This is a genomic window from Bradyrhizobium sp. AZCC 1678, assembly GCF_036924765.1.
Taxonomy (GTDB): domain Bacteria; phylum Pseudomonadota; class Alphaproteobacteria; order Rhizobiales; family Xanthobacteraceae; genus Bradyrhizobium; species Bradyrhizobium algeriense.
The window spans coordinates 6698744-6754481 of sequence record NZ_JAZHSE010000001.1; the positions used below are offsets into that span (position 1 = coordinate 6698744).

Consider the following 55738-nt stretch of genomic DNA (forward strand, 5'->3'; position numbering starts at 1 on the left):
GGCGCCAGCGCATCGAAGCCCGCTACCGCGAAGCGGTCGCACAGGCCTTTGATCTGGTCCTGCAGGCCCCACCATTCCTGGATCACGACCACGCCCGGCGCATTGCCGCGCGCGGCATTGGCGAGATAGCCACTGGCATCCTTGCCGTCCGGCCGCTTGAAAGTGATGCTGGTACCCATGGGTTCCTCCGCGCTGATTTCTGGATGATTGACCGGCATTTTGTCCGCAGTGCGTTCCGGAAGCAATCGCCCGACCCGTGCGTCTAGAGCATTATCGGTTCTGATTGAATCAGAACCGAAGCTCTAGATTCTTGTTTTGACGCGTTTTCTTCACGCGAACCGGTACCCGCTTCTCTCGAAAACGCTATGGGTCAGGTCAGGGCAATAAAAAAGCCCCCGCAGGGGCTTTTCCGAAATTCGCGATGACGAGCTGATCAGTGGGCGTTGGCCCAGACCTTCTTCTTGGTGAAGTACAGCAGCACGGTGAGCAGGATCAGGAACACGAACACCTGCAGGCCGAGCGCCTTGCGCGCCTCCATGTGCGGCTCCGCGGCCCACATCAGGAACGTGGTGACATCCTTCGAGTATTGGGCAACCGTTGCCGGCGAGCCATCGTCAAAGGTGACCTGGCCGTCGTTCAGCGGCTTCGGCATCTTGATGGCGTGGCCGGGGAAATATTTGTTGTAGTAGGAGCCTTCGGGCAGCGTGACGCCGGCCGGCGGCTTGTCCTCATAGCCCTGCAGCAGCGCAGCCACATAGTCCGGGCCCTGCTCCTGATACTGGGTGAAGAAGTCGATCAGGAACATCGGGAAGCCACGGCCGTAGGAACGCGCCTTGGTGATCAGCGACAGGTCGGGCGGAAAGGCGCCGCCGTTGGCTGCACGCGCCGCCTGCTCGTTCGGGAACGGCGACGGGAAATAATCGGCAGGCCGGCCCGGCCGTTCGAACATATCGCCCTGATCGTTGGGGCCGTCCTTGACCTTGTATTCGGAGGCGAACGCCTGGGCCTGGGCCACCGAATAACCGGGACCGCCGGATTCGGCGAGGTTTCGGAATGCGACAAAGGACAGGCCGTGGCAGGACGAACAGACTTCCTTGTAGACCTTCAGGCCGCGCTGCAATGCGCCGCGATCGAACTTGCCGACGGGGCCGGCGAACGACCAGTTCTGCGCTGGCGGCTTGGTACTACCTTCGGCAGCGCGGGCGCTCTCGGCACCGCCCAACAGCAAGCCGCCGGCGACCATCAGGGCAATCACGCTCGACACCATCGACGCAGCCTTGCCGCCCGACTTCGCGAGCACGTCGTCGGCGATCGAGTTAGGCACCGGACGTGGCTTCTCGATCCGGGAGAGCAGTGGCAACAGGATCAGGAAGTAGGCGAAGTAGGCGATGGTCAGGATACGGCCCACGATGACGTAGATGCCTTCCGGCGGCTGGGCGCCGAGATAGCCAAGCCCGATGCAGACCACGACGAACATCCAGAAGAACTGCTTGGCCAGCGGGCGGTACTTCGACGAACGCGTTTTCGCGCTGTCGAGCCAGGGCAGGAACGCCAGGATGATGATCGCACCGAACATTGCAATGACGCCGGCGAGCTTGTTCGGAATCGAGCGCAAGATGGCGTAGAACGGCAGATAGTACCATTCCGGCACGATATGCGCAGGCGTTACAGCGGGATTGGCCGGAATGTAGTTCTCGGCGTCGCCGAGATAGTTCGGCATGTAGAAGATGAACCATGCGAAGAACAGCATGAAGCAGGAGACGCCGAACGCATCCTTGATCGTCGCGTAAGGCGTGAAAGGCACCGTGTCCTTTTCAGTCTTCGCCTCGACGCCGGCCGGATTGTTCTGGCCCGCAACATGCAGCGCCCAGATGTGCAGGACGACGACGCCGGCGATCACGAACGGCAGCAGGTAATGCAGCGAGAAGAAGCGGTTCAGCGTCGGATTGCCGACGGCATAGCCGCCCCACAGCAGCGTCACGATGCTCTCGCCGAAATAGGGCACGGCCGAGAACAAATTGGTGATGACGGTGGCGCCCCAGAAGCTCATCTGGCCCCACGGCAGCACGTAGCCCATGAAGCCGGTCGCCATCATCAGCAGATAGATGATGACGCCGAGGATCCACAGCACCTCGCGCGGCTCCTTGTACGACCCGTAATAGAGGCCGCGGAACATGTGGATGTAGACCGCGAAGAAGAACATCGAGGCGCCGCTGGCGTGGATGTTGCGCAGCAGCCAGCCGTAGTTGACGTCGCGGACGATCAGCTCGACCGATTTGAACGCGAGGTCGGCATGCGGCGTGTAGTGCATCGCCAGGATCACGCCGGTCAGGATCTGCACGCCCAGCATCATCGATAGGATGGCGCCGAAGGTCCACCAGTAGTTCAGGTTACGCGGCGTCGGATACGCCACGAACGAGGAGTGCATGAGTCCCATGATCGGGAGGCGCCGTTCGATCCACTTCAAGGCGGGATTGGTCGGCTGGAAATCGGATGGTCCGCTCATTGATGCGATCCTGAGGAAGTAAAACGACGCGACGGATTAAGGGTCTCGGACTGGCGCCCGAGCCCTTAGCCGATCTGGATTTTGGTGTCGGAAACGAATGTGTAGGGCGGCACGGCCAGGTTGCTCGGCGCGGGTCCCTGCCGGATGCGGCCCGAGGTGTCGTACACCGAACCATGGCAGGGGCAGAAGAAGCCGTCGTAAGCGCCCTCATGGGCAATCGGGATGCAGCCGAGATGCGTGCAGATGCCGACCACGACCAGCCACTGGTCATGCCCCGGCTTGACTCTAGCCTCATCGCTCTGCGGATCGGGCAGGCTCGCAACCGGCACCTTGCGGGCCTCATCGATCTGCTTCTTGGTCCGGTGGCTGATGTAGATCGGCTTGCCGCGCCAGAACACCTTGATGTCCTGTCCCTCGGCGATCGGGGTCAGATCGACCTCAATCGGCGCACCGGCCGCGATCGTCGAGGCGTCCGGGTTCATCTGGGAAACCAGCGGCCAGACCGTGGCAGCCGCGCCTACGGCGGCGACGGCTCCCGTTGCAACAAAAAGGAAATCACGGCGTGTCGGATGGTCCGCCGAAGACGCTGTCGTCACGATTCCAAGCCCTTTCTTATCTGCAGCCAGCGGAACCGCCCCGGGGGCGCCAAAAGCGCGACCCGAAAGAGGCTGCCGGCGCCCGCGGCCCCCGCGGCGGCAGAAAAACCGCCTTTCCTCCCCCAATCCTGGCGGAACAAGCAGTCCAGAATCGTTCTATTGGCACCCTTGCCGTGAGAGCGCAAGCCCGCTATCGGCTCGCAAGCGTGCAATGCACTAAATCCGCGCCCGGCCGTGATTTATTCAATACATTCCACCCACGCTTCCGAAGCCTCGACACCATGCACATCGCGCTTTTCCAGCCTGACATCCCCCAGAACACGGGAACGATTCTGCGCCTGTGTGCGTGCCTGGGCGCGGCTGCCCACATCATCGAGCCGGCCGGATTTCCGATCTCGGACCGGCATTTCCGCCGGGCGGGAATGGACTACCTCGATCACGTCGCCCTCACCCGCCATGACTCATGGCAAAAATTCGAGCAATGGCGTAACGAAGCGGGTTTCCGGCTGGTGCTGTTTACAACCAAGGGGGCCGGTTCCTATCTGGATTTCAGCTACCGGCAGGACGATGTTTTGCTGTTCGGGCGGGAATCGGCAGGGGTACCCGACGAAGTCGCCCCCGCTGCCGATGCGCGGCTGGTGATCCCGATCAGGCCGGACTTGCGCTCGCTCAATGTGGCCATGGCGGCGGCCATGGCATTGGGCGAGGCGCTGCGGCAGACGGGTTCCGCGATGACGGGCGAGATGCAGTCCGAGGAGAGATAGTGAGTTACGCGGTCAAAGAGATATTCCTGACCTTGCAGGGCGAAGGCGCGCATGCCGGCCGCGCGGCGGTGTTTTGCCGTTTTTCCGGCTGCAACCTCTGGAGCGGCCGCGAACAGGACCGCGCCGGCGCCACCTGCAAGTTCTGCGATACTGAATTTGTCGGCACCGACGGCACGCTGGGCGGCCGCTACGCCACCGCGGACGAACTCGCCGACATCATCGCCGGGCAATGGACCGGCGAGAATACCAACCGCTATGTGGTCCTGACCGGCGGCGAGCCGCTGCTGCAGGTAGATACCCCCTTCATCGATGCGCTGCATGCGCGCGGCTTCGCCATCGGAATCGAGACCAACGGGACGATCGAACCGCCCGACGGGATGGACTGGGTCTGCGTCAGCCCGAAGGCCGGCGCAGGGCTCGTGGTGCGCCGCGGCCACGAATTGAAGCTGGTCTATCCGCAGACCGGCGCCGCGCCGGAAGATTTTGCAGGGCTCGATTTCGAACGTTTTTCGCTGCAGCCGATGGACGGACCCGACGTGATCGAAAACACCGCGCGCACGGTCGACTACTGCCTGCGCCATCCGCAATGGCGGCTCAGCCTGCAGACGCACAAGACCCTTGGTATCAGATAAGCACTTGGCATCAGATAGGAACCAGATTTTCAAGATGTGGGAACTGACCAAATCATTTCGCTTCGAAGCCGCGCATTCGCTGAAGGGGACGACCTTCGGCGCGGCCAGCGAGGAAATTCACGGCCACTCGTTTCGCGCCGAGGTGAGCGTGCGCGGCACGCCCGATCCGCAAACCGGCATGGTGCTGGATCTCGGCCTGCTCGAACGCAGCATGGAAGAGGTCCGCAAGACCCTCGACCACAAGCTTCTGAACAAGGTCGAGGCGCTTGGGACGCCAACGCTGGAAAACATTTCGCGCTACATCTTCGAACGCCTCCAGCACGCCGGCAAGATCACCCGCGTCAGCGTTCACCGCGACAGTTGCAACGAGAGCTGCACGTACTTTGGACCACAGGGCTAGAAATGCATCTTACCGTCATTGCCTGCGACAAACGCGAAGCGTTTGCGCAAGGGAGCGAAGCGACGAAGCAATCCATTCTTTCTGTGGCACGATGGATTGCTTCGCTACGCTCGCAATGACGGCAATATATGGATCGACCGCATGGACATGTCGCTGATCGAGCATCGCAAGACGCGCGCGAGAGCCTGGTTCGAAGCCTTGCGCAACGACATCTGCGCGGCCTTTGAGCGGCTGGAAGACGACGCCCCGGCCGAGCTCTATCCCGGCGACGCCGGACGCTTCGAGCGCACGCCCTGGAACCGCACCGACCACACCGGCACGCCGGGCGGCGGCGGCGTGATGTCGATCATGCGCGGGCGGCTGTTCGAGAAGGTCGGCGTGCACTGTTCCACCGTGCACGGCGAGTTCGCGCCCGAATTCCGGGCGCAGATTCCGGGCGCGGCCGACGATCCCAGGTTCTGGGCATCGGGCATTTCGCTGATTGCGCATCTGCGCAATCCGAACGTGCCGGCGGTGCACATGAACACCCGCTTCGTCGTCACCACCAAGGCGTGGTTCGGCGGCGGCGCTGACTTGACGCCGGTGCTGGACCGGCGGCGCACCCAGGAGGACCCGGACACGCTGGCCTTCCACCAGGCAATGAAGGAAGCCTGCAGCGGACCGAACGGCGTCGCCGACTACGACAAATACAAAAAATGGTGCGACGAATATTTCTATCTGCCGCATCGCAAGGAAGCGCGCGGCATCGGCGGTATTTTCTACGACTGGCACGACTCGGGCGATTGGGACGCCGACCTCGCCTTTACCCAGGACGTCGGCCGCGCCTTCCTGAAAATTTATCCAGAGCTCGTCCGCCGCAATTTCGCCCTCCCCTGGAACGCCGCCGACCGCGAGGAGCAGTTGATCCGGCGCGGACGCTATGTCGAGTTCAACCTGCTCTACGACCGCGGCACAATTTTTGGGCTGAAGACCGGCGGCAACGTGGATTCCATTCTCTCGTCGATGCCGCCGGAGGTAAAGTGGCCATGATTTGACTGTCATGATCGGCTTGTCATGACCGATCGCTAGAATGCGAATCGCGTCATGCATTTCAAGGAGCAGATCATGGATTTGAAACCAGGCGACGTCGTCATTCTGAAGTCCGGCGGCCATCCGCTTAGCGTGGTGGAAGTCAACGAGGGTAATGTTGCGTGTGTGTGGATGGGTAATGAAGGCGATCTCTTTCGCGAGACGCTGCCACTAGCCGTCCTTGAACTCGCCGAGCACGACACCTCGGATGACGACGATGAAGAAGAGGAAGACGACGAAGAAGACGATGAGGACGAAGACGAAGACGACAAGCACGCCAGCAAAGTCGCCTGAGGGAATTTCGACGTCGCCCGGCATCCACAGCCCGGCGACGTCGTTTCCTGGAATTGGACCCCGTGCGGAGGATCTGATATTCGCGGCAAGTCGACCGCCGCTTCCCGCGATCGACAGCGCTGGAAGCGAAATGGCCGTGAAACGATGACCCACCTGCCCCGTGCCATGCTGATCGACATGGACGACACCATCCTGTCGGCCTATGGCCGCCCGGAAATCGCCTGGCACAATGTCGCCGCGGAATTCGCCGCCGAGTTCGGGCCGTTGACCTCGCAACAGGTTGCCACCGCCGTCCTGGATTCCGCGCGCAAATTCTGGGCGGTCGCCGGCGCCGAATGGCGGCTGAAGCTGGATGAGGCGCGGCGTATAACCGTCACACGCGGATTTGCCGCCCTTGCCGCCGGCGGCCATACGCTGCCCGAGGATCTTGCGGTACGGCTCGCCGACCGCTTCACCGCCTACCGCGAAGAGGAAATGTTCGTGTTCCCCGGCGCGCACGACGCCATCGACGAATTGAAGGTGCGCGGCGTCAAGCTGGCGCTGGTGACCAACGGTGCCGCCGGCACCCAGCGCGCCAAGGTCGAACGCTTTGCGCTGTCGCACCGTTTCGATCACATCCAGATCGAGGGCGAGCACGGTTTCGGCAAGCCGGACGAGCGCGCCTATCTGCATGCCATGCAGACGCTGGGCGTCACCGCATCCGAGACCTGGATGATCGGCGACAATCTGGAATGGGAAGTCGTGGCGCCGCAGCGGCTCGGCATCTACGCGATCTGGATCGACGTGCATGGCGACGGCCTGCCCACGGACTCCACCGTGAAGCCCGATCGCATCATCCGCTCACTGACGGAACTGCTGCCGCGTGAGCGCTGATAGAGATCAGTGCCGCAGCGCCGCTGTGATCATGATGATGCCGCCGACCATCACGGCGGCGTCGAGGATCGCGGTGTGGATATGCACCGGCATGCGCTCCACGAAGGCCTTTGCGAGGAACGCGCCGGGAATAGCGATGGCGCCGATCAGGAGGGCAAAGGCCAGCACCTGCGCGGTGACGACGCCGGCCAGGCCGAATACCGAAATCTTGATGAGGCCGGTCACGACCGAGATCACGGCGTCGGTGGCAATCACCGCCGCGCCCTCGAGCCCCGACGCCATCAACAGCGACAGCAGAATCACGCCGGAGCCTGACGTGCCCCCGACCAGCACGCCATACCCCACCGCGCTCGCACCGAGGCCGGTATCGCCAATCCTGATATCGCGCTTCTTGGCCAACCGGCGCAGCGGCACGCTCAGCATCAGCATGCTGCCGATCACCAGCGCCGCGCCGGTGCTGGTGAGCCGCGTATAGCCGTAGGCGCCGAGCGCGGTAGTCAGCGCGGCGGCTCCGATCACGATCAGCGCGCGCCGCCGGTCGGCGTAACGGAAATAGGCCACGAAGCGGCTTATATTGGTGATGATCGCCGATATCGCGATGATCGGCACCACCGGCTCGGCGCCGACCATCGGCACCAGCACCAGTGGCATCAATGCGCCAGTGCCGTAACCGGCAAGACCGCCGATGATGGACGCAAACAACGCCATGCCGCCAACCAGCACGAGTTGGCCGAGCGAAATGTCGGCGAAGCCGGCGAGAATACTCACAGCCGGTGATCGCGGGTGAAACGGGCGGCGGTCTGGTCGGCGATCGCGGCCAGCGCGGATGCATCCAGCGGAAAATCCGCGGCCAGCCAGGCGTCTTCCGCAAGCGTCAGCACGTGACCAAGCGCGGGGCCCTCGGCAATGCCGCGCGCGATGAAATCGGCCGCCTTCAGCGGAAATTTCGGCGCGCTCCAGCGTTGCGGCAAGGTTGCTAGCTCGTGCCAGCGCGCAGCACCATTGCCGATGCCGCCTGCGCGCGCCCATGCCAGCATCACCCGGTCGCGATAGGGATCCTCGCCCAGCCGATAAAGAAGCTGCCGCGCCCGCGCGCCGTTCTTGGCGGCGAACCGCCACCAGCGATGGCCCATCGAGTCCAGCGCCTTGTTTTCCGCGTTGGAAAGCCGAAGCCGCGCCGAGACGCGCCTGGCGTCCTCGGTGACGGCCACCGTGAGCGCGGCGAGCCGGCGCACGGCGTTCGGCGGCAGCCCCAGCGCGCGTTCGGCCGCGATCATCGCGGCGAACGTCCCGATGTAGGTAATGCCGCCGAATATCGGCAGCAGCAGGCCGGCATCCGCCATCGCCTGCACCGCGACCACGGCGCCTTCCGCGATCAACAGCTTCAACATCTCCATGCGGACGCGCTCGGCGGAAAGGCTTGCAAGCCCCGCGCGCCCATCGATACAGGCGAGATATCCGGCACGGTCGGGCTCGCCCGCCCCATAGGCGGCATGCATGCGGAAGAAGCGCAGGATGCGCAGATAATCCTCGGCGATGCGCTGGCTGGCATCGCCGATGAAGCGCACGCGTTTGGCTTCGATGTCGGCCAGCCCGTCGACATGGTCATGCACGATGCCGCCGGCATCGACGGAAAGCCCGTTGATGGTGAAGTCGCGCCGCTCCGCATCGCGAACCCAGTCGCGCCCGAACGCAACCCTGGCCTTGCGGCCAAAGGTCTCGGTATCCTCGCGCAAGGTCGTAACCTCGAACGGATGCGATTCGACGACCAACGTAACCGTGCCGTGGTCGATGCCCGTCGGCACGCATTTGATGCCGGCCGCCTTGGCGCGCCGGGCGACCTCGTCGGGCAGAGCGGTGGTCGCAATGTCGATGTCGCCCAGAGGAATTTTCAGCAGCGCATTGCGCACGGCGCCGCCGATCACGCGGGCTTCCTCGCCATCGCCGTTGAGTAATGCAAGCACGCGCGCGGCCGGACCGGATCTGAGCCACGGCGCGTCCGACAGCACGCGGGCCTCGATCATTTCTCGACTCCGGGAACCAGCTTGCCGTCTTCGAGATGCGCAGGAACGTAGGTCGAGTCCGGCGGCGCGCCGGAGAATTGCGCGAGAAAGACGAAACTGATCACGACCAGCAGCAGCGATCCCAGCACCAGTTTGGCGACAAGATGCGCCGGCCACGAGGACGACACCAACACTCCGGAACGGGTGGCAATCAGAAACAGCGCATAGGCCGCAAACGGGATCAGGAAAATCGCGACCTCGGTCAGAACCGGACGGATCATGCGAGATAAATCCGCTCATATAGCACGCGCAGAATTCCTGCGGTCGCGCCCCAGATGTAACGCTCGGCGAACGGCATGGCGTAATAGGAGCGCTCCATGCCGCGGAATTCCTTGGAATGGATCTGATGGTTCTCGGGATTCATCAGGAACGCCAGCGGCACCTCGAAGGCGTCAATCACCTCGCCTTCGTTGATCGTCAGCTTGAAGCCGGGCTTCACCCGCGCCACTGTCGGCAGGATGCGAAACCCGAACGCGGTTCCATAGAGGTCGAGATAGCCGATCGGCTCGATGAAGTCGCGCTTGAGGCCGACTTCCTCCTCCGCCTCGCGAAGTGCGGCGTCGAGCGGGGAAGCATCGGTGGCGTCGATCTTGCCGCCGGGAAAGGAAATCTGGCCGGCGTGGCTGGACAGATGCGGCGAGCGCTGCGTCAGCAACACAGTCGGCTCGTGATGATCGACCACCGGGATCAGCACCGCCGCCGGCCGTACCGGCTGCTCGCGCGCCACGATCTCGAGCATGCGGTCGTTGCCCGCGTCGCCGGTTTTCGGAACGATATCGGGATCGACCAGGCCGGGCGGCACGTCGAAGCTCAACCGCGCCTGGCTCCGCGTGAAAAACTCCGCCGAGCTGATCGGAGCCGCTTCCATCTTTTTCAGTATCGGCTCGTTCAAACCGCGTCCCTCACCTGCTTCGCGTCCGCCATCGTAAAGAACTCGCCGCCGGACTCGATGCCGAACATCGGCTGACCATCGACCACCCGCTCTTCCCCCATGTCAACCAGATCGTAATAGAGCGCGCGGGTCACCTTCGCCCACAGATCGGCGCGGACGTGAAGGTAGGGCGTCAGCCCACCGTCGGCGGCCATCTCGAATCGCAGGCGGTGTCCGGAATCGCATGGCACCCAGTCGTCGACATTGGTGCGAAAGCGCAATAGACGGCCGCGATCATCAGCCTCCTTTTGCATCTCCACCGCGAGGAAAGGCGCGTCGTCGACTCGAATGCCGACCTTCTCGACCGGGGTCACGAGAAAGTGCTTGCCGTCCTCGCGCTTGAGTATGGTCGAGAATAGCCGCACCAACGCCGGCCGTCCGATCGGCGTCCCCATGTAGAACCACGTACCGTCACCGGCGATTCGCATGTCGAGATCGCCGCAGAACGGCGGATTCCACAGATGCACCGGAGGAAGCCCCTTGCTGGCCGGGGTGGCGTTGGCGGCTTCCCTCGCAGCGACAGTAAGTCCTTCGAGGCCCTGAGTGCCGGTTTGCCCTTGCTTTGCCATTGTTTGCCCTGAGTCTCGGCGCCTCATCTGGCACGATTGGTGCACGTATACCGAGATATGTGTTCCCGACGATTAGTGTCCGTACTATTGCGGATGGGTCGCCATATCGTGATGCCGTTCATACCCCGAAATACCGATAATGTGGGGATACTTTAATTCAGCGAATACATGGCCTTTGCACAGGTTTAGCATGAGGTTCGTGGCATGACGACGCAACCAGCGGTGTCATGAAGCGGTTATACGGTCGAAGGAGACAGACATGGCGAATGCAGACGGTGTCGAGAAACTCGAGGACGCGATCGTCCGGTCGGCGGAGCAGGTCGCCGGCCAGATTCGCGCCGCGAAGGAAGCGATCTCCACCGTCATCTTCGGCCAGGACCGGGTGATTGAAAACACCCTGGTGACAATCCTGTCCGGCGGCCATGCGCTCCTGATCGGCGTTCCCGGCCTCGCCAAGACCAAGCTGGTCGAAACGCTGGGCATCACGCTCGGGCTGGACGCCAAGCGCATCCAGTTCACACCGGACCTGATGCCCTCGGATATTCTGGGCGCCGAAGTGCTGGACGAGAGCAACTCCGGCAAGCGGTCGTTCCGCTTCATCTCCGGACCGGTGTTCGCGCAGCTCCTGATGGCCGACGAAATCAACCGCGCCAGCCCGCGTACGCAATCGGCGCTGCTGCAAGCCATGCAGGAACAGCACATCACCGTTGCAGGCGCGCGGCATGACCTCCCAAAACCGTTCCACGTGCTCGCCACGCAAAACCCGCTGGAGCAGGAAGGCACCTATCCGCTGCCCGAGGCGCAGCTCGACCGCTTCCTGATGGAGATCGACGTCGATTATCCCGACCGCGATGCCGAACGCCGTATCCTGTTCGAAACGACGGGCGCGGATGCGACGCTCGCCAAGGCCTCGATGGACGCGGAAATCCTGATCGCGGCACAGCGGCTGGTGCGCCGCCTGCCGGTCGGCGACAGCGTCGTCGAGGCGATTCTGTCGCTGGTGCGCTCCGCGCGCCCGAGTTCCGAAGACGGCGGCGACAAGCTGATTGCCTGGGGACCGGGTCCGCGCGCCAGCCAGTCGCTGATGCTGGCGGTTCGCGCCCGCGCGCTGCTCGACGGCCGCCTCGCGCCCTCGATCGACGACGTGCTCGATCTCGCCGAACCCATTCTCAAGCACCGCATGGCGCTGACATTCTCGGCGCGCGCGGAAGGCCGCACCATTCCCGACGTAATCAGACAATTGAAGACGCGGATCGGTTGATGGCCGCAGAGACCAGCCACGAGACCAGGGAGCTTTTAGCAATCCGACGTGCCGATGGCGAAAGCCGAACGCTCGCCGCTTCGCTCCCCCGACTCGTGCTCGAAGCCCGGCGTATCGCCGCCAACGTCATCCATGGCCTGCACGGCAGGCGCCGCGCCGGCGCCGGCGAGAGCTTTTGGCAATACCGCCGCTTCGTCTCCGGCGAGCCGTCGCAGAATGTCGACTGGCGGCGCTCGGCGCGTGACGATCACCTCTATGTCCGCGAGCAGGAGTGGGAGGCTGCGCATACGGTGTGGCTGTGGCCCGACCGTTCGCCGTCGATGGCGTTTGCTTCCAAGGGTGCGCGCGACAGCAAGCTGGAACGCGGGCTGATCGTTACATTCGCGCTTGCTGAACTCCTGGTTTCGGGCGGAGAGCGCGTCGGCATTCCCGGCCTGATGAACCCGACCGCAAGCCGCAACGTGATCGACAAGATGGCGCAGGCGATGCTGCACGACGATGCGGTGCGCGCGAGCCTGCCGCCGTCCTTTGTCCCGTCGGCGCTGGCCGAAATTGTCGTGCTGTCCGATTTGTGGTCGCCGATGAGCGAGATCAGGGTGATGCTCGCAGGGCTTTCGGCCTCCGGCGCCCATGGCTCGCTGATCCAGGTCGTCGATCCCGCCGAAGAAACCTTTCCCTATGCCGGCCGGGTCGAATTCGTCGAGCCGGAAGGATTTGGCGTCATCACCGCCGGCCGCGCCGAGAGCTGGGCCAGCGACTATGTCGCGCGTGTCGCACTGCATCGCGACGAGATCCGCAGCGAAACCAACCGGCTCGACTGGTTGTTCTCGACCCACACCACGAGCCGTTCCGCCGCCGAACTCCTGCTGTTCCTGCATTCGGGCATGATGGCAGCCAAGGGAAGCGTGCGCGGCTCGACCGTCAAGGCGGGGCGTAGCGCATGATCGCGGCCCTCCCCCTAACCTTTGCGCAACCGCTGCTGCTGCTGGGCTTGTTGAGCCTGCCGGTGTTGTGGTGGCTGCTGCGCGTCATGCCGCCACGGCCGCGGCGGATCGAGTTTCCGCCGACGCGGCTGTTGTTCGACATCAGGCCCAGGGAAGAAACCCCGTCGCGGACGCCGTGGTGGCTGACCTTGCTGCGGCTTGCCGCCGCCGCACTGGTCATCCTTGCCGCCGCAGGCCCGATCTGGAATCCGCAAACCGGCGTTGGCAGCAGCAATGCGCCCTTGGTGATCCTGCTCGACGACGGCTGGAGCGCGGCGGCGAGCTGGGACACCCGGGTCAAGGCCGCTGACGAACTGATCGCCAACGCCGACAATGACCGCCGCGGCGTTGCACTGGTTCCGCTTTCCGAGACCGCGCGCGACATCACGCTGATGCCGGCCGGCACCGCGCGGGTCGCGCTGCGTCAGATTGCGCCAAAACCCTATTCGGTCGACCGCGTCGACACGCTTGGCGCGCTCGACCGCTTCCTGAAGGCGACCGGTGATGCCGAGATCGCGTGGCTGTCCGACGGCGTCGACACCGGGCGCGGCGCCGAATTCGTCGAAAATCTCGGCAAGACCATCGGCGATCGCAAGCTGACGGTGTTCGAAGGCGGCGCGGCCCCGGCGCAGGCATTGGTCGCCGCCGAAAACGCCGCGGCGAAGATGACGGTCAAGGTGCTGCGCACCACCGGCGGCGTCGCAGCCGGTGTGGTTCGCGCGATCGACGCCAAGGGCTCGCCGATCGGCGAGGCGCGCTACGCGTTCGGCATGCAGGATCGCGAGAGCGAAGCGGCGTTCGATCTGCCGGTCGAACTGCGCAACGACATTTCGCGGCTGGAAATATCGGGCGAACGATCGGCCGGCGCGGTGCAACTGCTCGACAAGCGTTGGCGCCGGCGCGCCGTCGGCGTCGTTACCGGCGCGACCAGCGACACCGCCCAGCCGCTATTGGCGTCGACCTTCTATCTGACCCGCGCATTGTCGCCATTCGCCGACATACGGCTGGGTGATCGCGGCGCGGCGCAACAGGTGATCGCGCAGTTCCTCGATCAGCGCCTACCGATGATCGTGCTCGCCGATGTCGGCACGCTGTCGCCGGAAATCCGCGAGCGGCTGAACACATGGATCGATCAGGGCGGCGTGCTGGTGCGTTTCGCAGGCCCTCGCCTGGCGCAGGCCGATGACGATCTGGTGCCGGTGAAACTGCGTCGCGGCGGCCGCATTCTCGGCGGCAGCCTGACCTGGGAAAAGCCGCAGCATCTGGCTTCCTTCGCCGCCGACGGTCCGTTCGCGGGCCTCGCCGTGCCCAAGGACATCACCGTGAACCGGCAGGTGCTGGCCGAGCCGGACGCGGTGCTCGCCACCAAGACCTGGGCGTCGCTGGAAGACGGCACGCCGCTGGTGACCGGCGAGCATCGCGGCAAGGGCGTTATCAGCCTGTTCCATGTCGGCGCCGACTCGCGCTGGTCGGACCTGCCGATGTCCGGCAGCTTCGTCGAGATGCTGCGGCGGATGGTCGACATGTCCGGCTACACTTCTAAGCCCGGCGCGGGCGTTGCGAGCGAGGCGACTAATGTCGAGACCGTGGCGCCGCTGCGCACCCTCGACGGCTTCGGCGCATTCGGGCCGCCGCCCTCGACCGCCAAGCCGATGCCGGCGGATTATCGCGACCGCGCTACGTCAGATCATCCGCCGGGCTTCTACGGCCCGGCCGATGGCCCGATCGCGGTCAACACGCTGGCCCCGGCCGATCGCATCGCGCTGCTCGATACATCTTCCCTGCGCGCGCAACGCGCCAGCTACACCAACGCCGAACCGCGCGATCTGCGCGGCATTCTGCTGTCGTCGTCGCTGGTGCTGTTCCTGATCGACGCGATCGTGGTCGCGATGCTGGGTGCGGGCCTGGCCGCCTTGTGGCGGCGGCGCACGGCGGCTGCCGCCGTTCTGCTGGCCCTGATCCTGTCCGCAACCTCGATCGCACCTTCGCCGACGCGCGCCCAAAGCAGCGACGAATTCGCCATCAAGTCGGTGTCGCAGACGCGCCTTGCCTATGTCGTCACGGGAAATGCCGACGTCGATTCCATCGTCAAGGCCGGCATGGCCGGACTGACGCTGTTCCTGGCGCAGCGCACGGCGCTGGAGGCCGGCGATCCCGTCGGCGTCGATCCCGCGCGCGACGAACTGGCGTTCTTTCCGCTGATCTACTGGCCGATCGTGCCGGGTGCGCCGAAGCCGCCGCAGGATGCCATCAACCGCATCGACGCCTACATGAAACAGGGCGGCACGGTGCTGTTCGACACCCGCGACGCCGTCGAGGCGCCGCCCGGCGAAAACGGCGCGGCGCAGACGCCGGGCATGCGTACCTTGCGCGAAATTCTCTCCTCCCTCGACGTGCCCGAACTGGAGCCGGTGCCGCGCGAGCACGTGCTGACCAAGACGTTCTACCTGCTGCGCGACTTCCCCGGCCGCTTCAACACGGGCCAGACCTGGGTCGAGACCCTGCCGCGCGAGGAAGACGACGATGCAGCCTCGCGCCCGGCGCGCGGCGGCGACGGCGTCTCGCCCATCATCATCACCTCGAACGATCTTGCCGGCGCCTGGGCGCACCGCCCGGATGGGCAGCCGATGCTGCCGCTGACGCCGGGCGAGCCGCGCCAGCGCGAATTCGCGTTCCGCTCCGGCGTCAACATCGTGATGTACACCCTGACCGGCAACTACAAGGCCGATCAGGTCCACGCGCCGGCTCTGATCGAGCGGTTGGGGCAATAGGCCATGAGTTACGGCATCGCGTTCACCCCCCTCGTTCCGTCCATCGTGCTGTGGATCGCGCTGGCCGCGATCGTCGCGATCTCGGTGCTATTGCTGCTCGGGCGCTCGCGCGGTGCCGCCGTGCGCGTCGCGGCGCTGGCGCTGATCCTGCTGGCGCTCGCCAATCCCTCCTTCACCCGCGAAGACCGCGAGCCTCTGTCGTCTGTCGCTGCCGTCGTGATCGACAAGAGCCCGAGTCAGAACTTTGGCACCCGCAACCAGGAGACCGCCAAGGCGCAGGAGGCGCTGGTCGATACGCTGAAGAAGATCAAGGGGCTGGAAGTGCGCGTCGTCGAGGCCGGACAGGCCGACGGCGAAACCGACGGAACCAAACTGTTCGGCGCGCTGTCATCGGCGCTGTCGGACGTTCCCGTCGACCGCGTCGCCGGCGCGTTTTTGATCACGGATGGCCGGGTGCACGACATTCCGGCCAACGCCGCGGCCCTCGGCTTCCAGGCGCCGGTGCACGCGCTCGTCACCGGACGCAAGGACGAGCGCGATCGCCGTGTCGCGATTTCGGCCGCGCCGCGGTTCGGCATCGTCGGACAGCCCCAGACCATCACCTACCGGCTCGACGACCAGGGCGTCACCGGCCAGCGCGCCAGGGTCGTGGTGCGCCGCGACGGCGAAGTAATCAGCGAGCGCACGCTCCTGAGCGGCCAGACCTCCAATGTCGAGGTCGACATCAAGCATGCCGGGTCGAACATCGTCGAGATCGAAGCCTCGCCGCTCGAGAACGAGCTGACGCTGGTCAATAACCGCGCCGTGGTCGCGATCGAAGGCGTGCGCGACAAGCTCCGCGTGCTGCTGGTATCAGGCGAGCCGCATTCCGGCGAACGCACCTGGCGCAATCTGCTGAAGTCGGACGCCAGCATCGACCTCGTGCATTTCACGATTCTGCGCCCGCCGGAGAAGCAGGACGGCACGCCGATCAACGAATTGTCGCTGATCGCGTTTCCGACGCGCGAATTGTTCCAGCAGAAGATCAACGAATTCCAGTTGATCATCTTCGACCGCTACGCCCGCCAGGGCGTGCTGCCGATCGCCTATTTCGACAATATCGCGCGCTATGTCCGCGCCGGCGGCGCGGTGCTGGTGTCGGCCGGCCCCGACTATGCCTCCACCACCAGCATCTGGCGCACGCCCCTGGATACGGTGTTGCCGGCAGAGCCGGTCGGCGTCACTGAAAAACCGTTCTATGCGCATCTGAGCGACGCCGGTAAGCGCCATCCGGTGACGCGCGGCCTCGAAGGCTCCGCCAGCGAGCCGCCGCGCTGGAGCCGATTCTTCCGCACCGTGGATACCCGCAACGCGATCGGCGCGCCCGTGATGACCGGCGCCGACGGCAAGCCGCTGCTCCTGCTGTCGCGCTTCGGCGAAGGCCGCGTCGCGCTTCTATTGTCAGACCACATCTGGCTGTGGGCGCGCGGCTATGAAGGCGGCGGGCCGCATCTGGATCTGCTGCGGCGGACGTCGCACTGGCTGATGAAGCAGCCTGATCTGGACGAAGAGGCGCTGCGCCTGCAGATCCAGGGCAAGGACCTCGTGGTGCTGCGCCAGACCATGGCCGACAACGTGCCGCCGGTGACCGTGACGTCACCGAGCGGCGCCACCAAGGAACTCACGCTGACCGCGAGCGAGCCCGGCACCTGGCGCTCCGCCCTCCCCGCCAACGAACTCGGGCTGTGGCAGGCAACGGATGGCGCGCTGAAAGCCCTGATCAATGTCGGACCGACCAACCCGAAGGAATTTTCCGAAGTCACCTCCACGACCGAGATGCTGAAACCGCTGGCGCAGGCGACCGGCGGCGACGCCCGCCGCGTGGCCGACGGCACCAGCGTCGACCTGCCCCGCGTGGTGCCGGTGCGCGCCTCCGGCATCTTCCACGGCGACGGCTGGATGGGCGTGAAGATGCGCGACGCCAGCGTCGTCAAGGGCGTCGGCGTGCTGCCGATGTTCGCAGGGCTGGTCGGGCTGCTGCTGCTGCTCGGCGCATTCGCGGCGACATGGGTGCGCGAGGGGCGTTGAGCTCAACGTCGATAATTCAGTCTTATTGCGGGGAACCTTATGCTGCCTCGTCGGCGCGCAGCCATTTGGGGAACGGATCGGCCAACCCAGCCCATTCCCCGATGTGCATTCCCGGTTTACCCGTGACAAGACACGCATCGAGGCGCGCCTTGATAGCCTCCTCGTCCATGTCGGTGCCGATGAAAACGATCTCCTGTCGGCGATCGCCATAGACTTCGTTCCAGTTCTTCTTGAGCGATTTCCGCCAGAATGGATCGTCGGGCCATCGGTCAGCGGGCACATTGGCCCACCAAAACCCGAGGCCTTCGGTGCGGACGATCGCACCTGCCTGACTTAACTCACCGAGCCATTGTGGACGCGTCGCGATCCAGAAATGTCCCTTCGCCCGGATGACTCCGGTCCAGCTTTCGCGCAGGAACAGATGGAATTTCGTGGGCTCGAATGGTCGGCGCGCGCGGTAGACGAAGCTGCTGACGCCGTACTGCTCGGTCTCCGGTGTGTGATCGCTGAAGCCATACAATTCCTTGAACCAGAGCGGATGTTGTTGCGCCCGCGCGAAATCGAAGCGACCCGTATTGAGGATGCGCTCGAAGGGAGCCTTGGCGAAATCAGTCTCCACGATATCGGCGGCCGGGTTGAGCGCGCGGATGATTTTGCGCGCCGCGTCCAATTGGCCGGCGGACGCATCATTGATCTTGTTTAGCACAATGACATCGGCGAATTCGATCTGCTCCACCAGCAGGTCCACCATCGTTCGCTTGTCATCGACACCGAGCGATTCGCCGCGATCTCTGATGAAATCGGTCGAGGCATAGTCCCGCAACAAGTTGACGGCATCGACCACCGTCACCATGGTGTCGAGCACTGCCACGTCGGAAAGACTGTCGCCCTCTTCGGTTCGGAAATCGAACGTCGCGGCAACCGGAAGCGGCTCCGAAATGCCCGTCGATTCAATCAGAAGATAGTCGTATTTGCCGCCCTCAGCGAGCATTCGGACTTCCTTCAACAGATCGTCACGCAGCGTGCAGCAAATGCACCCATTCGTCATCTCGACCAGTTTTTCATCCGTCCGGGAAAGATTCGCACCGCCATCGCGCACCAGGTCGGCATCGATATTCACCTCGCTCATGTCGTTCACAATCACCGCCACCTTCAGGCCCTGGCGATTGTTGAGGACGTGATTCAGCAAAGTTGTCTTTCCAGCCCCTAGGAAGCCGGACAAGACGGTGACGGGGAGTTTTCGCATGGAGATCAAACAACCTGTGCAGTGCGCGGAATCCCGAACGAGAGCGGGGAAGCATCGCGGGGCTCCGAACTTATGTAATGTTATAACATAACATCTTGAATGGCCAACCTTGTCAATCGGGAAAAATCTCTCGCGAGAATACTCTTGTCATGCTGAAGGCTCGGGGCCTGCGTCCGTTGCAGTAATCACACAGCGTTTGGGGATTCGTCCGAGCGCACTTGCACCGCGTTGACATCGCGATGCCTCTCCCGTGTTATAATATTACATTGGGACGGCCGAGAGACTTGGTCGCCCCGGGGCAAGGCGTGCGTCATTGTGAAATGGTTTCGAACCAACGTCAGAATTGGCGCGCGGCTGGCGCTGTTCGCGCTCGCGACCCAGTTTGCGCTGTCGTTCGGGCATTGCCACGGGGCCGCCGCCGCGCAGAACGTCCAGATCGGTCTCTCGGATGCCGGTCTTACCTACGCCGCGGACCACACCGCGCTTGATGCGGCCAGCGACACGGTTCAGCAGCAGCCCTCCAATCACGATAACGACCGGCACCCGGCCGACGCCTGCGCAATCTGCGCCGTCGTTTCGCTTGCCAACAATTTCCTGTTCGCCACGCCACCGCTGCTGGAGCTGCCGCAGGCAGTCAAGCTTCTGCACCTGACCACCGGCGCCGAGTTCGCGCATCTCGGCTCGCTTCATCCCGCATTCCGGTCCCGCGCGCCTCCCGTCTCCCGACCTCGATTGATTGATACACTCCCCAAAGGGATCGCCGCGCCACGCGGCTGATCCACCGAGGGAAAATCGGAATCGATCCGTCGCACATCGACGGAATCAGGATCGGGACAATGACATTCAAGAAGAAACGAGCGTTCCATTTCGGTGGAGCAAGCTGGCTATTGCTATGCGCGATGGCCGACGGCGCGCTGGCACAGGACGCAGCGCCATCCTCATCGACACAACTACCTGAAATCACCGTGACGGCGCCGAGCCCGATTGTGCGGCGGCGAGCCGTTGTGCCTTCGCGCACGCCGGTGCGCGTCGCCCGCACCGCGCCCGGCCAAAACCGGCAACGCGCGGCAGAACCGCAAGCCGCACCGGTCGCGGCCGCACCCCAGCAGGGCGTGCTCCCCATCGTCACCGATCAATTTGCGACGGTCACAGTGGTGCCGAACGAGGAGATCCGCCGCCAAGGCACCGCCCAGCTTGGCGATCTCCTGTTCTCGAAGCCCGGCATTACCGGCTCCACCTTCGCGCCCGGTGCCGCGAGCCGGCCGATCATCCGGGGCCTCGACGTCAATCGCGTCGGCATCGTCGAGAACGGCACCAACGCCGGCGGCGCCTCCGATCTCGGCGAAGATCATTTCGTGCCGGTCGATCCGTTGGCGACAAACCAGGTCGAAGTTATCCGCGGTCCGGCGGCAATGCGCTACGGATCGACATCGATCGGCGGCGTCGTCAGCGCAACCAACAATCGCATCCCGGACGCCCTGCCAACATGCGCGGCCGCACCGTTCCAGACCTACGGACTGCCGGCGAAAGCGCCGCTCGCAAGCGTGGGACCGCCTTCCTGCGTCACGGTCGAAACCCGAACGGCCGTCAGTTCGGTCGATCGCGGTGTCGATGGCGGCATCCTGATCGATGCCGGCGGTGGTAATTTCGCTGTTCATGCCGACGCCTATGGCCGCAAGGCCAGCGATTACAGCATTCCGGGCTATCCGTATTTGTTCGACCAGACCCGCCCGGTCAACGGCCGGCAACCGAATTCGGCGATGCAGGCGGCTGGTGCATCGATTGGCGGCTCCTACATCTTCGATGGCGGATTTATCGGCGCGGCGATCACGCAGAACGACACGCTCTATCGGATTCCCGGCATCGACGGCGCCGATCACCAGACCCGCATCGACGCGCGCCAAACCAAATTCACGGCCAAGGGCGAATACCGGCCCGATGCAGCGGCGATCGATGCCGTCAGATTCTGGGCGGGCGCGACCAACTACAAGCACGACGAGATCGGACTGGCCGATCCCGCCGACCTCTCGTCCCTCGGCGTGCGGCAGAGCTTCACGAACAAGGAGCAGGAAGGGCGCGTCGAGGTGCAGATGGCCCCGTTCAACGCGCGGTTTGCCGCCGTCACGACAGCATTCGGCCTTCAGGCCGGGCATCAGGAACTGACGGCGCCGAGTCCGGACGATCCAACCAGCCCGCTCAACGGGTTGTTTGATCCTAACAAGAATAACAGGGTCGCCGGCTACGTCTTCAACGAGTTCAAGTTCTCTGACTCAACCAAGGCGCAGATCGCCGGCCGTATCGAGCATGTCAGTCTCAGCGGAACAACGCCGGCATTCATTCCGGAGCTGTTCGACCTCAACGTCGACCCTGCGGCCATTGGTCCTGCCACACCGCGCAACCTGAACTTCACGCCGAAAAGTGTGAGCGTCGGTCTGCTCCAGGATTTGCCATGGGGTCTTGTCGCAAGTATTACCGCCCAATACGTCGAGCGCGCGCCCAAGCCGGCCGAACTGTTTTCACGCGGCGCGCACGATGCGACCGCCACGTTCGATATCGGCAATCCCAATCTCGGCATCGAAACCGCCAAATCGATCGAGATCGGATTACGACGCGCGACCGGACCATTGAGGTTCGAAGCAACCGCTTACTACACCAAGTTCAATGGTTTCATTTACCGCCGTCTCACAGGCAATACCTGCGAAGATGTCGCTTGCGTCGGTCCCGCCGACCCGGCTTTTCCGCTCGAGCTGAACCAGGCGATCTATTCGCAGCGCGACGCCACCTTCCGTGGCGGCGAATTCCAGAGCCAGTTGGACGTGGGGCCGCTCTACGGCGGCATCTGGGGCGTCGAGAACCAGTTCGATGTGGTGCGCGCGACCTTCAACGATGGCACCAATGTTCCGCGAATTCCGCCGGTGCGAGTCGGCGGCGGCCTGTTCTGGCGCGATGCCAATTGGCTGACGCGGATCAACCTGCTGCACGCCTTCGCTCAGAACGACACCGCCCCGATCGGCGAGACGCCAACCGCAGGCTACAACCTGTTGAAGGCGGAGGTCAGCTACAAGACCAAGCTCGATCCTTCCTGGTTCGGCGCACGCGAGATGATGGTCGGCCTCGTCGGCAACAACCTGTTGAACGAGAACATCCGCAATTCCACTTCCTTCAACAAGGACCAGGTCTTGCTGCCGGGCATCGGCGTGCGCGCGTTTGCCAATCTGAAGTTCTAGGTCAGGCGCTGACGGGTGGCGTTGGCTGGTGGTACCAGCTAACGTCGGCATGGATGGCGGTGGATACCGGATTATCGCACCGTTGAAGGATGTGCCTTGCCCGATGCGAGCTGACGAACACGGATAGATGCCCTCGCCGATCAACATTCCCGTCTACAGCGATGCCCTCGTCCTGCTCGGCACTGCGGGCATCGTCATTCCATTGGTGCGCCGGTTCGGCTTCAATCCTGTCCTCGGCTATCTCGTAGCGGGCGCGATCCTCGGTCCCCTGGGGCTTGGTTCGTTTATCGGCCAATTCCCGTTCCTGTACTGGTTCACCGTGGTTGACGCCAAGAACGTCGCCGGTATCGCCGAGCTCGGCGTCGTGTTCCTGCTGTTCCTGATCGGCCTGGAACTGTCCTATGAGCGGTTGAAGACGATGCGCCGCCTGGTTTTCGGACTGGGCAGCCTGCAGATCGTGTTCTCCGCAGCCGCCATCGGCGCAGCCGTGATCCTTGCGGGCGGCAAGCCGCCGGTGCCGCTCATCATCGGTGCCTGCCTGGCGCTGTCGTCGACCGCCATCGTCGTCGAAGTGCTTTCCAGGCAGGGGCGGCTGACCACGACCGCTGGCCGCGCCAGCTTCGCGATCCTGCTGGCGCAGGACCTGGCGGTGGCGCCGCTCCTGCTATTCATCTCGATTTTCGGCACCGGCGAATCCGGTTCGGTTGCCGGCACACTCGCGCTGGCGCTCGCCAACGCCGCCATCGCGCTCGGCGTGATCGTCGTCGCCGGCCGCGTGGTGATGCGGCCGCTGTTCCGTCTGGTCGCATCCGTGGGCATGAGCGACCTGTTCGTGGCCACCACGCTGTTCGTGATCGTCGCAGCAGGGGTGGCCGCCGCCGCGGCCGGCTTCTCGATGGCGCTTGGCGCCTTCATCGCCGGCCTGCTGCTCGCCGAGACCGAATTCCGCAAGGCGATCGAGACCGCCATCGATCCTTTCAAGGGACTCCTGCTGGGTCTGTTCTTTTTTACGGTCGGCATGAACATCGACTTCCGCGAGCTTGCCCGCGATCCGGTTTGGCTGCTTGGAAGCGCCGTCGCGCTCGTTGCCGTGAAATCCATTATCCTCATCGCCCTTGCCCGGCTGTTTCGCCTTTCCTGGCGAGCGTCCATCGAAACCGGCCTCCTGCTCGGCCCGGGCGGCGAGTTCGCCTTTGTCGTCATCGGCATGGCGACGACGCTCGGCCTGATCGATGCCAAGGTGTCGAGCTTCACGGTCGCGCTGACGTCGGTGACCATGCTGCTCATTCCTGCGCTTGCCCATGTGGCGCGGCGGCTGGCGCCAATGATACGCGAAGACAAGCCGCTCGATCCCGAACTGACCGTTGCACCAAGCGGAGGCGCCAACCATGCCATCGTGATCGGACATGGCCGGGTGGGACAGGTCGTCTGCTCCATGCTCGATCGGCACAAATTCCAGTACATTGCCGTCGATAATGACGCCGCAGCCGTGCCGGAGCAGCGTCGGCAGGGACGCACCGTTTATTACGGTGATGCGACCAATCCGGAGTTTTTGAAGAGCTGCGGCCTCATGGAGGCCGCTGCGGTCATCGTCACCATCGGCGAAGCCAAGGGCATCGACGAAATCGTAGCCCAGGTCCGCGCGCTCAGGGCAGATATGCTGGTGGTGTCGCGCGCCCGCGACGCGGAGCATGCGCGGCATCTCTATCAGATCGGCGTCACCGACGCCGTGCCGGAGACCATCGAAGCAAGCTTGTTGTTGTCAGAAGCAGCCCTGATCGGCCTCGGCATGGCAATGGGCCTGGTCGTCGCGTCCATCCACGAAAAGCGCGAGGAATTCCGGCACGAATTGCAGCAGGCCGCGGGAGGTACCCGGCCTGCCGGAGAGGCGGCCGGTGTCAAACGGAAGCCGCCGCGCTGACCTGAGAACGCCCCCGCCGATGCGCTACGCTACCGCGCCTTGTTCCAGTCCGGCCGGATATCGCCGGAGACACCGTCGAAGGCGCCCTCGACCAGTTCCGCGACCAGGAGGCGGCTGTAATCGACGGGACCCGGCATGATCACGCGTCCCTTCGGCACTACCTTGAAGCCGACGCGGCTGTAATAGGGCTCGTCGCCGACCAGGATGACCAGGCGATGGCCCTTGGCCTTGGCGTCCCGCAGCGAGCGATCGAGCAGCATGCGGCCAACGCCGCGCTTTCGGAACGGCGGCTCGACCGTCAACGGCCCGAGCATCAGCGCCGGCGTGTCGCCGATGCAGATCGGCAATTGCCGTACCGAGCCGACCAGCAATGTGCCGATCCGCGCCGTGAACGACAACTCAAGCAGGTGATCGACATGCTCGCGCAGGCGGTAGGCGCTCAGCACGAAACGGCCGGGACCGAATGTGCGCTCGTGCAGGCGTTCGATCGCCTGCGCGTCCTTTGGAGTTTCAGCCAGTATGGTGACGTCAAGTTCGCTCATGATGGGGCGCGGGATAGCATCTGGCGGCGGCGCGGTCCATTGCCGGCGGCGGCAATCCCCGTATTGCCTTAATCCCTTTTGATGGCCGGCTGGGACAGGTAGGCCAGCAGCTTCATCTCCCGGCGGCCGCGCGTCACCGTATCCAGCACCAGCCCCGAAGATACCGACAGCACCGCCACGATCATCAGACCCATCGACAGCACGGCTGTCGGCAGCCGCGGCACGACACCTTCCTCGAGAAAGGTGACGACCACGGGGATCGCGAGGCCGATCGAGATCAGCATCAGGAAGATGCCGATGACCGTAAAAAATCGCAGCGGCTTTTCCGACCGGTACAGCTTCAGGATGGTGCCGAGAATCCGGAAACCGTCGCGCCAAGTGTTCAGCTTGCTGAACGAGCCCTCGGGGCGGGCATAATAAGGCGTCTCGATCTCCACCACCGGCAGCGCCAGTTCGAGCGCGTGCACACTGAGCTCGGTTTCGATCTCGAAACCGTCTGACAGCACCGGAAAGGATTTGACGAAGCGGCGCGAGAACACGCGGTAGCCGGAAAGGATATCCTTGAACGCCTGGCCGAACACCGTGGAAAGGAAGCTCGTCAGCATCCAGTTGCCGGTGCGGTGGCCGGGCCGGTAGGCGGCGACCGACTGATCGATGCGAAAGCCCACCACCATGTCGAGGTGGTCGTTGACCAGCGCATCGATCATGCGCGGTGCGCTTGGCGCGTCATAGGTCGCGTCGCCATCGACCAGCACATAGACGTCGGCATCGACATCGGCGAACATGCGGCGCACCACATGCCCCTTGCCCTGGCGGCGCTCGCTGCGCACGATGGCGCCGGCTCCGCGCGCCACCTCGACGGTGCGGTCCCTGGAATTATTGTCGTAGACGAAAATCTCAGCCGTCGGCAGCGCCTTGCGGAAGTCGGAGACCACGGTGGCGACCGCGGCTTCCTCATTGAAGCATGGCACCAGAACCGCAATCCGCAGCGCAGGTCCCGTCATCGCACGCTCACCGAATTAAATCCGTCCATGGCGCGTCATACCGCAATCAGGCGTTGGCCGGTTGAGGGAAGGCCGCACCTTCGGCGGCCCGTTCGCCGCGCAGATCGAGCGTTGCGAACAGCAAAGTCCAGAGCGAGACCATGTCGATCGGAATGATATAATATGGCGTAAATATCGGATGGGTCATGAAGAAAATCGCGTTCACGGCGATGTTTGCCGCGACCAGAATTGCAACGCGTTTGGCGCGCCCCTGATCGAAGCGCCACAGCCAGGCAGTCCATGCGGCGGATATCGCCAGCAAGGTAAACTGCACGTCAACGAGATAGCTTAACAGGACGCTTGTACTCAGCTCCGGCGGCACGGCGTCGACGCTGCCATAGGTCGTCGCAAACGGACTTCCCGCATTGATCGCATTCGCAATCAGCGTCGGAGCCATTCCGAGCACGAACGCGACGCCGAACAAGAGTCCTTGCAGGAATGTGTCCCTGCTCCGCGCCAGCGCGAAGGCGCCAACAAGGTAGAGGCAGTACCCCGCCGCTAGAAACACGTTGGGCAAGCGGAAATTGACGGAGAGCCCGATCAGCAGCCCGACCAGCGCCAGCAAGACCAGCCGGCGCCGTGGCCCGGCGATGAAGATCTTCGCCGTTAGAAAACCGGCCAGCGCGCATACAATCATGGTCGGCGCCATCGAATAGCTGGCCTTGGTCGGATTGATCATCAGATAGATCGCGCAGTCGCCGAACGCGGCAACCAGTATCAGCCGGTAAAGCGTAGACACATAGGTCAAGGCGAGAAGCGAAAAACCAACTGCGACGATCGACGTTAATACGTAGAGCGGGGCCACCCGAAATCCAGCAGGAAACAGCGAGAGGACAAAGCCGGTCCCCGGCGGATACTGCAGCACATGCTTGTCCACCGCCGGAATGAAGGGGTGGCAGGGAGCACGCTTCACGTCATACCATTCCGCGTAGCCGATCGCCTTCAGGCCGCTCTTGAGGTAATGATCGTCATCGAAGGTGACGTCGGTATCGATGCCGCGGAGCCCGAACCTCTCGAACAGATGCGCCTGCCGCAAGTAGCAGATGTCGTCATAGACGCCGCGGCTCTCGCTCCAGCGCGAAATGTTCCAGACGTTGCTGGCCAGCACCACCAGGAAGCCGATGGCGCAAAGCAACTTCAGGATCCCCATCCTGCCCATGTCGAACCCCGCCCCGTTTCTCCGCTTCCATTCGTTGCAGGCGCGGCAAGCAACCAGGCTAACGTCACCGCCACGTCGCGATCGGCGCCACGCCGTCAAGTACCTCCGCGATTCGCAGGCGCGTGCCCCTGGTCGTCTCGGCCGGCAGCGCACCCGCCGCATAGAACCCGCACTCGACGATCTCGTAGTTGGGCTCCGGCAAGCGGTCTTGCCGGAATTGCCTGACTATATAGACCGCAACATGGTCGCGGCGCGACACGTGGGCGTTGAGGAACAGGCCGTGTAAAACCGGCTCCCCGGTCAGTTCGATCCGCCCCTCTTCCGCTAATTCCCGCCGCAGGGCTTCGAGAAAGGTTTCGCCGACCTCAACCCCGCCGCCCGGCAGGTGCCAGCCGGCGACATAGCTGTGCCTGACCAGGAACACCTTGTCGTCGCCGTCGAGCACGACGCCGCGGACCCCGAGCGTCATGCCGCGGGCCATCCGCCAATAGAGGTGGAAGGCCCGCCGCAATTGCGGTTCGAGACGTTTTCGCAAGTGCTGCAGCGCCGTCACGCAAACCTCGGATGGACAGCTATCACGTTTGATCCTTATATCGCCGGTATGATCGTGCGACGGCTCTATATCACAGCGAGTGCGGCGGAGCGCGGATGACCGATACCTTCACGCTGGCGCATCTGTCCGATCCGCATCTGCCGCCCCTGCCCAAGGCGCAGCTTCGCGATCTCGCGGGCAAGCGTGCGCTGGGCTATCTCAACTGGACCCGCAACCGCCACAAATATCACCGCCGCGAGGTGCTGGACGCGCTGGTCGCCGACATGCAGGCGCAGCGGCCGGACCACGTCGCGGTGACCGGCGATCTCGTCAACCTGGCGCTGGAGGCCGAATTCACCCCGGCCCAAGCCTGGCTCGAAAGCGTCGGCACGCCGGAGCATGTCACCATCGTGCCCGGCAATCACGACGCCTATGTGTGGGCGACGCGGCATCATTTCGCCGGCACGTTCGACAAATATGTGCGCGGTGATGCCGAGGCGGACGACACGCGGTTTCCATTCGTGCGGCGACGCGGCCCGCTGGCGCTGATCGGGGTGTCCTCGGCGGTGCCGACGCTGCCATTGATGGCAACCGGCCGGCTCGGCCGCGCGCAGCTCGATGCGCTCGATCGCCATCTGGCGCAGATGTCCGCCGATGACGCGTTCCGGGTGCTGCTGGTGCATCATCCCCTGCAGTCGAGTTCGCGGATGAAGCGGCTGACCGATTCGAAGGCTCTCCGTGCGGTATTGAAGCGGCACGGCGTGGAGTTGGTCCTGCACGGGCACGATCACATCCATTCGACGATGTGGCTCGAAGGCGCCGATCGCCAGATTCCCGCGGTCGGTGTGCCGTCGGCGTCGGCGCTGGCACACCGGCATTATCCGGCCGCGGCGTATAATCTGTTTTCGATCACGCGCGACGGCAACCAATGGCGCTGCGTGCAGACCGTGCGCGCCATCGACGCCGACTTCCGCGTCAAGCAGATCAAGCAGGCGACGCTGCTCTAGCGAAATCTTCAATCCCCGCCGCCGCAGCCGCCGCCCCCGTCGCCTCCACCACCGCCGTCTCCGCCGCTATCACCGCTTGCGTCGCTGCCGGTATCGCCAAACCCGTCCGAGCTACCGTCGAACGACGTATCTGCGAAATCGCCACCACAATACGCCGCACCGCTGCCGTTCTTGCGCAGCTCTTCGCAGTCGGGGTGATAGACGAACCCGTTTGCAATATTGAGTTTGCTGTCGAGCGCAAACAACAGCGGCAGGCGCGTCGGACGGACCGGATCGATATTCTCGTATTTGCAGCAATACCACCAGACACGGCGCAGGCCTTCGTTGCTCTTGCGATGCTCGCTGAGGACGACGGCGGGGGTGTGGTGGAGGAAGCCGCCGAAGGCGCGGCGGCAGAACGCGTCGTAGTCGCGCGTGTACAGGATGAATTCGTGCCAGAGGTCGTCGGCGACTTGCGAGGGCATCGAGACGTGGCGCTTGCCGCTCATCAGATAGGCAAGGAAAAACTGCCGGAGGCCCCGCGAGACCAGCGCGCTGTCCTTGCGCGCAAAGCCGGGATGATGCTTCTCCAGCCGCTCGAGCAGCCCGCGCGGCCAGTGAAAGGTGCGGATGAATTCGGCGCGGCGCAGCGTGCGCCACTTGCCGTACAGCCAGGAGGTTCCGAACAGCGCGCCGACAAGCAGGGCGAACAACGGTATGGATGAAGCGGCTGCCACGATGCCCCCGAATGCCTGAGCCGCCAACTCTGGCTAGATATTCTTCAAGCTCGCATACAGCGCCAGTCCGAACAGCGCCACCGCGCCCAACAGGAAGCCGAGCACGAACATGCCGAAGCCGCGGCGGCGCGGCTTTTTTTCCACGGCCGGCTCAGCCGCCTTCGTTACCATCATCGCATGTTCGCGCTCGATCATGCGGCGCGCGACATAGCCGGTGACGGCATCGACGATGACGGGAACGTCATGCGACTCGGCGATCACGATGCGGCCGAAGCGCGTGTCCTGCACGAAGCGGTAGATGCGCTTGTCGCGCCCCATCACCACATGCGCCACCACATCGATCCACAGCCGCGGCGTCTCGCCCTGGCTGACGCCGCGATCGAACAGGTCGATCTGCTCGGGCACCTCGGCAAACAGCGGATCGAGCGCCTCGTTCAGGATCTCGAGCCGGGCGACTTCGGCATCGCGCAGTTCGACCACGACGCCGGTGCGATCGGCAGCCTCGATGCGGGCCATGCGGAGCGCATCGCGCAGCCGCGTCGGTCTCATGTCGCGGGCTTCGTTGCCGGTGTTTTGCGCGTTTGACATCGGTTGCCGCCTTTATCCTGAGGAAGTAAGCCCGGTTAACCTATCAGTAACTATGTTGCGCGCAATGGCTGTTTGTTTGCAATAGCTTAGCGGTCCACCGGGTTCTGAGTGTGCGGCGGGAACCTCTCCCCGGTGCCCTGGAATACGCAAACGGCCCCACCCGGTTTTCCGGATGGGGCCGCTTGTCCTTGGGCCGTTTCCCTAGATCTTGTTGGCAGCAGGCGCTTTAGGCCGAGACGCGCGACGGCTCTTCCACGATGGAGAAGCGTACGCCGGCCTTGTGGCGGTTCTCCTCCGAAACGACGCGCCAGGCGTCCTCGGCTTCCTTGCGGGTCTTGAACGGACCCTGAACCTGGGCCGAGCCTTCCACGAGCTTGTGGAAGTTCATCGAGCCGAACTCACCGCCGATCACCCAGAAATTGCTGCCTTTGGTCATTGTCAGTCTCCTTCCAGCGTTAGTCGAACTGGTTCATCGTGTTGTGGGCGCCGCCCGCCTTCAGGGCCGCCTCGCCGACGAAATATCCCTTGTGATCATCGCCAATGTCGGAGCCGGCCATGTTCTGATGCTTTGCACAGGCGATGCTCTGCCGGATTTCCTGGCGTTGAACGTTCTTCACATACCCGAGCATACCCTGTTCGCCGAAGTATTCCTTCGCGAGATTGTCGGTCGACAGAGCCGCCGTGTGATAGGTCGGCAGCGTGATCAGGTGGTGGAAGATGCCCGCGCGCTTGGCTGAATCGGCCTGGAAGGTGCGGATGCGCTCGTCGGCTTCGATCGCCAGCGGCGTACCGTCGTATTCCGCCTTCATCAGCTCGGCGCGATTGTACTTGCTGACATCCTTGCCGGCCTCCTTCATCGCATCGTAGACCTGCCAACGGAAGTTGAGCGTCCAGTTGAACGACGGCGAGTTGTTGTAAGCCAGCTTCGCGTTCGGGATCACCTCGCGAACACGGTCGACCATCTTGGCGATCTGCTCGATATGCGGCTTCTCGGTCTCGATCCACAGCAGGTCGGCGCCGTTCTGCAGCGAGGTGATGCAGTCAAGCACGCAGCGGTCCTCGCCGGTGCCGGCGCGGAATTGATAGAGGTTGCTGGCAAGCCGCTTCGGACGCATCATCTTGCCGTTCCGGTTGATGATGACGTCACCATTCCTGGCGTTGGCGGCCGTCACCTCTTCGCAATCCAGGAAGCTGTTGTACTGGTCACCGATGTCGCCCGGCTTGTGGCTCACGGCGATCTGCTGCGTGAGACCGGCGCCGAGCGAGTCGGTGCGGGTCACGATGATGCCGTCTTCGACGCCGAGTTCGAGGAAGGCGTGGCGGCAGGCACGAATTTTCGCCAGGAACACTTCGTGCGGCACAGTCACCTTGCCGTCCTGATGGCCGCACTGCTTTTCGTCGGAGACCTGATTTTCGATCTGCAGGGCGCACGCACCTGCTTCGATCATCTTCTTTGCGAGCAGATAGGTTGCCTCCGCATTGCCGAAGCCGGCATCGATATCGGCGATCACGGGCACGACATGGGTCTGGAAGGTGTCGATCTTTTCGATCAGCGCCTTTTCCTTCGCCTTGTCGCCTGCCTTGCGGGCCGCGTCGAGGCCACGGAAAATGTCGTTGAGCTCACGGGAGTCCGCCTGACGCAGGAAGGTGTAGAGCTCTTCAATCAGCGCCGGCACAGACGTTTTCTCGTGCATCGACTGATCGGGAAGCGGTCCGAACTCGGAGCGCAGTGCTGCGATCATCCAGCCGGAGAGGTACAGATAGCAGCGATCGGTCGTGCCGAAATGCTTCTTCACCGAAATCAGCTTCTGCTGGGCGATGAAGCCGTGCCAGCAGCCGAGCGACTGGGTGTATTTTGTGGTGTCCGCATCATAGGCGGCCATATCGCTGCGCATCAGCGCCGCGGTGTACCGGGCGACGTCCAGGCCGGTCTTGAAGCGGTTCTGCAGACGCATGCGCGCCACGGCTTCGGCGGTGACGCCATCCCAGGTCGGCTTGGTCTTGAGGAGCGCCTCAGCAGCGCCAATCTCGCTCAGATAGGAAGCCGGTCCCTGGATAGCCGGATCACTGATCCCACGTGGCTGGTAGTTCATGTGCGTAATCCTTTCGGTGACGACAGATCTGCAGCGCTTGTCTTCGCCGCTTCTCCAATCGACATTCTTGACAGTGCATTGCGAAACGTTCCGAGAGCTAAACGCTAAACTTCCCAATTCGTATAGATACCTTGCTTATGAATGGTGATGTCATGTAACATATGAACTTGTCACAGATGTCATTTTGTAAATTTTGTCACACATAGGTCAAGGAATCTGCCATGGCCACCGACTCCGGAAAGAAGCTTTTCGTCGGCCCCCGTTTCCGGCGGATCCGCCAGCAACTCGGGCTGTCGCAGACCCAGATCGCCGAGGGGCTGGGCATTTCTCCGAGCTATATCAACCTGATAGAACGCAACCAGCGGCCGGTGACGGCGCAGATCCTGCTCCGGCTGGCGGAGACCTATGACCTCGATCTGCGCGATCTCGCCACCGCCGACGAGGACCGGTTCTTTGCCGAACTGAACGAGATCTTCTCCGATCCGCTGTTCCGCCAGATCGACCTGCCGAAGCAGGAACTGCGCGACCTGGCCGAATTGTGCCCCGGTGTGACGCATTCCCTGCAGCGCCTGTATGCCGCCTATACCGAGGCCCGCCGCGGCGAGACGCTGGTCGCAGCGCAGATGGCCGACCGCGACGAGGGCACCCGCTTCGAGGCCAACCCGATCGAGCGCGTCCGCGACCTGATCGAGGCCAACCGCAATTATTTTCCGGAACTCGAACAGGCCGCGGAAAACCTGCGCGACGAACTCAACGCTTCCGCCGAGGAACTGTTCGCCGCGCTTTCGGCGCGGCTGCGCGAAAAGCACTCGATCGTCACCCGCATCATGCCGGTTGACGTGATGCGCGAGACGCTGCGGCGGTTCGACCGCCATCGCCGGCAATTGCTGATCTCCGAACTGGTCGATGGCTCGGGCCGTGCGTTCCAGCTTGCGCTGCAGATTGGCCTGGCCGAATGCGGCGCGGCCATCGACGCCATCGTCAACCGCGCCGGCCCGCTCGACGACACACCGCGCAGGCTCTATCGCATTACGCTGGCGAATTACTTCGCCGCCGCCGTGATGATGCCCTACCAGCCGTTCCACGCCGCGGCGGAAAACCTGAACTACGACGTCCATGTGCTGGCGCAGCGTTTCAATGCCGGCTTCGAGCAAGTGTGCCATCGCCTGACCACGCTGCAGCGGCCGAACGCGCGCGGCGTGCCGTTCTTCCTGTTGCGCGTCGACAATGCCGGCAATGTCTCGAAACGGTTTTCTTCCGGCACGTTTCCGTTCTCGAAATTCGGCGGCACCTGCCCGCTGTGGAACGTGCATTCGACCTTCGACACGCCGGACCGCCTGCTCAAGCAGGTGATCGAACTGCCCGACGGCACGCGCTATTTTTCGATCGCGCAAATGGTGCGCCGTCCCGTGGCGCCGCACCCGCAACCGCAGCCGCGCTTTGCGATTGGTCTCGGTTGCGAAATCCGCCATGCGGCCAAACTCGTCTATGCCGCCGGGATGGATCTGGAGAAGGCCGAGGGCACGCCGATCGGCGTCAACTGCCGGCTCTGCGAACGCGAAAACTGCAGCCAGCGCGCCGAGCCGCCGATCACGCGAACGCTGATCCTGGATGAGAACACGCGGCGGGTGAGTTCGTTTGCGTTTTCGAATGCACGGGAGTTGTGAAGGCCGCGCTCTCTCACCACGTCGTCCCTGCGAACGCAGGGACCCATACGCCGCGGCCATTATTGTTGAAAAACGACGGAACGATGAGCGAGCAAAATTCTGCTCCCGCCGCGCTCTCCTCGGAGACGAATTCGTCTTGCCTCCGTCGCCGGCGAATTGACGGCTCGCATCGCCCGGTTGGGCTTTGCAAACCTCCGCCGACTTGACACCAGCCACGGGTGCCAGGACCACACGGTTTTGCCGTACGCAACTGCGCCGTTCGTCTGGCGCGCGCCGATCGCTCACGGGAAACCCGCCCTGCGATCCGCATCGCGCGTCCGGCGCTTTCGCATCCACCGCAGCCCGGCCCAACGGGCCGCTGGGTGGGTTAGCGGCAGCGTAAGCCACCAAACTAGAAAGCACGCGGCGGATGATGCTGTCGCCAGTCCGGCATGCGACCTGCGCCACCTCTGCACGAAATTTTCGGCGCGAAGATGAAGGACTGTTCATCAGCATTACATCGCGGGTCGGTCCATCGGGAAAAACCGGAACATCGCTGCATCCAGGGCGTTGCATTTCGTCCAACGACACGAAGGAGAGGACAATGCTGAAACCACTGATTGCGGCGACCGCCGCCCTGCTGGTCGCAACCTCGGCGTTTGCGCAGAGCGACAAGATGAAATCCTCGGATTCCTCTGAGTACTCGTCAGCACAGAAGAAGATGCAGAAGACGTCGGAACAGAAGATGAAGAAGAGCAAGGCTTCGACCGCGAAGGGGGCACCGGAAAGCGCACCCGGCACGACCACCGGATCGGGTGCGAAGAAGTACTAATTTCTCCAACAGCACGGCCCGGTATCGATACCGGGCCGTTTCGCGTGCACGTGTCCGCAGGTCGATCTTTCGACAGGTCTCCAGCGTCATTGGCGCAGTGCGATGCATCAAGATACCTCTCTCACCGGAAAGCCGCTGTGTCCCGCTGGTGACGATCACATTTAAAACGTGGGTATTCCGCAATTTTGCGATGGAACGGCCAAGCCGATTCGCTAGTTTGAAAGCAAGCGATTCCCAGAACTCGCGGATGGATGCAGGCCCGATGTTGCGACGCGTTAAGCTGATGAACCCGTTCGAAATCGTCCAGGACCGGGTCCCTCAGGACCGGCCGCAGCCGATCGAGCGGAAGGTCGTGAACCGGGCTGCCCGTTCCACGCCGGTCTGCGCCGCCTGCGGTTCCGACGACATCATCTGCCACGCCACGGCGCAGTGGAGCAACGAGGCGCAGGAATGGCAGCTCGCCAATACCTTCAACCAGCCGGCGCACTGCAATACCTGTCAGCACGACGGCAACCTGGTGTGGCTGACGCTGAACTGAACTCGGCAACGCCGGCGGGGTAGCGCCTGGAGTAGCCCGCATGGAACGAAGCGAAATCCGGGGACTATCTCCGCGGAGCGACCTGCCCCGGATTTGCGCGGAGCCTGTCATCGGGCGCGCATTCGCGCGACCCGTTGGCTCCATCCGGGCTACGGTTCATCCACATCAGATCTCCGCATACACTTCCAGCAGGTTTCCATCGGGATCCCTGAAGAACAGCGTGCGATGGCCGAAGGACTGGTTCGTCGGCGGTTCGAGCAGATCGATACCGTGCCGCACCAACTCGTCGGCGCAGCGGTCGACGTCGGGCGCCTCGACCTTGAACGCGAGCTGCAGCGAAGCGCTGCCGGCGGGCGTCGGCGCATCCTTCGCGGTGCGGCCCGGCCGCGACAACGCGAGCGTGTTCCCGCCGATCTGATATTCGATCCATCCCGCGGACAACTCGCGCGTCAGCGGAAAGCGAAGGATGCCCTCATAGAAGCGGCGCATCGCCGCCATGTCGCGCACGAAGATGACAGTGTAGTCGATGCTGCGGATGGACTGGAAGGGCGAAGTGGAGGAGGGATTTTGATCACTCATGATGGCTTTCACATTCGGCACGTAGCCCGCGGCGTAACAGCGAAATGATGCCATAGGCCAAAAGCAGACATCAATGATATTGATGTGGCAACAACGTTCATCCCGGACGTGTGACCGCTGACGCCGAACCAGACTATGACTATGACACCATCGGCGAACGTTATTCGCAGAGATCGATGAACGTGCCCGGAGGTGGCTGATGCCCGAAAGCCTGCCCAGACATATTCAGTGGCGACGTTGGTATCAAGGAAGGCGATACGCGCGTCACCTATCTCAAGCAGAACTAAACAAGAGAATCCGAGACATTGTTGTCAATCTGGTGCGAGTGACGCCGGAGGCTAAAATTGGTCCTCAACCGATCAACAACGGTGGAGGAATATGGTGGGAGAAGTGGAGCCATAGCCTTGAAGAAATGCAACTTCGTCACGGGCCCTATCCTGCCGGTTTTTCAAGGGAGATTTTCCAAGAAGAGCCATTCCCAGCATATGCATCCGACTTAGCTGAGCGCGCAGCAAAACGGCTTTGTTCGCTCGGAATGGAATCCAATGATGTTTACATCAAGTTTGGCAAGCAAGTTCACTTGGAGCAACTCGTTAAAGAAGGAGCACTGCGTGTCCAACCAGCGAGCTACTTCGCCAATAAGGACCACAATGGCGCCGTTCGTGACGACGAATTGTCACTCCAAATTTCATTGTCGCTATCCCGAAACGACATATTCAGGATTGTCGCTAACCCTCAGGATGTGCCGCAAGACATACAGGAGCGTAGACTCGACGTGTCATTCAAATCACCGACCGATTTCTGGCTGTACTGCGTGACCACTGCAGTTGAACCCAGGCTGTTCGTTGATTTCCAGGTCGATTCTTGTGTGATCATCAGGGACCAGTCGAAATTTAGAGAGCGATTGCAATTAGCAGCACAAAGCAATCTTTCGGATGCCGCTTTTCAAGACGGGCCCGCTGAGTATATTGACCCCTTACTCCCCCGAACAGCTAGAGTATTCGTACCCTTCGCCAAATATTTTGGATATTCCTATCAACGAGAACATCGATTCTGCTGGATACCAAAGCTCCCAGCCCAGAATCTTTCCCATATCGATTTCAAAATTGGAAACTTGGACGATATTTCTGATCTGATCGTTTTATGACAACAACGTAGCTAGCAAGTACCCCGCACGAGCGGGGCAACATGCGGGGATCGGGACAATGCCCTGGATGTCGCTTCGCTCATCCGGGCTTGTATGGGGTTGTGGTTGTCAAGGGGAATGATTGATCAGGGCATGTGTTGCTCCCGGTCGTTGTCGTGGAGCGCGCTGCGCTCGCAGTGGCTGTTTCGTTCCGATGGTTGATCGCTGCGCCAGGCGCGGCCGCGGTCAAGGTTGGCCGCAGGCCACCGCCGGAGGCGGCGCGTAGCGACCTTGACGGCGGCAAGGCTGGCGCGAAGCTTTCGGATCGGAACGTTTTGGTGCGCGCGGTGAGCGGGTTGACGCGACATCCTGGACTGGGCCGTGACGTTGTTATGCGGCAGACACCGCATCAACTTGTATCCGGTCGGGTGTGGTGACCCGGACCCTGATCTTTCATGCACGGGTGAAGGTAAGGCCCAGAAGAGACGGGACCCATCTACGAAAGCGGAATCCGAAGACCCAAACCCGGGTTCGGTCACACGTCTGTCCTGGGTCACGTCGGCCGTCATTGGCGCACCGGCGTTCGTTAGAGGCTTGGGCGCAGCGCCGCGCCGGTTGGCACGAGGCCGGTTTCCAGATAGCGCCACAGTGCCACCATCAGCTTGCGCGCCAGCGCTACGATGGCGATCTTGCGGATGCGGCCCTTGAGGTTGCCAACCCGCGCGCGGAACCAGCGGCTCAGCTCGCTGTCGGGCTGATGGCTCAGCCACAGCCAGGCGAGCTCGATTGCGGTCGTTCGCGCCCGGCGATTGCCCGCCTTGCTGATGCCTTGTTGTCGACGGCGGGCGCCGCTGTCGTAGGGCATGTCGGTCAGTCCGACGCAACTGCCGACCTGACGCCGGTTCTTAAAGTCACGGTAGAAGACCTCGTTGGCCAGGAGCTGGGCGATGTGCGGGCCGATTGCCTTGAGTTGGGCAAGCTGAACCGCCTTCGCCTCGACCGAGTCCTTTGCCGGTGCCCGATGCGCGGCCGCATTCGCCGCCTCGAGCGCCTTGATCTGCGTGTGCACCAATACCAGCCGCTCATGCTCGCGGCGGATCTCGTCCTTCAGCCGTGGCGGCAGAACGCGCCCATCGCCGGTACGCACCTCGTCCAGACCCGACAAGAAGCCCGGCTTCAGGGGCATGACATCGCGGATGCCCTGGCCATGCAGCAGCCCCTTGATCCGGTTGCTGTGCCCGGTGCGCTCCTTCAGCAGCCGCTCGCGCTCGCGCGTGCGCCGTTTGCGATCCTCGTCCTCAGGCGTGGGAACCCGAACCATGCTGCAAACCCGCGGTTCGCCCCGCAGATACGCCAGAAACGAGCGCATCAACTGCGCCAGGTCGATCCGATCGGTCTTGGCCCGCCGGGCCCGCCGGTTCACCTCGATGCTCGACGCATCGATCTCGTAATTGAGTACCTCGTTGTCGGCCAGCCAGCGGTGCAGCCAATGACCGTCGAGACCCGCTTCATAGCAGGACAGAATACGAACCGGCTTCCCCGCCTGCGCCGCCTTCGCCCGAGCCTTGACCAGCAAACCCGACAGCGCCGCCAGGTCGCCCCCATCAATCCGGTAACGGCTCATCTTCTCGCCGCCAGGCATCATTATGCCCAGCTGCCATTTCGCCTTGCTCAGTTCGAAAGCAATGTAAACCGTGCCATACTCGCAGCCGGCGGGTGTGCCAGTGTGATCAGTGCGCATCGTTGATCCTCCGGGTGGTTGGGTGCTCGCAAACTCAGCTTACCCCTGACCACCTGCCACCCCATAGGATCTACGCAGCTTACGTCTAGGCTTCCAAACCACCCCAGATCTTCTCCTCGCTCCAGCCCAGCTCCGCGAACTCTGCGGCCCGTAACGGGGCCTCACCCGCCGAGAAGAACTCGTCGAGCTGAGGCGGGCTTACCGACGTGCCTGAGAGCATCGCGTGGGCCTGACCGCGGTGGTGCACCTGGTGCTGAAACAGATGCAGGAGCAATCGGTCCATCCGCTCGCGCTGGATGGAGGTGCCGCGATGCACCGACACAATGCGCTGCAATCCGGTGGCGTCGAGCGCTTCGACGATCTTGAGCAAACGTCGGTCGACTGCGGCCTGGGCTTCCTTCAGCGCGGCGACCGTTGTGCAAGGCTCCTGGTCTGCCCAGGCGGCGGGTCCGAGCGTGCCGCCTTCCATCGCGTCGACGTAAAAATGGTCGATGATCAGGATGTGGTTGAGCGTGGCGCGCAGGCTTGGGAAGAAGCCGGTGCGCTTAGCGGTGAATTCATCCTGCGACAGCCCGAGACAGGCGGTGAGCAGCCGGTGGTTTGCCCAGGCGTTGTTGTACGCCATGGTGCGGAAGGGAAGTACGTCGTTCATTGGCGTTGCCGGCCAGTAGCCCGCATGAGCATAGCGATATGCGGAGAACGATGATGAAGGTCCCGGATATCGCTCCGCTCATCCGGGCTGTTTGACCTCCAGACCGAGGCCTTCAGGATATTTGTTCACGCAACATAACAGTATCTTAAACGAGCACAACTAAACGTAGTGCTTATAGTTCAAGGAGCTTGCCGTGGAGTCGTTGCAAGGTATCGAGCTCATTTTCATGTCGGCGACCACTCCGCCGGGCATCGCGGTGTTGTTTTTCGCATTTTTGATCTCGTGCCTCAGCCGGGTCTTTTTGCGCAGCAACCTGCTCAAGAATCTCTACCTGATCCTCTCGTTCGGCCCCTTGCTTTACCTGTTGGTACTCGGCATCGCGTTCGGCATCCCTTCGATTGCACCCAGCAACATTGTGCTCGTAGCCGCGTTGCTTACAATGTTCCTAGGTGTGCCATTCAGTATTGGCTGGTTACTCGGCTGGTCGATTGCGGTTCTCCTGCAGACCGCAAGTACGGCGGAATAGCTAACCCACCCTGCGAAGCTCTCCTACTCCGCCGCCTCTCGCGTCGGCGCCTCCAGCACTTCCAGCACCTTCGGCGGCGACATCGGCAGGGCGTAGAAGCGTTTGCCCAGCGCGTTGTAAATCGCGTTCGCCACCGCCGCCATCACGGGCACCAGCGGCACTTCGCCGACGCCCTTGACGCCTTGCGGGTGTTTCGGGTTCGGGATCTCGACCATGATGCAGTCGATCATCGGCAGGTCCGAGCAGACGGGCATGCGATAATCGAGGAAGCCGGGATTATCGACCTTGCCTTCCCGCGTGTAGATGTATTCCTCGTTCAGCGCCCAGCCGATGCCTTGGGCGACGCCGCCCTGGAGCTGGCCCTCGACATAGCCGGGATGAATGGCGCGGCCGACATCCTGCACGGCGGTGTAGCGGATGACGCGTGCGATGCCGAGATCGACATCGACCTCGACGTCGCAGACATGCGTGCCGAAGCCGCCGTCGGCGCCCGTGGTGTTGAGCTGCACGCCGGCCCCGATCGGGCCGCCCATCGCAGGCGCCTTCTCGGCGAGCTCTTGCAGCGTCAGCGGCTCGAACTGGCCGGCGTTCGGGCTGACCGGATGCGCCGCACCCTGCTCCCACTTCACCGCTTCGGGATCGATCTCCCAGATCTTTGCCGCGCGCTCGCGCAGCGTTTGGATGATCTTTTCGGTTGACTGCGTCACCACCATCGAGGAAGCGAACAGCACGCGGCTGCCGCCGGTGAGGTTCGAAAAACCGACCGTCTGGGTGTCGCCGATGATGACGGAGACGCGGCGATAGTCGATGCCGAGGAGCTCGGCGCAGATGTTGGCGATGCCCGCGCGCGAGCCGCCAATATCAGGGTGGCCGGTGGTGACGACGACGTTGCCGTCCTCGGTGATGTTGACCTGCGCGGAAGATTCGCCGCCGGCATTGAACCAGAAGCCGCTAGCCACGCCCCTGCCCCTCGGCTTGCCGTTGCCGTCGCCGAGCGGCGCGGCATAATGCGGCGAGGCTTTCGCTGCTTCCACCGTCTCGATATAGCCGATGCGCGGGAACACCGGGCCATGCGCGGCCTTCGTTCCTTCCTTCGCGGCATTCTTGAGGCGGAAGTCGAGCGGGTCCATCTTCAACGCTTCGGCGACTTCGTCGAGCACGCATTCGACCGCATAGGCGCCGATCGGCGCGCCCGGCGCGCGATAGGCCGCGACCTTCGAGCGGTTGGAGCAGACGTCAAAACCCTCGGAGAGCAGGTTCGGGATGTCGTAGGGCGTGAAGCTGCACCCGGCGGCACCCCGGATCGGCGAGCCCGGGAAGGCGCCGGCCTGCAGATAGAAGGTGCCGTGCGCGGCGACGATTTTTCCATCTTTGGTCGCGCCGATCTTCACGGTGCTCTTCGAGCCGGATGTCGGGCCGGTTGCGCGCATCACTTCCTCGCGCGTCATCACCATCTTCACCGGGCGGCCGGATTTTTTGGCAAGCAGCGTCGCGAGCGGTTCGAGATAGACGATAGTCTTGCCGCCAAAGCCGCCGCCGATCTCGGCGGGAATGGCGCGGATGTCGCTCTGCGGGATGCCGGTGAGATAGGCCGTCATCGCGCGCACCATGAACTGGCCCTGGCTGGAGCTCCAGATCGTGGTCTTGCCGTCAGGTGCCACCGAGATCAGGCAGGCATGCGGCTCGATATAGCCCTGGTGAACGGGGCGCGTGGTAAAGGTGCGCTCGATGACGATGTCGGCCTTCTTGAAGCCTTCCGATATGTCGCCCTTCTTGTGCTCGAGGCGGCCGGCGATGTTGGACGGCTTGCCTTCGAACTTGTTGAACTCGTGCAAAATCGCTGCATCGGGCTTGATCGCGTCGTCGATCTCGATCGACCACGGCAGCACCTCGTAATCGACCTCGATCAGCTTGCAGGCCTCGGCCGCGATCGCTTCCGTGGTCGCGGCCACGGCAGCCACGGGGTGGCCAGGGAACAGCGCCTTGTCGCGCGCCATCACGTTGCGGCACATCCAGCGCATGTCCTGGATGCCGAGCATGACCGCGCCTTTCTCGATCGGGAAATCGACGATGTCCTTCGAAGTGACGACGGCTTTGACGCCCGGCAGTTTTTCCGCTCTTGAGGTGTCGATCGATTTGATGCGCGCATGCGGATGCGGGCTGCGCAAAACCTTGCCCCAGATCATGCCTGGCATCGTGGTGTCGGCGGCGAACTGGGCGCGGCCGGTCACCTTGTCCATGCCGTCGGGACGGATGGTGCGCTGGCCGATCCATTTGTTGTTGGTGACGAGGTTCATTGGGCTGTCTCCCGCAATTTATTGCGCGCGCATTTCGGCAGCGGTTTCCATCACCGCGCGGACGATCTTGTCATAGCCGGTGCACCGGCAGAGGTTGCCAGCGAGCCAGAAGCGGACTTCCTCCTCGCTCGGGTCAGGGTTTTTCTTCAGCAGCGCGTCGGAGGCGACCAGCATGCCCGATGTGCAGATGCCGCACTGGAGCGCGGCCATCTCCAGGAATTTCTGCTGCAGCGGATGCAACTTCTCGCCCTGCGCCATGCCTTCGATGGTGCGGATCTCGTGGTCTTGCGCTTCGACCGCGAGCATCAGGCAGGAGCAGATCAGGCGATCGTCGAGCGTAATCGAGCAGGCGCCGCAATCGCCGGACGCACAGCCTTCCTTGGAGCCGGTGAGATTCAAGGTTCCGCGCAGCGCATCGAGCATGGTGTCTGATGGCTCGCACAGAAATTCCATCGGCTCGCCGTTGATTGACGTGGTGACGTGAACTTTGGCCATGAAGCTTATTTCCCTGTAGCGCGTTTGGCGGCAATCGCGGCGGTGCGCTTGAGCAGCACGCCGGCCACCCTCGTGCGGTAGGCGATGGTGCCGCGCTTGTCGTCGATCGGACGGCAGGCGGCGGAACAAGCAGCGGCGGCTTTCGCCAGCGCGGCGTCGTCGAGCTTTGAGCCGATCAGCGCCTCGGCGGCGTCTTCGACCAACAGCACGGTCGGTGCTACGGCGCCCAAGCCGACACGCGCGGCAGTGACGGTGCCGTCCTTGATCGTCAGGCTGACGCCGACGCCGACCACGGCGATGTCCATCTCGGTGCGCGGGATCATTCGCAAGTAGGCATCGCTGGACCCGGGTGGACGCGGCGGTAGTGTGAAGCTCACCAGAATCTCGCCGGGCTTTAAGTTGGTGCGGCCGGGACCGGCGGGCACGTCCTCGACCTTCATCTCGCGACGGCCGTCCGGGCCCTGCACGGTGACGACGGCGCCGGCCGCGACCATCGCGGGCACGCTGTCGCCGGCGGGCGAACCGTTGCAGAGATTGCCGCCGGCGGACGCGCGGCCCTGCACCTGCTTGGAACCGATCAGGTTGACGGCCTCGAGCACGCCGGGCCAGACCTTGCCGAATGTCTTGTGTTCCGCGAGCGCCATGCCGGAAACGGCGGCGCCGATGCGGAAGCCGCCATCGGCCGTCTGCTCGATCGCGGTCATCTCTGGGATTTTCTTGATGTCGACAATCACGCCGGGCCTCAGCACGCCGGATCGCATCTGCACCAGCAGGTCGGTACCGCCGGCCAGGATGCGCGCAGCGCTGCCGGCTTTCGCAAATGCGCCAATCGCTTCGTCAAGCGTATCAGGCGCCAGATATCGGAGTTCCGTCATGGATCCCGCAATCTCCCTCTTTGTCTGCCCGCCCCATATGGACGATGGCCTTATGTTTGTTGGCCCGGCAGTGCGGCCCAAGCCTACACGGGGATGAACGGTTGGAACAGCCTGCGAGATCAGGTTGATACGGCAGGCTCCTATGCGCGTGGCGGGGCTTGCGGGCCGGATTGCTTCGAGGTGGGAGGGTGGGCAAAGGCGCACTTGCGCCGTGCCCACCATATTGATTGAACTGGGTTGCTTTGAAATGGTGGGCACGCTTCGCTTTGCCCACCTTACGGTCCCTTTCGAGCTGGTGACATTGATGCTGCATCTCAGACTCCTGCTTGCTGCCGCGGCATCCCTGTCCCTTTCATCCCTCGCCATCGCCCAACCGGCCCCCGCTCCTGTCAGACCCGCACCCGCCCGGCCGTCTGTCGTACCAGGGCAGCAGCCGCCGGCCGCCGCTGCGCGCTCGCCCCGTGCGGCGGCCTGTCACAACGGCATGCCGTTCGACCGCTTCCTCGCCGACCTCAAGCAACAGGCCGTGGCCGAGGGCGTCTCGCAGCGCGCGCTTGCCGAGGCCGCACCCTACCTCACCTACGATCAAAGCATCGTCAACCGCGACCGCGGCCAGCGCGTATTCGGCCAGGTGTTCACCGAATTCGCACGAAACAGGGCGTCCGATGGCGCGGCAAAAAATGCGCAGGCGAGAATCCGGATGCATGCGGCGGCGTTCAACCGCGCCGAGAAGGAATATGGCGTACCATCAGCGGTGATCGCCGCGTTCTGGGGGCTGGAGAGCAGTTTTGGCGCCGAGCTGGGCAAGCTGCACACGCTGCCGTCGCTGGTGTCGCTGGCCTATGACTGCCGCCGCTCGGAGATGTTCCAGAAGGAAACCATCGCCGCCTTGAAGATCATCGACCGCGGCGATCTCTCAGCATCTGAGATGATCGGCTCATGGGCCGGCGAACTCGGCCAGACGCAATTTCTGCCAACGCACTACTTCAACTATGCGGTGGATTATGACGGCGACGGCCACCGCAACATGCTGCGCAGCGTGCCCGACGTGATCGGCTCGACCGCGAACTACATCGCCAACGGACTGAAGTGGCGGCGCGGCGAGCCGTGGCTGCAGGAAGTGCGCGCGCCGGCGAACTTTCCGTGGGATCAGGCTGACCTGACCATCAAACTATCGCGCGCAAAATTCGCGCAGCTCGGCGTCACCTATCCTGATGGACGACCGCTGCCGAACGACGACATGCCGGCCTCGCTGCTGCTGCCGATGGGCCGCACCGGGCCGGCGTTCCTGGCCTATGCGAATTTCGCCGCCTACACCGAGTGGAACAACTCGCTGATCTATTCGACCACCGCGGGCTACCTCGCGAGCCGTATCGCCGGTGCGCCGCCGATGCGGCAGCCATCCGCGCCGGTCGCGCAACTGCCGGTCAATGAGCTGAAGGAGCTGCAGCAGCTCTTGGTGCGCGCGGGCTTCAATGTCGGCAAGGTCGACGGCGTGATGGGGCAGTTGAGCCGTACGGCGGTGAAGGCGATGCAGGTGAAATACGGCTTGCCGGCGGATTCCTGGCCGACGGCGGAATTGCTGGCGCGGATGCGCGGGCCCGGCGTGCAGGCGCAGCCCGCCGGCTTGGTGATGCCGGCGGCGCGGTAGATCCCGTCGTAGCACCGTAGCGCGGATGCAGCGCAGCGAAATCCGGGGTCCTTGCCACGCGGGTAAACTTTCCCGGATTGCGCTTCGCTCCATCCGGGCTATGGGTCCGGCGCTGGACGGTTGTATTTCCTCGCTCGCCTCCCCATCTCGCAAAACACCTCATCGTCCTGAGGTGTTATTCCACATCACGAAAAGAGCATCACATGTCTTTCCACGACGCCACTGTGCCCGCCTTCCTGCAGATTCTCGGCAGCCTTTCCGGCTTGCTCACCAAGGCGGAAGCGCATTGCAAGACGAAGAACATCCAACCCGAGGTGCTGCTCAATGCGCGGCTTTATCCGGACATGTATCCGCTGACGCGGCAGGTGCAGACGGTCTGCGATTTCGCCGCAAAGACCTGCGCGCGCCTCACCGGCAGCGAGGTGCCGTCGACACCGGACACGGAAAAGAGTTTTGAGGAGCTGCAGCAGCGGATTGCGAAGACAGTCGACTATGTAAAATCGTTCAAGCCGGCGCAGTTCGACGGCGGCGACACGCGCGAGGTGACGTTTCCCATCGGCCCGAACAACACGATGACGATGAAGGGCCAGCAATATCTCGTCAATTTTGCGTTTCCGAATTTCTACTTCCATGCCGCCACAGCGCACGGCATCTTGCGGCACAACGGTGTGGAGATCGGCAAGCGGGATTTCCTCGGGGTGAGGTAGTCGGCGCTATCCGCGCAACGAAGCCAGTTCGCGCGCGAGGTTTTCGCGGGCCTGCCGGTCATATCTCGCGGCAAAGACCGCATCGGGAAAGATGACCGGCCGCGCTGCGAACTGGCTGAGCACTTTGGCGCGGCCGGCGCGATAGTCGGCCTCCGGCACATGGATGAACTCCCGCCGGATCGCGGCGGCATACGCGTCGTATCGCGCGGGCTCTGCGCCGAGGATGCTGAGGTCGATCGAGATCAGGATGGCGCCAAGGCGATCGTCAGGCTGCACGTCGTGCGTCTTTGTCAGACGGATCAGGCGGCCGACCTCCTGACGAAGGTCCTTGCGAACATGCCGTTCGGCTAGCTGCGCCCTCAGCGCTTCATTGTCCGCGCGGGTCGCGTCGTAGACGACATCGTGCCACCAGATCGCGGCGGACAGAATTTCGCGATCGAGCGGCGAAAGATTTTCCACGCGCGCGAGCGCACCGAGACAGTCTTCGATATGCGTGAGGTTGTGATAGTGGCGGCCAGGTGACGTGTAGGCGGCGGCCAATTATTCGCGGTTCATCCGTCCTCCCCGAAGCAGTGGCGCCGTAGGGTGGGCAAAGCGACTTGTCCGCCGTAGCTCGAAGAGCGAAGGCGGAAGCGTGCCCCCCATTCCGCGCGACGTGCTGGATGGTGGGCACGGCGCTTCGCGCCTTTGCCTACCCTACGAAGTCTTACCGCATCGTGATCGCTAATCCGCTGAGATCCGCGTTCGCCATCAATCCCACCTGGTGCCCGGTCAATTCCAGCACCGCGCCCTTCTGGTTGGTCAGCACGATCGCGCGCGCGCCGCGGCCCACCGCAAGCCCCGCGCCGGCCGCGCCGTAGACGCCGGCGACGTCGGAGGGGCGATAGATGTTGCTGACGCGGCCGCGCAGCACCGTCTTCGAGCCGCCGAACACCAGGCCGTAGTCGAGGCCGCCGGTCGACAGCGGATAACGGCGCCCGTGGAAATTCAAGACGCCGCCGCCACCGGATCCGCCGATGATCCATCCCGCCTTGTAGATCGTGAGCTGCACAAAACCCTCGTCGGCGCGCGCGGCGGAGGACAGCGTGGCGCCGGTCAGGGCCGCAAACGCAAGCACGGTGGCGCGAATGGCGGATGGCATTTTCATGGATCGTATCTCCGGAGGTATCGCAAATCGGAAAGTGTCAGGCGGGCTCTGCAGTGCAGATTGAATAGCAACTAACGGATTGTAACCGATCGGCGCAAGGGGCAAAGTGTATTCGGGCGTTTGCGCGATACACGGCGCACGGCATCCCGCGCCGCGCGTCCGACACAATTTCATCACGATTGCACGAACAAAAAAGCCGGACTGTGAACTGCATTACTTCAACGGGGCGCGCGTCGCGCTATTTCGTGCCCAGCGAATTGGACTGACAAGCGGGACCTTCAAAGCTATCGGCGGGTCGTAAGCCCAGCGCCGCTGCCTTTCCAGCGAGGCAGCGGCGCGTTAGGCTCAACGCACCCGAACCATTCATGGAGGTGTCCCATGCCCCCGATCCAGCACTTCGCGCCGCCCGCCGGCATCAAGTCCCCGCCGCTCTCCTTCGCCACGCGCACCGGCGACCTGCTGTTCGTCTCGGGCATTCCGGGCTTTGACGACAAGGGCGCGCTCGCTGATGGTTTCGACGCGCAGTTCGGCTTCGTCGTCGCCAACATCAAGCGCGTGCTCGACGAGGCCGGCGCGACGTTTCGCGATCTGGTCAAGGTCAACGTGCTGCTGACGCGCGCCTCCGACGTCGCCACGATGAACGTGCTGTATGCCTCCGCCTTCGGGCCCGCGCCCTACCCCGCCCGCACCACCTGCGTGGTGCAGGCGCTGCCCGACCCGAAAATGCTGATCGAGATCGAAGCTGTTGTGTCACTGGCGAAGCCGTAGGATGGGTGGAGCGAAGCGATACCCATCGCTTCCTCGCGAGCCGATTGATGGGTTTCGCTGCGCTCTACCCATCCTACGAACCACCCCTTACGGCTTCGGCATGGTTTCCTTCAGCTGATCGCCGACGAAATTCGCCGCATGGCGATAGGCGGCATCGTTGTCGCCGCGGAACGTCACCGTTCGCTGCATCAACAATTTCTCGGCTTCGAGATCGAGCAGCTGGATTTCGCCCCATTGCACCAGCGTGCTCATCTTGCGGATGCCGCCATAGACGACCAGCCGGGCGCCGGCCCGGCGCGCGGCGGCGATGAAAACATCCTGCGACATGCTGGTGGCGGTGCAGGGTTGATCGCGACATTCGATCGTCACCACGCGATAATCGCTCTGGGCCGCCAGATTATCGCGCAGCAATTTTGCAAACGATGCCACACGCGCGAGATGCTCCGCGCTCTGGTCCGCGACCTCGCCGGAGGTGTCGAAATAATCGAAATCCGCCACCGCCACCGCAATCGGCGTGGCGGCCGGCAATCCGCCCGATGGAAACGACAATGCGGCTACCGCGCACAGCATGCTCAGCACGGCGCCGGCGCGGCCGCGCAGGCTCAGCCCGCGCCTTGAGGTTGCTGTGTGCATCATGCTTCGCCTCCTTGACCACGACAGTGGCATCGCCCCGCTGCCGCCGGGCCTGAATCATAACAGCGCGCGGGGATTTCGCTAAGCCATTCCACCACGCTTTGCCCTTGAACCTGCGCGTTTTGATTTCTTTCGTAGGCCGGATGGAGCGCAGCGTAATCCGGGCTACATTAACGGCTGCGCAGGGCGGCTTAGCGAAAGCGTAATCCGCCTTCCAGGCACGACGTTCGGCGGGTTACGGCTTCGCCTGACCTGCCCTACGACAATCGCTACCACCTTGTACTAACGGGCACGCTTGCTATCCTCCGCCAAAATCAAAAGCAGAGGAACGCCACATGCCCCTTCTCCAGAATCACATCGCCGTCATCACCGGTGCAGGCTCCGGCATCGGGCGCGCCATTGCGATCGGCTATGCCCGCGAGGGTGCGCGGGTCGTGCTGCTCGACAGGGACGAGAAGGCGGCAGCCGAGGCCGCGAAGGAAATCCGCGACGCCGGTGGAAGTGCCGAAAGCTTTGCGCTCGATGTCGCCAGACGCGAGGACTGCGTCGCAATGGCAAAGCAGATCGCCGACAAGGTCGGGCAGGTCTCGATCCTGGTCAACAATGCCGGCATCGTCCGCCGCAACGGCATGCTGGGCGCGGCCGAGGCCGTGATCAACGACTGGGAAGACATCATCGCGATCAACCTCACGGGTGTTTTCAACGTGACGCATGCGTTCCTGGCAGCCCTGCGCGCCAGCAAGGGACGCATCGTCAATATCGGCTCGATCCAGTCCTTTGTGCATGTGCGCACGCCGAGTTCGCCGGCCTATACAGCCTCCAAGCACGGCGTGCTCGGCTTCACCAAGGCGCTCGCCGCCGAACTCGGCAAGGAAGGCGTCCGCGTCAACGCGATCGGCCCGGGCTTCATCGCGACGCCGCTGAACGCCAATGCCCGCGCCAACAATCCCGACCTGGTGAAGACATTCATGGACCACACCCCGTTGGGACGCGCCGGCACCGCGGAAGACATCGTCGGCCCCGCGATCTTCCTTGCCTCTGATCTTTCTGCCTACGTCTCCGGATCGATCGTGATGGTCGACGGCGGCTACCGAGCTGTGTGAGCACATCATGTCCAACGCCCCGCATTTCGGCATCGACGTTCCCACATTCTGGGCCGATCCCTATCCCGCACTGGCGCAGATGCGCAAGGAAGCGCCGATCGCCTTCGTGCCGCAGCTTGGCTCCACCGTGTTCACCCGCCGCGGCGACATCTTCACCCAGGAGAAGCGCATCGACGTGTTCTCCTCGCACCAGCCGAACGGGCTGATGAATGTGCTGATGGGCCACAACATGATGCGCAAGGATGGCGATGCGCACATGAGCGAGCGGCAGGCGATGTTTCCGGCCGTATCGCCGCGCACGGTGCGGGACACCTGGGTCCGCCAGTTTCAGGCCCATGCCGACCGCATCCTTGACGAGCTAGCGCCAAAAGGCTCTGCCGATCTCTGTAAAGAGCTGGCGCTGCCGCTGTCGGCCGAATGCCTGAAGGACGTCACCGGGCTGACCAACATGCGCTACCAGGACATGGACGCGTGGTCGCAGGCGATGATCGACGGCATTGCCAATTACACCGGCAACAAGGAGGTCGAGGCGCGCTGCCATGCGGCGACCGCGGGCATCGATGCCGCGATCGACGACATGATTCCGGTGGTGAAGCAACACCCGAACACCTCGATCCTGAGCGTGTTGCTGGCATCAGGCCAGAACATGGAAAGCATCCGCGCCAACATCAAGCTTGCGATTTCGGGCGGGCAGAACGAGCCGCGCGATGCGATTGCCGGCGCGACGTGGGCGCTGCTGACGCATCCCGAACAACTCGCGCTGGTTCAGAACGGCAAGGCAAAGTGGCTCGACGCGTTCGAGGAATATGCGCGCTGGATCGCGCCGATCCAGATGTCGCCGCGCCGGGTGGCAAAGCCATGGTCATATGGCGGCATCGACTTCGAGCCGGAAGACCGCGTGTTCTTCATGTTCGGCTCGGCCAATCGCGACGAGGCCTGCTTTGCCGAGCCGGATCGGTTCGACATCACCCGCGATACCCAGAAGAGCATCGCCTTCGGCGCCGGTCCGCATTACTGCGCCGGCGCGTTCGCCTCGCGCGCCATGGTGGCCGACGTCGCGCTGCCGAGCGCGTTTGCGCGGCTGAAGAACCTGCGGCTGGATGAGCGCGAACCGGTTAGGATCGGCGGCTGGGCGTTTCGCGGATTGCTCAATCTGCCGGTGAAGTGGGACGCGGGCTGATGGTGGTGAGCTTCTACTGGCGCGGACATTCCCGGTAGCCGAAGCGATCGATGATCGTGCTGCCCGGAATGGTGTGAAACGCCAGCGTCTCCATGTAGTGATTGTCGAGGAGATACTTGCGCAGTTTCTCATTGTAGGCGCTCAACATCCGCTGCGTGGAGCCCGCATGAGTGGTTGGGGGACTTCCGCTTTGACAGGCATTCCGGACCCAATGCGGACATCGCGTGAGGTGCGAAGTGCCCAGGTTCAGCCATTCGGTATCGAACTAGCGGATCGGCGCTTTCTACTCTTGGTCGGCACCAGTCGGCACCCAATCCTGGGGAAGCCTATGCCATGGCTGATCAGGAAAACGTCTCGCTGTTTCCTCCTTGACTTTCCGCTCGCGCCAGATTGGTCCGCCGATGTGCCATTCAGCTTCTTCTTCTCCGAAGTCGGCAGTGAGGCGCGGTGGAATGTGATACTCCGCGTCCCAGACAGCGATAATCTCCATGTTCTGGATCGCGGGATCTTCGACACGCGTGTCATGGCTCGGCTTGCCGCCTGCCCATACCGTTACGTTCAACGTTCCTACCGGCCACTGAACTGAATAGCGCATCTTCTGCAACTCTTTGTGCAGCGGGAAACGGCCCAGATTCTTCCATCGACCGGACCTCAATGCTCGGCCTATGGATGGATGGGCAACGACGACTGTCGTCATCACGTTCGACGACAAGACACCTTCCGGCCCCGCCAAATTGTGCTCTCGATGCCGGAAGAAGCCGATGGCTTTGTCCAGCGTCACCTGGCCGTAGTAAATCCAGGCGGCTTCGCCCGCTATCGCATAAAGGGTTCCCGCCCTTAGATCGGCTCTGGCTTTAGGGTCAGCATCGAACATGGTGCAACCGGAGGAGGCAGGTCATCGCGGCAAGGATCCGCAGCAGCAACCATATCCATAACAACCGTCAGGCGTAACGTCGCTATCTCGCAAATGGGTCATTCGCGTCGGTTTGGCCGGACCACGGCGACTTCCGGTCTGCCCCGGTGAACGGACATCTTCAGGATAGGCGGGGATGTCTCAAAGGTGCCAGAGGCGGACTTGACGCATGCAGTCGCCACAGTGCAACCTAAGGTCAAAGGTGCGCGTGGCACCTCAATCTTGTGGTTGCGGCCATCAGCTTAGGATGCATGTCAGCTCAGCATGGAATTGTAGAGCGCCTTGCTCATTGGGTCTTATGTGCAGGGAGCCTAGTACTGTGCTTGTCGTTGACTTCCGATTGGGGGCACGCGCTTTGGTGGGCTATGAAGGCCCCAAGCCCCCGCTACTGGATAAATGACGTCGTCAGATGGGAGAAGGTTGCTCTGTGTCTCATCTGGAGCTTCCTTATCTTCCTTCTCTATGCCTATCGCTACGGTATGACCCCGCGCGCCCTTGTTGCTTTGTTGGCAAGCGTTTTGCTTGTACAAGTCACCGACGCTGTCTTGAGGATCAATATTGACGTCATTCCCCACCTGTACTTGGTTGTGAGGTATTTTCCTCTCGCAATTATCTGGTCCATCACTCCGGTGCTCTTGTCCGCGGTTTTGGTACATAAGATGTTAACGAAGCGAGCATTTGCCCACACGCATGTGCGCATTGCTTCGGCGATTACGTTTGGTGCGTGCGCGATGATGTTATGGGTCGGGCTATTCGACACCGTCTACCCGGGAATTGGCTGGCGCTAAGACGCAAGGTACGTTCATGACCGATTTCACCGATAGCTATGTTGGACAATTGCGCCGGCTTGTTGGTGATCGACTGTTGCTTGTGCCTGGCGCGCGCATCGTCATAGAGAACGCCGCCGCGGAAATTCTGTTGCAAAAGCGCAGTGATTTCGATGCATGGGGCCTTCCTGGCGGTAATGCTGAAGAAGGGGAAGCCCTGGATACGACAATCGTTCGTGAAATCGCGGAGGAAGCTAGCCTAAAACTTCTCGAATTCAAACCGTTCGGCTTCGGGTGTGATCCACTGATCGAAACGTTCACGTTTCCCAACGGCGATCGATGCCAATACTTTGTGCTCAACTACTTTTCGCGGTCCTTTCGTGGGGTGCCGCGCGTTGGAGATGACGAAGCTACAGCTATTAAATGGTTCAGCCTCGCTGCACTTCCGCCTATGCTTCCCAATATGCTTAAAAGCGTCGAAGCCTATGTAAAATTCTCGCAATCAGGTGATTTCCAGATGATTTAATGATGTCTGCTCAGGGTCAAACGCGTCGGTTTGACCGCGTACCGACGACCTCCGCTCTACCCCCGCCAACGGACATCGTCAGTCCGGCCTGTCAGGTCCGAAAAGTGCCTGAAGCGGACCTCGGAGCTGACGGCAATCATATCGTGTGGAGCCCACGGACGAGACTCAAAGTAAGTCACTGCCTTGTGCCATGTCCAGAAGCTCAGAAAGCCGACATCACGACTTGGCGCCTTGATGCTCCAAAAAATCCTCTGCCGATCTGCGTGTCTGTTCTGAAGCAAGGGGGTGTTCAAGTACTGCGCGTAGCTCTGATAGCCACGCCCCTCTTTGGTCGCTGGACAGATTAGCATTGAGCACACGGTTGATCATCCAGACGGTGAGGTGAGTCGGCTGGCGATGAACGGAATCGCGCAACAGGGGCAAATAGCCGGGGATTGCCTCTAGCTCGTGAACGAGCGGTCCGGGTGAACCAAACTCAGCGTCGGGAAAACGTTCGAGCAAGCTGAACATTGCCGGCGCAACACGATCCCGACCGGGCAATGAACGAAAACCTTCGAAGAGCTGGTAGAGGCGAATATCTGTGTCGTCGGGCGACGGTTCAAATGAGTTCAAAGCTACAATTACAGTGGTGATGGGATCGCAAACTTCCATTGGCATAACGCCTACCGGAGCTGAAGCTGGTAAGGCTCACAAATTAACCTCTAGCTTTGGGGCTACGCAAGCGGTCCCGTTGTCCGCATCGGGTCAGATTCAGAAGTCCAGACGCGCAACGGGGCAGTCCGCCTTTCCCTCAAGAACAGACGCTGTCAGCCGGGCTTGTCAGGTCCGAAAAGTGCCAATGACGGAAAGAAGCATTTTGATACAAATCGTGCCGACGCGGACAGGCGCGCACAAAACCGCTCCACGCTTTGCGAGATTTTGACGGAAGTAACTGTTGCGCTGTTTCACGCCCGCTCTACGGATATACGGCCTGCGCGAGGAGGGGCCGATTTTCAATTTTATTGTGACGTATCTTCAATATGCAATCTTCAATCCGTTTGGTTTGCTGGGTGTTTGCGCTGGAGCACTGGCCTGCTCCTTGGTTGCTTCCCCATGGCGCCGCCCCACGCCCGTAGACTGGCTTCTGGCGTTGATTGCCAACTCTGCTCATTTAGCTTTTCTTTATGTCGCTCTAGCCGGACCGTCACAGCTAAACCTTGTAATACTTATTACCGTTTTTGGGGGTGGTGTTGGCTTCGGTCTAGGATGGGTCTTGCGCTTGATTTTGGCTCACCATCTGGCCCAGCAGAGTTATCTAGGACGCGTCGCGTCTGTGTCCGCTACGGGTCATTCGCGTCGCATTGACGGTGTACTGATCACTTCCGGTCGGCCCCGATCACCGGACATCTTCAGAACCGGTCGGCATGTCTCAACGTGCCCCAACAGCAATCATGGCGCGCATCCCGAGTTGGAAGCGACGGTCGCAGAGGAGAGCGCCACCGATTTGCGTGAGTGCGGTGATAGCCCTTCAAAATGAAGCTCGAAGTGAACTGAGGCGGGAGGGGTGGGTCGCCCCATAAATTGACCGGATCACAAAAGAAAAGGCGTTGATCAATTCCGTCTCCGGCAATCCGGACCGTCAGCGGGAGAGCTGTGATCCGGCGGGAGGCGGCAGGCGAGAGTCGATCTTGGGCTGCGGAGGTTTGGGCTGCGGGATCGAGGCGGCCTGCTGGGCTGGGGCTGGGGCCGGAGGCGTGGATGACATCTTCTGTCTGACGTTCTCCTCAGCCGTCCGTAGTGCCGCAATGTTCTGGGCCATCTGTTCTTGCCTGGCAGCGAGTTGTTCGACGCTGCGCCGCACGGCATCGAGCGTGGATGCCAGAGGCGCAAGCTGCCGCGTCGTATCAGTGGACGTCGCAGCCATGACCGGCGACTTCGTCGTCGAGACGGGAAACAGCAAGCCCAGCACCGGAGCCTGGGCTACCAGCACCTCCTTTGCTTCATCACCGTAGGACTGCCAGCCTAGCGTGCCGCCGACACCGATGAGAACCGCAATCGAGAACCGGACAAGGGTGCGGAACATCCGCTTGCCAATCGACGGCCGGCCGCTCGCCGGCTGCCCTTCCCCGAAGCGGTAAGGATAGGGAGAATCGATCGACGGCTTCACGCGCCGCCTACCCGTGTGCTGGTCGGATCGGACGTCCGGATCACGCGCATGCCCGCCGAACAAAGTTTCTTCGGCCGTCAGTGGCGGGCTTTGCGAGTATAACATGGGTACCTCTTCCGACGGTTCTTCCAAACTCTTGAGGGGAAGAGGCGATCCCGGTTTGACGGAAGGGAGGCAGAGGCGCAGCAGCCCTGGGGCGTTTGTGAGGTCGTCGCACGATAGCAGACGATCGACACATCCGCTGTGAGCCCCCTAGCCGAACCTCGCCCGCGAGCGCTCCCTCGCCTTCTCGGCCTCGACCTCGCGGTCGCGCGGCGCGGCGTTGGTCTGCAGCGATGCCAGCAAGCGCCGCGCACTGTCGGACACTTCGGAAACCGCGCGGTTGAACGCCTCGGCGTTGGCCTGCGACGGCGAATTGAAGCCGGAGAGTTTTCGCACGAATTGCAGCGCGGAAGCATGGATTTCGGCGTGGGTAGCCGGCGGATCGAAATTGAACAGGGTCTTGATGTTGCGGCACATGGTTTTCTCCTCTGCACCCGTCGTCGGTCAAGGACGAACGGCCGGTGCAAAATCCGACAGCATGGCCTATTCTGTCATGGATCACGCGGCGCGTTCACCCCTGTCGGCACCTGCAAAACAGCGAGTTCCCGATGACCCATGTGACCTACAAGATCGTCGAACATGACGGCGGCTGGGCCTACACCGTCAACGGCGTGTTTTCCGAACCGTTTCCGAACCGCGCCACGGCACTGGCCGCCGCCCGGCGCGTGGCGGCCGAGCAGCGGGTGCCGGGCCGCACGGAAATGATCGAATACGAAACCCCGGACGGGCGTTGGCACTCGGAGACCGCCGCCGGCAATGACCGGCCGGAGACCGAAGTGGAGGGTTAGTTCGGCGATCTGGTGACGGTGAAATAGCCGGTGTGCTAGGCTCCCTGCCAAGCGGTCCGCAAAGACAGCCGCAGCCTTGGAACAGCAAGCCTTGGCACAGTAAGCCTTGGACCAGGAAGCCTTGGGGGAGACCATCATGAATTTTTCG

At 62.8% G+C, this 55738-nt stretch carries 58 protein-coding genes (2 of these 58 cut by a window edge); 27 read left to right on the forward strand and 31 right to left on the reverse strand.

Annotated features, from left to right (window positions below; genetic code table 11):
* The 3 genes from V1294_RS32155 to petA all read right to left on the reverse strand — a co-directional run.
* Nucleotides 1-179 carry the beginning of a dienelactone hydrolase family protein gene (locus V1294_RS32155; RefSeq protein WP_334502862.1) on the reverse strand. It extends 496 nt beyond the left edge of the window, so 179 of the gene's 675 nt are visible here — the first part of the coding sequence; its start codon is at nt 177-179; its stop codon lies beyond the left edge, outside the window.
* Nucleotides 180-433: 254 nt separating this feature from the next.
* The gene (locus tag V1294_RS32160; protein WP_334484395.1) at nt 434-2506 is read right to left on the reverse strand and encodes a cytochrome c1; all 2073 of its coding nucleotides are present in this window, start codon (nt 2504-2506) and stop codon (nt 434-436) included.
* A 65-nt stretch (nt 2507-2571) separates the two neighbouring features.
* Nucleotides 2572-3102, reverse strand: a complete 531-nt coding sequence (petA, locus tag V1294_RS32165) for a ubiquinol-cytochrome c reductase iron-sulfur subunit (protein ID WP_334484397.1) — start codon at nt 3100-3102, stop codon at nt 2572-2574.
* A 281-nt stretch (nt 3103-3383) separates the two neighbouring features.
* Here petA and V1294_RS32170 point away from each other — a divergent pair, with 281 nt between their 5' ends.
* From V1294_RS32170 to V1294_RS32195, 6 genes are all read left to right on the forward strand, one after another.
* The gene (locus tag V1294_RS32170; protein ID WP_334502864.1) at nt 3384-3866 is read left to right on the forward strand and encodes a tRNA (cytidine(34)-2'-O)-methyltransferase; all 483 of its coding nucleotides are present in this window, start codon (nt 3384-3386) and stop codon (nt 3864-3866) included.
* On the forward strand, nt 3866-4498 hold the full coding sequence (gene queE / locus V1294_RS32175; RefSeq protein WP_334502865.1) for a 7-carboxy-7-deazaguanine synthase: 633 nt from the start codon (nt 3866-3868) through the stop codon (nt 4496-4498). Before V1294_RS32170 ends, queE begins: the two co-directional genes overlap by 1 nt.
* 34 nt (nt 4499-4532) lie before the next feature.
* A complete protein-coding gene (locus V1294_RS32180) occupies nt 4533-4898 on the forward strand; it encodes a 6-carboxytetrahydropterin synthase (protein WP_334489901.1) in 366 nt (121 codons plus the stop codon).
* Nucleotides 4899-5039: 141 nt separating this feature from the next.
* Nucleotides 5040-5927, forward strand: coding sequence for an oxygen-dependent coproporphyrinogen oxidase (hemF, locus tag V1294_RS32185; protein ID WP_334502867.1), 888 nt, complete (start codon nt 5040-5042; stop codon nt 5925-5927).
* A 54-nt stretch (nt 5928-5981) separates the two neighbouring features.
* Nucleotides 5982-6260 (forward strand): YodC family protein, encoded by a 279-nt coding sequence (locus V1294_RS32190; RefSeq protein WP_442895399.1) that lies wholly within the window; start codon nt 5982-5984, stop codon nt 6258-6260.
* A 144-nt stretch (nt 6261-6404) separates the two neighbouring features.
* Nucleotides 6405-7133, forward strand: coding sequence for an HAD family hydrolase (locus tag V1294_RS32195; protein WP_334484406.1), 729 nt, complete (start codon nt 6405-6407; stop codon nt 7131-7133).
* Between the two features lie 6 nt (nt 7134-7139).
* Here the strand turns inward: V1294_RS32195 and V1294_RS32200 are convergent, their stop codons facing one another.
* From V1294_RS32200 to V1294_RS32220, 5 genes are read right to left on the reverse strand one after another with little or no spacing between them, the layout of a single operon-like run.
* On the reverse strand, nt 7140-7901 hold the full coding sequence (locus tag V1294_RS32200; protein ID WP_334502869.1) for a TSUP family transporter: 762 nt from the start codon (nt 7899-7901) through the stop codon (nt 7140-7142).
* Nucleotides 7898-9157, reverse strand: a complete 1260-nt coding sequence (locus tag V1294_RS32205; RefSeq protein ID WP_334502871.1) for a CCA tRNA nucleotidyltransferase — start codon at nt 9155-9157, stop codon at nt 7898-7900. The genes V1294_RS32200 and V1294_RS32205 overlap by 4 nt, the downstream gene beginning before the upstream one ends.
* The gene (locus V1294_RS32210) at nt 9154-9417 is read right to left on the reverse strand and encodes a DUF6111 family protein (protein WP_334502874.1); all 264 of its coding nucleotides are present in this window, start codon (nt 9415-9417) and stop codon (nt 9154-9156) included. The genes V1294_RS32205 and V1294_RS32210 overlap by 4 nt, the downstream gene beginning before the upstream one ends.
* Nucleotides 9414-10064 (reverse strand): CoA pyrophosphatase, encoded by a 651-nt coding sequence (locus tag V1294_RS32215; RefSeq protein ID WP_442895470.1) that lies wholly within the window; start codon nt 10062-10064, stop codon nt 9414-9416. Before V1294_RS32215 ends, V1294_RS32210 begins: the two co-directional genes overlap by 4 nt.
* A 20-nt stretch (nt 10065-10084) precedes the next feature.
* The gene (locus V1294_RS32220; RefSeq protein WP_334484416.1) at nt 10085-10696 is read right to left on the reverse strand and encodes a DUF1285 domain-containing protein; all 612 of its coding nucleotides are present in this window, start codon (nt 10694-10696) and stop codon (nt 10085-10087) included.
* A gap of 259 nt (nt 10697-10955) precedes the next feature.
* Here V1294_RS32220 and V1294_RS32225 point away from each other — a divergent pair, with 259 nt between their 5' ends.
* From V1294_RS32225 to V1294_RS32240, 4 genes are read left to right on the forward strand one after another with little or no spacing between them, the layout of a single operon-like run.
* The gene (locus V1294_RS32225; RefSeq protein ID WP_334502878.1) at nt 10956-11957 is read left to right on the forward strand and encodes an AAA family ATPase; all 1002 of its coding nucleotides are present in this window, start codon (nt 10956-10958) and stop codon (nt 11955-11957) included.
* Complete coding sequence (locus V1294_RS32230; protein WP_334502880.1) at nt 11957-12901, forward strand: DUF58 domain-containing protein; 945 nt, start codon at nt 11957-11959, stop codon at nt 12899-12901. Before V1294_RS32225 ends, V1294_RS32230 begins: the two co-directional genes overlap by 1 nt.
* Nucleotides 12901-15711: a DUF4159 domain-containing protein gene (locus V1294_RS32235; protein ID WP_334504910.1), complete on the forward strand. Its 2811-nt coding sequence runs from the start codon at nt 12901-12903 to the stop codon at nt 15709-15711. Before V1294_RS32230 ends, V1294_RS32235 begins: the two co-directional genes overlap by 1 nt.
* Before the next feature lie 3 nt (nt 15712-15714).
* A complete protein-coding gene (locus V1294_RS32240) occupies nt 15715-17778 on the forward strand; it encodes a hypothetical protein (protein ID WP_334502881.1) in 2064 nt (687 codons plus the stop codon).
* Nucleotides 17779-17815: 37 nt separating this feature from the next.
* Here the strand turns inward: V1294_RS32240 and zigA are convergent, their stop codons facing one another.
* Nucleotides 17816-19024 carry a zinc metallochaperone GTPase ZigA gene (gene zigA / locus V1294_RS32245; RefSeq protein WP_334502883.1) on the reverse strand — a complete coding sequence of 403 codons (1209 nt, stop codon included), beginning with the start codon at nt 19022-19024 and terminating at the stop codon, nt 17816-17818.
* Nucleotides 19025-19339: 315 nt separating this feature from the next.
* Here zigA and V1294_RS32250 point away from each other — a divergent pair, with 315 nt between their 5' ends.
* From V1294_RS32250 to V1294_RS32260, 3 genes are all read left to right on the forward strand, one after another.
* Complete coding sequence (locus V1294_RS32250; protein ID WP_334502885.1) at nt 19340-19801, forward strand: DUF2946 family protein; 462 nt, start codon at nt 19340-19342, stop codon at nt 19799-19801.
* A 59-nt stretch (nt 19802-19860) separates the two neighbouring features.
* Nucleotides 19861-22251 (forward strand): TonB-dependent receptor, encoded by a 2391-nt coding sequence (locus tag V1294_RS32255; RefSeq protein WP_334502887.1) that lies wholly within the window; start codon nt 19861-19863, stop codon nt 22249-22251.
* Between the two features lie 127 nt (nt 22252-22378).
* The gene (locus tag V1294_RS32260) at nt 22379-24172 is read left to right on the forward strand and encodes a cation:proton antiporter domain-containing protein (protein WP_334502889.1); all 1794 of its coding nucleotides are present in this window, start codon (nt 22379-22381) and stop codon (nt 24170-24172) included.
* A gap of 29 nt (nt 24173-24201) precedes the next feature.
* Here V1294_RS32260 and V1294_RS32265 read toward each other — a convergent pair whose 3' ends face one another.
* The 4 genes from V1294_RS32265 to V1294_RS32280 form a co-directional block, all read right to left on the reverse strand.
* Entirely contained in the window at nt 24202-24714 is a 513-nt protein-coding gene (locus V1294_RS32265) for a GNAT family N-acetyltransferase (protein ID WP_334484432.1), read from the reverse strand.
* A 68-nt stretch (nt 24715-24782) separates the two neighbouring features.
* Complete coding sequence (locus tag V1294_RS32270) at nt 24783-25718, reverse strand: glycosyltransferase family 2 protein (RefSeq protein WP_334502891.1); 936 nt, start codon at nt 25716-25718, stop codon at nt 24783-24785.
* A 46-nt stretch (nt 25719-25764) separates the two neighbouring features.
* Nucleotides 25765-26916 carry a hypothetical protein gene (locus tag V1294_RS32275; RefSeq protein ID WP_334502893.1) on the reverse strand — a complete coding sequence of 384 codons (1152 nt, stop codon included), beginning with the start codon at nt 26914-26916 and terminating at the stop codon, nt 25765-25767.
* A gap of 64 nt (nt 26917-26980) precedes the next feature.
* On the reverse strand, nt 26981-27469 hold the full coding sequence (locus V1294_RS32280; protein ID WP_334502895.1) for an NUDIX domain-containing protein: 489 nt from the start codon (nt 27467-27469) through the stop codon (nt 26981-26983).
* Between the two features lie 95 nt (nt 27470-27564).
* Between V1294_RS32280 and V1294_RS32285 the strand changes: the two genes are divergently transcribed.
* Complete coding sequence (locus V1294_RS32285; protein ID WP_334502896.1) at nt 27565-28455, forward strand: metallophosphoesterase family protein; 891 nt, start codon at nt 27565-27567, stop codon at nt 28453-28455.
* Nucleotides 28456-28463: 8 nt separating this feature from the next.
* On the opposite strand, the gene V1294_RS32290 is transcribed toward V1294_RS32285, so the two are convergent.
* The 4 genes from V1294_RS32290 to V1294_RS32305 form a co-directional block, all read right to left on the reverse strand.
* Nucleotides 28464-29171, reverse strand: coding sequence for a glycine-rich domain-containing protein (locus V1294_RS32290; RefSeq protein WP_244608626.1), 708 nt, complete (start codon nt 29169-29171; stop codon nt 28464-28466).
* A 33-nt stretch (nt 29172-29204) separates the two neighbouring features.
* The gene (locus tag V1294_RS32295; protein ID WP_334484442.1) at nt 29205-29759 is read right to left on the reverse strand and encodes a hypothetical protein; all 555 of its coding nucleotides are present in this window, start codon (nt 29757-29759) and stop codon (nt 29205-29207) included.
* A gap of 226 nt (nt 29760-29985) precedes the next feature.
* Nucleotides 29986-30195, reverse strand: a complete 210-nt coding sequence (locus V1294_RS32300; protein WP_108522535.1) for a DUF4170 domain-containing protein — start codon at nt 30193-30195, stop codon at nt 29986-29988.
* 19 nt (nt 30196-30214) lie between these two features.
* Nucleotides 30215-31852, reverse strand: coding sequence for an isocitrate lyase (locus tag V1294_RS32305; RefSeq protein WP_334502897.1), 1638 nt, complete (start codon nt 31850-31852; stop codon nt 30215-30217).
* A 221-nt stretch (nt 31853-32073) separates the two neighbouring features.
* Here V1294_RS32305 and V1294_RS32310 point away from each other — a divergent pair, with 221 nt between their 5' ends.
* From V1294_RS32310 to V1294_RS32320, 3 genes are all read left to right on the forward strand, one after another.
* Entirely contained in the window at nt 32074-33519 is a 1446-nt protein-coding gene (locus V1294_RS32310) for a helix-turn-helix domain-containing protein (protein WP_334484444.1), read from the forward strand.
* 583 nt (nt 33520-34102) lie between these two features.
* Complete coding sequence (locus V1294_RS32315; RefSeq protein WP_334484445.1) at nt 34103-34330, forward strand: hypothetical protein; 228 nt, start codon at nt 34103-34105, stop codon at nt 34328-34330.
* A 262-nt stretch (nt 34331-34592) separates the two neighbouring features.
* Nucleotides 34593-34868, forward strand: coding sequence for a hypothetical protein (locus V1294_RS32320; protein ID WP_145963751.1), 276 nt, complete (start codon nt 34593-34595; stop codon nt 34866-34868).
* A gap of 165 nt (nt 34869-35033) precedes the next feature.
* Here the strand turns inward: V1294_RS32320 and V1294_RS32325 are convergent, their stop codons facing one another.
* Nucleotides 35034-35447 (reverse strand): VOC family protein, encoded by a 414-nt coding sequence (locus V1294_RS32325; RefSeq protein ID WP_334502899.1) that lies wholly within the window; start codon nt 35445-35447, stop codon nt 35034-35036.
* Between the two features lie 199 nt (nt 35448-35646).
* On the opposite strand from V1294_RS32325, the gene V1294_RS32330 reads away from it, so the two are divergent.
* The gene (locus V1294_RS32330; RefSeq protein ID WP_334502901.1) at nt 35647-36594 is read left to right on the forward strand and encodes a hypothetical protein; all 948 of its coding nucleotides are present in this window, start codon (nt 35647-35649) and stop codon (nt 36592-36594) included.
* 565 nt (nt 36595-37159) lie between these two features.
* Here V1294_RS32330 and V1294_RS32335 read toward each other — a convergent pair.
* Nucleotides 37160-38314, reverse strand: coding sequence for an IS110 family transposase (locus V1294_RS32335; protein ID WP_334495347.1), 1155 nt, complete (start codon nt 38312-38314; stop codon nt 37160-37162).
* Nucleotides 38315-38399: 85 nt separating this feature from the next.
* Nucleotides 38400-38966: a DinB family protein gene (locus V1294_RS32340; protein ID WP_334502903.1), complete on the reverse strand. Its 567-nt coding sequence runs from the start codon at nt 38964-38966 to the stop codon at nt 38400-38402.
* Between the two features lie 193 nt (nt 38967-39159).
* Between V1294_RS32340 and V1294_RS32345 the strand changes: the two genes are divergently transcribed.
* Entirely contained in the window at nt 39160-39492 is a 333-nt protein-coding gene (locus V1294_RS32345; RefSeq protein WP_334502906.1) for a hypothetical protein, read from the forward strand.
* 23 nt (nt 39493-39515) lie between these two features.
* Here V1294_RS32345 and V1294_RS32350 read toward each other — a convergent pair whose 3' ends face one another.
* Genes V1294_RS32350 through V1294_RS32360 form a run of 3 tightly spaced genes read right to left on the reverse strand, consistent with a single transcriptional unit; the run spans nt 39516 to nt 43159 of the window.
* Nucleotides 39516-41789, reverse strand: a complete 2274-nt coding sequence (locus tag V1294_RS32350; RefSeq protein ID WP_334502908.1) for a xanthine dehydrogenase family protein molybdopterin-binding subunit — start codon at nt 41787-41789, stop codon at nt 39516-39518.
* 18 nt (nt 41790-41807) lie between these two features.
* Nucleotides 41808-42284 (reverse strand): (2Fe-2S)-binding protein, encoded by a 477-nt coding sequence (locus V1294_RS32355; RefSeq protein WP_334502911.1) that lies wholly within the window; start codon nt 42282-42284, stop codon nt 41808-41810.
* A 5-nt stretch (nt 42285-42289) separates the two neighbouring features.
* A complete protein-coding gene (locus tag V1294_RS32360; protein ID WP_334502913.1) occupies nt 42290-43159 on the reverse strand; it encodes an FAD binding domain-containing protein in 870 nt (289 codons plus the stop codon).
* Between the two features lie 304 nt (nt 43160-43463).
* Between V1294_RS32360 and V1294_RS32365 the strand changes: the two genes are divergently transcribed.
* Nucleotides 43464-44810 carry a lytic murein transglycosylase gene (locus V1294_RS32365; protein ID WP_334502915.1) on the forward strand — a complete coding sequence of 449 codons (1347 nt, stop codon included), beginning with the start codon at nt 43464-43466 and terminating at the stop codon, nt 44808-44810.
* A 203-nt stretch (nt 44811-45013) separates the two neighbouring features.
* Entirely contained in the window at nt 45014-45517 is a 504-nt protein-coding gene (locus V1294_RS32370; protein ID WP_334502917.1) for a DUF1993 domain-containing protein, read from the forward strand.
* A 6-nt stretch (nt 45518-45523) separates the two neighbouring features.
* Here the strand turns inward: V1294_RS32370 and V1294_RS32375 are convergent, their stop codons facing one another.
* The gene (locus tag V1294_RS32375) at nt 45524-46057 is read right to left on the reverse strand and encodes an HD domain-containing protein (protein WP_334502919.1); all 534 of its coding nucleotides are present in this window, start codon (nt 46055-46057) and stop codon (nt 45524-45526) included.
* Nucleotides 46058-46223: 166 nt separating this feature from the next.
* The gene (locus V1294_RS32380) at nt 46224-46664 is read right to left on the reverse strand and encodes a hypothetical protein (protein ID WP_334502922.1); all 441 of its coding nucleotides are present in this window, start codon (nt 46662-46664) and stop codon (nt 46224-46226) included.
* A 378-nt stretch (nt 46665-47042) separates the two neighbouring features.
* On the opposite strand from V1294_RS32380, the gene V1294_RS32385 reads away from it, so the two are divergent.
* Nucleotides 47043-47432, forward strand: a complete 390-nt coding sequence (locus V1294_RS32385) for a RidA family protein (protein ID WP_334502925.1) — start codon at nt 47043-47045, stop codon at nt 47430-47432.
* Nucleotides 47433-47519: 87 nt separating this feature from the next.
* Here the strand turns inward: V1294_RS32385 and V1294_RS32390 are convergent, their stop codons facing one another.
* Nucleotides 47520-48068 carry a DUF2380 domain-containing protein gene (locus V1294_RS32390; RefSeq protein ID WP_334502927.1) on the reverse strand — a complete coding sequence of 183 codons (549 nt, stop codon included), beginning with the start codon at nt 48066-48068 and terminating at the stop codon, nt 47520-47522.
* A gap of 332 nt (nt 48069-48400) precedes the next feature.
* On the opposite strand from V1294_RS32390, the gene V1294_RS32395 reads away from it, so the two are divergent.
* Both V1294_RS32395 and V1294_RS32400 read left to right on the forward strand, forming a co-directional pair.
* On the forward strand, nt 48401-49168 hold the full coding sequence (locus V1294_RS32395) for an SDR family NAD(P)-dependent oxidoreductase (RefSeq protein WP_334502929.1): 768 nt from the start codon (nt 48401-48403) through the stop codon (nt 49166-49168).
* Nucleotides 49169-49175: 7 nt separating this feature from the next.
* On the forward strand, nt 49176-50348 hold the full coding sequence (locus tag V1294_RS32400; RefSeq protein WP_334502931.1) for a cytochrome P450: 1173 nt from the start codon (nt 49176-49178) through the stop codon (nt 50346-50348).
* Nucleotides 50349-50361: 13 nt separating this feature from the next.
* On the opposite strand, the gene V1294_RS32405 is transcribed toward V1294_RS32400, so the two are convergent.
* Both V1294_RS32405 and V1294_RS32410 read right to left on the reverse strand, forming a co-directional pair.
* The gene (locus tag V1294_RS32405; RefSeq protein ID WP_334502933.1) at nt 50362-50493 is read right to left on the reverse strand and encodes a hypothetical protein; all 132 of its coding nucleotides are present in this window, start codon (nt 50491-50493) and stop codon (nt 50362-50364) included.
* 138 nt (nt 50494-50631) lie between these two features.
* Nucleotides 50632-51222: a hypothetical protein gene (locus V1294_RS32410; protein ID WP_334502935.1), complete on the reverse strand. Its 591-nt coding sequence runs from the start codon at nt 51220-51222 to the stop codon at nt 50632-50634.
* A gap of 843 nt (nt 51223-52065) precedes the next feature.
* Here V1294_RS32410 and V1294_RS32415 point away from each other — a divergent pair.
* The gene (locus V1294_RS32415; RefSeq protein WP_334502936.1) at nt 52066-52554 is read left to right on the forward strand and encodes an NUDIX domain-containing protein; all 489 of its coding nucleotides are present in this window, start codon (nt 52066-52068) and stop codon (nt 52552-52554) included.
* Nucleotides 52555-52770: 216 nt separating this feature from the next.
* Here the strand turns inward: V1294_RS32415 and V1294_RS32420 are convergent, their stop codons facing one another.
* From V1294_RS32420 to V1294_RS32430, 3 genes are all read right to left on the reverse strand, one after another.
* Nucleotides 52771-53211 carry a hypothetical protein gene (locus V1294_RS32420; protein ID WP_334502937.1) on the reverse strand — a complete coding sequence of 147 codons (441 nt, stop codon included), beginning with the start codon at nt 53209-53211 and terminating at the stop codon, nt 52771-52773.
* 961 nt (nt 53212-54172) lie between these two features.
* Complete coding sequence (locus V1294_RS32425) at nt 54173-54805, reverse strand: hypothetical protein (protein WP_334502938.1); 633 nt, start codon at nt 54803-54805, stop codon at nt 54173-54175.
* A gap of 147 nt (nt 54806-54952) precedes the next feature.
* Nucleotides 54953-55219 carry a DUF2277 domain-containing protein gene (locus V1294_RS32430; protein WP_108518865.1) on the reverse strand — a complete coding sequence of 89 codons (267 nt, stop codon included), beginning with the start codon at nt 55217-55219 and terminating at the stop codon, nt 54953-54955.
* A 131-nt stretch (nt 55220-55350) separates the two neighbouring features.
* On the opposite strand from V1294_RS32430, the gene V1294_RS32435 reads away from it, so the two are divergent.
* Together V1294_RS32435 and V1294_RS32440 are read left to right on the forward strand one after the other, a co-directional pair.
* A complete protein-coding gene (locus tag V1294_RS32435; protein WP_108518867.1) occupies nt 55351-55590 on the forward strand; it encodes a DUF2188 domain-containing protein in 240 nt (79 codons plus the stop codon).
* 136 nt (nt 55591-55726) lie between these two features.
* On the forward strand, nt 55727-55738 hold the 5' end (the start) of the coding sequence (locus tag V1294_RS32440) for an alpha/beta fold hydrolase (RefSeq protein WP_334502940.1). The gene runs 1053 nt beyond the window's last position; the window shows 12 of its 1065 coding nt (coding positions 1-12); it begins with the start codon at nt 55727-55729; its stop codon lies beyond the right edge, outside the window.

What these genes read in the sequence shown, in the direction of transcription:
- V1294_RS32160 (WP_334484395.1), bottom strand. Translation starts at nt 2,506, where the DNA reads ATGAGCGGACCATCCGATTTCCAGCCGACCAATCCCGCCTTGAAGTGG.
- V1294_RS32170 (WP_334502864.1), top strand. Translation starts at nt 3,384, where the DNA reads ATGCACATCGCGCTTTTCCAGCCTGACATCCCCCAGAACACGGGAACG.
- V1294_RS32180 (WP_334489901.1), top strand. Translation starts at nt 4,533, where the DNA reads ATGTGGGAACTGACCAAATCATTTCGCTTCGAAGCCGCGCATTCGCTG.
- hemF (WP_334502867.1), top strand. Translation starts at nt 5,040, where the DNA reads ATGGACATGTCGCTGATCGAGCATCGCAAGACGCGCGCGAGAGCCTGG.
- V1294_RS32190 (WP_442895399.1), top strand. Translation starts at nt 5,982, where the DNA reads ATGCATTTCAAGGAGCAGATCATGGATTTGAAACCAGGCGACGTCGTC.
- V1294_RS32195 (WP_334484406.1), top strand. Translation starts at nt 6,405, where the DNA reads ATGACCCACCTGCCCCGTGCCATGCTGATCGACATGGACGACACCATC.
- V1294_RS32205 (WP_334502871.1), bottom strand. Translation starts at nt 9,157, where the DNA reads ATGATCGAGGCCCGCGTGCTGTCGGACGCGCCGTGGCTCAGATCCGGT.
- V1294_RS32210 (WP_334502874.1), bottom strand. Translation starts at nt 9,417, where the DNA reads ATGATCCGTCCGGTTCTGACCGAGGTCGCGATTTTCCTGATCCCGTTT.
- V1294_RS32215 (WP_442895470.1), bottom strand. Translation starts at nt 10,064, where the DNA reads ATGGAAGCGGCTCCGATCAGCTCGGCGGAGTTTTTCACGCGGAGCCAG.
- V1294_RS32220 (WP_334484416.1), bottom strand. Translation starts at nt 10,696, where the DNA reads ATGGCAAAGCAAGGGCAAACCGGCACTCAGGGCCTCGAAGGACTTACT.
- V1294_RS32225 (WP_334502878.1), top strand. Translation starts at nt 10,956, where the DNA reads ATGGCGAATGCAGACGGTGTCGAGAAACTCGAGGACGCGATCGTCCGG.
- V1294_RS32230 (WP_334502880.1), top strand. Translation starts at nt 11,957, where the DNA reads ATGGCCGCAGAGACCAGCCACGAGACCAGGGAGCTTTTAGCAATCCGA.
- V1294_RS32240 (WP_334502881.1), top strand. Translation starts at nt 15,715, where the DNA reads ATGAGTTACGGCATCGCGTTCACCCCCCTCGTTCCGTCCATCGTGCTG.
- zigA (WP_334502883.1), bottom strand. Translation starts at nt 19,024, where the DNA reads ATGCGAAAACTCCCCGTCACCGTCTTGTCCGGCTTCCTAGGGGCTGGA.
- V1294_RS32255 (WP_334502887.1), top strand. Translation starts at nt 19,861, where the DNA reads ATGACATTCAAGAAGAAACGAGCGTTCCATTTCGGTGGAGCAAGCTGG.
- V1294_RS32260 (WP_334502889.1), top strand. Translation starts at nt 22,379, where the DNA reads ATGCCCTCGCCGATCAACATTCCCGTCTACAGCGATGCCCTCGTCCTG.
- V1294_RS32265 (WP_334484432.1), bottom strand. Translation starts at nt 24,714, where the DNA reads ATGAGCGAACTTGACGTCACCATACTGGCTGAAACTCCAAAGGACGCG.
- V1294_RS32270 (WP_334502891.1), bottom strand. Translation starts at nt 25,718, where the DNA reads ATGACGGGACCTGCGCTGCGGATTGCGGTTCTGGTGCCATGCTTCAAT.
- V1294_RS32275 (WP_334502893.1), bottom strand. Translation starts at nt 26,916, where the DNA reads ATGGGCAGGATGGGGATCCTGAAGTTGCTTTGCGCCATCGGCTTCCTG.
- V1294_RS32285 (WP_334502896.1), top strand. Translation starts at nt 27,565, where the DNA reads ATGACCGATACCTTCACGCTGGCGCATCTGTCCGATCCGCATCTGCCG.
- V1294_RS32295 (WP_334484442.1), bottom strand. Translation starts at nt 29,759, where the DNA reads ATGTCAAACGCGCAAAACACCGGCAACGAAGCCCGCGACATGAGACCG.
- V1294_RS32300 (WP_108522535.1), bottom strand. Translation starts at nt 30,195, where the DNA reads ATGACCAAAGGCAGCAATTTCTGGGTGATCGGCGGTGAGTTCGGCTCG.
- V1294_RS32305 (WP_334502897.1), bottom strand. Translation starts at nt 31,852, where the DNA reads ATGAACTACCAGCCACGTGGGATCAGTGATCCGGCTATCCAGGGACCG.
- V1294_RS32310 (WP_334484444.1), top strand. Translation starts at nt 32,074, where the DNA reads ATGGCCACCGACTCCGGAAAGAAGCTTTTCGTCGGCCCCCGTTTCCGG.
- V1294_RS32315 (WP_334484445.1), top strand. Translation starts at nt 34,103, where the DNA reads ATGCTGAAACCACTGATTGCGGCGACCGCCGCCCTGCTGGTCGCAACC.
- V1294_RS32320 (WP_145963751.1), top strand. Translation starts at nt 34,593, where the DNA reads ATGTTGCGACGCGTTAAGCTGATGAACCCGTTCGAAATCGTCCAGGAC.
- V1294_RS32325 (WP_334502899.1), bottom strand. Translation starts at nt 35,447, where the DNA reads ATGAGTGATCAAAATCCCTCCTCCACTTCGCCCTTCCAGTCCATCCGC.
- V1294_RS32330 (WP_334502901.1), top strand. Translation starts at nt 35,647, where the DNA reads ATGCCCGAAAGCCTGCCCAGACATATTCAGTGGCGACGTTGGTATCAA.
- V1294_RS32335 (WP_334495347.1), bottom strand. Translation starts at nt 38,314, where the DNA reads ATGCGCACTGATCACACTGGCACACCCGCCGGCTGCGAGTATGGCACG.
- V1294_RS32340 (WP_334502903.1), bottom strand. Translation starts at nt 38,966, where the DNA reads ATGAACGACGTACTTCCCTTCCGCACCATGGCGTACAACAACGCCTGG.
- V1294_RS32350 (WP_334502908.1), bottom strand. Translation starts at nt 41,789, where the DNA reads ATGAACCTCGTCACCAACAACAAATGGATCGGCCAGCGCACCATCCGT.
- V1294_RS32355 (WP_334502911.1), bottom strand. Translation starts at nt 42,284, where the DNA reads ATGGCCAAAGTTCACGTCACCACGTCAATCAACGGCGAGCCGATGGAA.
- V1294_RS32360 (WP_334502913.1), bottom strand. Translation starts at nt 43,159, where the DNA reads ATGACGGAACTCCGATATCTGGCGCCTGATACGCTTGACGAAGCGATT.
- V1294_RS32365 (WP_334502915.1), top strand. Translation starts at nt 43,464, where the DNA reads ATGCTGCATCTCAGACTCCTGCTTGCTGCCGCGGCATCCCTGTCCCTT.
- V1294_RS32370 (WP_334502917.1), top strand. Translation starts at nt 45,014, where the DNA reads ATGTCTTTCCACGACGCCACTGTGCCCGCCTTCCTGCAGATTCTCGGC.
- V1294_RS32380 (WP_334502922.1), bottom strand. Translation starts at nt 46,664, where the DNA reads ATGAAAATGCCATCCGCCATTCGCGCCACCGTGCTTGCGTTTGCGGCC.
- V1294_RS32385 (WP_334502925.1), top strand. Translation starts at nt 47,043, where the DNA reads ATGCCCCCGATCCAGCACTTCGCGCCGCCCGCCGGCATCAAGTCCCCG.
- V1294_RS32390 (WP_334502927.1), bottom strand. Translation starts at nt 48,068, where the DNA reads ATGATGCACACAGCAACCTCAAGGCGCGGGCTGAGCCTGCGCGGCCGC.
- V1294_RS32395 (WP_334502929.1), top strand. Translation starts at nt 48,401, where the DNA reads ATGCCCCTTCTCCAGAATCACATCGCCGTCATCACCGGTGCAGGCTCC.
- V1294_RS32400 (WP_334502931.1), top strand. Translation starts at nt 49,176, where the DNA reads ATGTCCAACGCCCCGCATTTCGGCATCGACGTTCCCACATTCTGGGCC.
- V1294_RS32410 (WP_334502935.1), bottom strand. Translation starts at nt 51,222, where the DNA reads ATGTTCGATGCTGACCCTAAAGCCAGAGCCGATCTAAGGGCGGGAACC.
- V1294_RS32415 (WP_334502936.1), top strand. Translation starts at nt 52,066, where the DNA reads ATGACCGATTTCACCGATAGCTATGTTGGACAATTGCGCCGGCTTGTT.
- V1294_RS32420 (WP_334502937.1), bottom strand. Translation starts at nt 53,211, where the DNA reads ATGCCAATGGAAGTTTGCGATCCCATCACCACTGTAATTGTAGCTTTG.
- V1294_RS32425 (WP_334502938.1), bottom strand. Translation starts at nt 54,805, where the DNA reads ATGTTATACTCGCAAAGCCCGCCACTGACGGCCGAAGAAACTTTGTTC.
- V1294_RS32430 (WP_108518865.1), bottom strand. Translation starts at nt 55,219, where the DNA reads ATGTGCCGCAACATCAAGACCCTGTTCAATTTCGATCCGCCGGCTACC.
- V1294_RS32435 (WP_108518867.1), top strand. Translation starts at nt 55,351, where the DNA reads ATGACCCATGTGACCTACAAGATCGTCGAACATGACGGCGGCTGGGCC.